This is a genomic window from Stenotrophomonas sp. HMSC10F06 (assembly GCF_001807865.1).
GTDB classification, from domain to species: domain Bacteria; phylum Pseudomonadota; class Gammaproteobacteria; order Xanthomonadales; family Xanthomonadaceae; genus Stenotrophomonas; species Stenotrophomonas bentonitica_A.
In genome coordinates this window covers 1-53757 of sequence record NZ_KV791305.1, presented here as the reverse complement: position 1 = coordinate 53757, position 53757 = coordinate 1, and the positions used below count along the sequence as shown (strand labels likewise).

Below are 53757 nucleotides of genomic sequence, written 5' to 3'. Positions count from 1 at the left end.
CGCAGGCGGTCGAACTGCTCAGCCAACGATTCGACCAGGCGGCTGGCGCGCATCGGTGCCTGTTCGATCAGTTCCTGCAGGCCGGTGAGGGTGTTCATCAGCCAATGCGGCTGGATGCCCCGTTGCAGCAGCTGCAGCGAGAGGCGGGCGCGCTCTTCGCGCAGCTGCGCGTTGTGGTGGTCCAGCCTACGCAGTTGCGCGGCGTGGCGGATCAGCAGGAAGCCCATCAGCACCGCCAGGAACAGAAAGTAGGGGCCATCGAGGACGATGCCGCCGGCCAAGGGGACGGCAAGCGCGCCTGCCACGACCAGCGTCAGGATCGGCCAGCGTTCGTCAGGCTCGCTATGGGCGCGCAGCAGCACGCAGGCGGAGGTCAGCAGGCTCAGCAGCAGCAGCGCGGCCCCGCGGCCATCGAAGCTGGGCACGAAGGCGGCCAGCGCCAGCAGGGTGGTGAGATAGGCGATGCGGGCGGGCTTCGGCACCGCGACGCCGAAACGACGCGCCAGGTAAGCCGGCAGCAGGATCGCAGCGGCGAGGTGCAGCACAAGCAGCATCAGCAGGCGTGGACCGTGCCAAGGGTAGGCATACCCGACCAGCGGCCGCCATGCTTCGACCACGGGCAACACAAGGCCGACGACGCCCAAGGCGAGCAACAGGCGCGCACCGGGCACACGCGGCCGGCCGCGCTGTGCGGCGAGGAAGTACAGGCACGCCGCGCCGAGTGCACCGGTGGCGAGGGCGGCGATCAACCACGCTCCGATGCCGTGGCCGTAGATCGAGGCGGCTGGCGCGACGGCAACGAAGGCATCCGCACCGCGCGGCGTCAGCCACTGATGATGGCTGGAGGCGAGCAGCACCACCTCATCGGTGCCGCTGCGCGAGGAGGGCGGAAGCACACGGATGATGTCCACCTGTCCGGGCTGCTCTTCTTCCGCGCTGCGGCCGACGATGCCGTTTGCGGCCAACGGCTGGCCATTCCAGAAGGGCCGGCTGGCGGCGCGCACCGAGACGCGCAGTGCGCGGTCGGCCGCGTCCTGGTTTGCCGGCGCGGGCAGGCGCCAGCGCAGCCAGTAAGGACCGCGCCACTGCACCAGTTTGCGTTGGTTGGCCGGTTGCCAGGCCAGTGTCTTCGGCGGCGCGGTTGGCAGTGCGCCATCCGCCCCCAGCGTAGCGCGCGCCATCTCCTGGGCTTCGTAGTAGCGCACCCCCGGTGCGGGCGCGACCAACAGCAGCCACGCGGCGATTGCGATGAGCAGGACGGCGAGGGCGGCCAGAGTGCGTGGGATCTGCATGGGCCCATCGTATCGGTTGCATGGAGCTGCTGGACCCCCGTCTGGAGCTGGTCGGCGGACGGGCCGTCCTCGGCCGCCGTGGGGACGGCGATGCTGCAGGCGTGGTGCACGCGCTGTCACTCGCCGCTCGATTCCCTTATCGCCCAACCGGAGGCCGTCATGTCCAACGTCCCGATGTCCCTGTTCCGTTCTCCTGCCCCCGGCCTGTGCCTTCGGGTCACCCGGTGGGCAGCGCTCTGCCTGACCCTGGTCGGTGCGTCACCCGTGCTGGCAGCCGATGCGCCGGCGCCGTTGGTGTTCACCCCGTATGCGTTCGAGACACAGGAGCACGGCACGATCGCGGCCGAGGCGGGCTACCTGGAGGTGCCGCGCCGGCATGCCGATCCGAACGGACCGCGCATGCGACTGCGGGTGGTACGCCTGCCGGCGACCGGTGGCGATCGCCGCGCCGCACCGGTGGTGTACCTGGCCGGCGGCCCGGGTGGCTCGGGAATCGGGACCGGGCGCGGTCCGCGCTGGCCGGTGTTCGATCAGGTCCGGCGCGAGACCGACGTGCTGCTGCTCGACCAGCGCGGGGCGGGCGAGTCCGAACCGCCGCCGCCGTGCCCGCACCAGCACACGTTCGACGATGCACAGCCGCTGCAGCACGACGCCGCGCTCGCCGCGCTGCGCGGGGTGGCCGCCCGCTGCGTGGCGTACTGGCGGGAGGCCGGCGTGGATCTGGGGGCCTACACCACCGCCGAGAGTGCCGCTGACCTGGAGGACCTGCGGCGGGCGTTGAAGGTGCCGAAGATCAGCCTGTGGGGCATGAGCTACGGCACCCATCTGGCGCTGGCCACGGTGCGCCTGCACGGTGCTGGTCTCGGCCGGGTAGTGCTGATGGGCACGGAGGGACCCGATGACACATTGAAGCTGCCGCTGTCGGCTGATGCGCTGCTGGCGAAGTTGAGCGGGGCGGCCAAGGAGGCGGGCTTCGATGACCTGACCGGCTCGGCCATGCGGGTGCTGGCAGCACTGCGTGAGCAGCCGCGCCAGGGGCGCAGTGTCATGCATGGCGGCAAGCCGGTGATGATCGGCGAGTACGACGCCCAGCTTGCGATCAGTGCCAGCCTGGGACGCCGCATGACGCAGCAGTGGCTGCCGCTGATCCTGCGCGATGCCGAAAATGGCGACTACGATCTGCTCGCGGCAATGTTGCTGCTGCTGCGCAGTGAGTACGGCAGCTACGGCGCGATGTCGCTGGCGATGGACGTGGCCTCCGGGCAGAGCCCGCAGCGCCGGGCCCTGGCCGAGGCGCAGGCCCGCGAGAGCCTGTTCGGCGATGCGCTGAACTTCCCGTTCCCGGCGCTCGGCGATGGCCTGGGGCTGGTCGATCTCGGCGACGCCTTCCGCGGGCCGCTGCGCAGCAACGTGCCGGTGCTGTTCATCAGTGGCACGCTGGATGGGCGCACGCCGCCGGCCAACGCCGAGGCGCTGCGGCCGGGTTTCCGCGACAGCCGCACGCTGTTGGCGCGCGGCGCCAGTCATGACAACGAGATGTGGCTGGGGAATCCGGCCATCGCCGCGGGCATCGCCGATTTCCTGGCCGGACGGGCGGTGGGTGATGCCGAGCTCGACGTAGGCGCACCGGTGTTCGCGCGGAGCAAGCGCGATCTGGTCGATCCGCGGGGTCGCTGAGGGCCGCCGGACGTACCGCGGTGTGCAGGCGCCGGGAACCGGCCGAGGTGTATGGTTTCGGCTGGCCCTGGCGCTTGCGCCCACACAGGAGGACGCGATGACCGATTCAGCGGTGACATCCGTGCACGGCACGCCCGACGATTACGGCGACACGCTGTACCGGGTGTATTTCGAAGTGGGCGAGTGGGAGGGCATCGCGCGCGATGCAATCACCACGTTCCTGGTCGAGCGCGCCAGCGACCACCCTGCCTTCGATTTCGACGCCTCGCTGCTGCACGCGCGTCCACACGGGTACGAAGTGGACCTGCCGATGCAGCTGATTCCCGAGGTGGTGCGGGCGCTGGCCGAGCAGAATGTGGCGGTATACCAGGTGGTCAGGCTCGGTGGCGTCTAGGCGGGGCACTGGAAGGTCACCCGGCATCGCATCCGCGTTCTGCTTGGCGCTATCCTTCGGCCAGCTCCAGCCGCACCCTGCGCGCTGGCCGGATCGATACTCTCACCCTGGATAGAGGCAGCAATGGCGGATCCTTACAACAGCGGTGGCCGCGCAGGCCCCGCAACCCGGCTCGACGATGCGATGGTGACCACGGCGATGGAACTGCCCGGTTTCCGCGTGGTGCGCAGCCTGGGCGTGGTGCGTGGCATCACCGTGCGTTCGCGTTCGATCGTGGGCAATTTCCTCGGCGGGCTGCAGACCATCTTCGGCGGCAACATCACCATCTACACGCAGCTGTGCGAGCAGGCGCGCGAAGAGACCTATCGCGACATGTCCAACCATGCGCGGATGTTGGGCGCCAATGCGATCATCGCGATGCGCTATGACGCCACCGACGTGATGACCGGCCTGACCGAAGTGCTGTGCTACGGCACGGCGGTGATCGTCGAGCCCACGCACGTCTAGGCGTCCTGCGTGCGATATGCCCTGAGTATTGCAGCAAGCTGTCATCGGTATTGGCATCCGCGCTGCGCAAGGCGGATGCTGTCTGCATGACGATCAACGACACACTTTCTTTTGCCGGGCAGGTTGCCCTGGTCACCGGTGCCGCTGGCGGACTGGGACTCGCTTACAGTCGCTTGCTGGCACAGCGCGGTGCACACGTGGTGATGCAGGATGTGGGCACCGCCCTGGACGGCACCGGCACCGATCCGCGGCGGATCGATCAGGCGGTGGCGCGCCTGCATACACAGAGCCTTTCTGTCGAGGCCAGCCATCATGGCATCGATACCCGCAGCGGGGCAGCAGCGCTGGTCGCCGATATCCTGCAGCGGCACGGCCGCCTGGATGCGATCGTGCACAACGCCGGCTGGGTCGAGTACCAGCGTATCGATGCGGTGGACGAGGATCGTTTCGATCACATGATGGCGCTCGCGGCCAAGGCGCCGCTGTGGCTGGCGCAGGCCGCATGGCCGGCCATGCAGGCGCAGGGCCACGGCCGCATCGTGCTCACCACCTCCGACCGCGCGCTGTATCCGCAGTACGTGCAGCATGGGCTGGCGGCGTATGCGGCGGCGAAGTCGGCCGCGGTCGGGATCGTCAACGTACTGGCAGCCGAGGGCGCGGCGCATGGCATCGTGGTCAATGCGGTATCGCCGGTGGCCAAGACCCGCATGTGGGGCGTGGAGGGCGAACCGGATGAACTGCATCCGGAGGGCGTGGCGCCGGGTGTCGTGTTCCTGGCTTCACGTGCCTGCATCGAGGGCGGCTGGATCCTGCGGGCCAGCAACGGGCAGTTCCATGCGACCCGACTGACCGAGGCCGAGGGCGTGCATTACCCGCGTGATCTGCGGGCAGTTTCCGCCCGCAGTATCGACGACGTCGCCGCGCAGTGGCAGGACATGGCAAGGCCGACCGTCGAGCCGCGCTGACGCCACGCCCGTGCCTGCTTGAGCGCCTGGCGCGGCACACTGGTGCCGTCGCATGTGGGCAGCCGGAAACACATCAGTGCGCCAGCACCGCCTCCAGCGCCGCCATGGCCTCGCGCGCCACCTCATGGGGATCACGGGCCTTCAGCGCGTCGTTGAACACCTCCAGCCCGATCGGCCCGCTGTAACCCATCTCGGCCAGCGCATCGATCAGCGTCTCCAGCGGCCAGAGGCCATCGCCCGGCAGGCAGCGGTGATGCCGCGCCTGCGTCGTCACCTGCCCGGGCAACGGCTGGGCCAGTACATCCGACAGCTGCACCAGCGCGATGCGCTCCGCCGGGATGTCGTGCAGGTCATCGGCCGTACGCCCGGCGGCGAACAGGTGGAAGGCATCGACCACGATATCCAGGTTCGGCGCCCCGACCTGCTCGATCTGCTGCCACGCCGAGGGCAGGGTGGAGTGCAGACGACTCCAGGCCATGCCTTCGTAGGCGATACGCAGGCCGTGCTCAGCGGCACGCAGGCACAGCCAGCGCAGGTCGTCGGCAACCCGCTCGGGCGCGTAGTCGGTTGCCGTGCAGGCAGGCACCAGCACAGTGCCTGCACCGACGTCGTTTGCCAGCGCGAGCAACGACATCGCCTCGGCACGCTTGCTCTGGCGAGTGGCGGCTGAAGCGCCATCAAAATCCAGCAGCACCTGCACGTCGGTGAGCTGCAGGCCGGTGCGCGCCACGGCTTTACGCACGTCGGCGACGGATGAGGACGCGACATCCTCACGCCACAGTTCGACCTGCGCGAATCCTGCCGCGGCGACGGCCTCGAGTTTGTCGACCGTGTCGCCGCCAAGCAGGATAGTGTTGAGGAAGCGGGGGCCGGGCAATCGGTTCATCGGGACAACGCCTTTGCACGCAGTGGATCTCGCGCTCCATGCTATCGACCCGGGCATCGGCGTCCTGTGCAGATGCGCCTGCGCCGCGTCAGCGCGTGCGTTTCACCCACGCACGCACCACCAGCGCGATCAACGCGGTGAACACGAGCCAGGAGATGAGGTCCAACAGCCCGTCGCCGATCAGCGCGCTGACCAAGCCGACCACACTGGCCAGTGCAATCCACGCCGGGGCGATGAAGGGGCTGCGCGGTGGTTTCAGCGGTGCGCTCATGCGGCACCCCCATGCTGCGCGGCGCGCTCGATCTCGGTGACGCGTGCGTCGGTACTGCCACGCTTCACCCACAGATACAGGCCGCTGATCAGCACCGCGATGGTGAGCAGGTCCAGCAGGGCCCACAAAACCTTCAGCGGCAGCTTGCCGTAGTCGCCGAAATGCAGCGGCTGGCTCAGCAGCAACACGCTCATGTAGGCCGGCAACTGCGGTTGCGCGGTGAGCTCGCCGGTCTTGGCATCGATCAGCACCGGGCGGTACAGGCGCTCGGTGAGGGCGGTGTTGCCCTGCATGAACACGCCATAGTGGTGTTCACCGCTGTAGCCGGTACCGGGGAAGCTGACGAAGGCCGGGCGCATGCCGGGCTCGGCGGCACGTGCGGTGTCCACGGCGGCCTGCAGCGAGGCCAGCGTGGCCGGCCGTGGCTGGCCAGCATAGCGGGCCGCGAACTCGCCGAGCTGCTCGCTCTGCCAGGCCTGTTCCAGCGGCTTGGCGATGGTGTTGATGGCGCCGGTGACGCCCACCACCAGTGCCCAGCCAAGGGTGACCACGCCCAACACGTTGTGCAGGTCCAGCCAGGCCAACCGGCGGTTGCGACCGGTGCGCAGCGTGCCGAAGCGCTGCTTGCGCATGAACGGGCCATACAACACCAGGCCGGAGATGATCGCCACCGCGAACAGCAGCCCCATCGCGCCCATGAACAACATGCCGGGCAGGCCGAGGAACAGATCGGTGTGCAACCGGTACAGGAAGTACATCACGCCTTCGTTGAACTGCGCGGCTGGCAGCACCTCGCCGGTGGTCGCGTGCAGCAGCGCGGTGTGCATCTGCGGTGGCGGGGTGTCCGGACGTGCACCGGTGTTGACGTACACGGTGGGTGCGTCCGGATCCCAGCCGACGAACAGCGGCACATCGCCGGGATACTGCGCCAGTGCGGTGCGCACCTGCGCGTCCAGATCACGCGGCGTGGCATCGGCCGCCGTGGTGACCACCTCTGGCTCGCTGAGGTGGGCGATCTCCTCGCCGAACACCAGCGGCAGGCCGGTCAGACACAGCAGCAACAGGAACAGGGTACAGACCAGGCTGGTCCACTTGTGGATCAGGAACCAGGCTTTGATGGTGGCACGTTGCATGAAGGCTCTCGGGCGATGGCTGGAGGCACGCGGTGTTGCGACCGGCGGGCAGGTCGCGACGGATTATCCGGATGCCGGGTGGGAATACAAAAGAGCCTCCCCCCAGACCGGCCAGACCGGCCAGACGCGATGCGCCCTCGTTCAGCGAAGGCCCTCGGCCGCACAGCGGATGCTCAACCACGCCCCGCCCCCGGGGGCATCCCCGGCGCGGACCCGGAAGCCGTGCAGGCCGGCAATCGCGGCCACGATCGACAGCCCCAACCCGAACCCCTCGGTGGACTCGCCGCCACTGCCGCCGCGGAAGAAGCGCTGGTAGATCAGGGTGCGGTCCTGCGGTGGAATGCCCGGTCCATTGTCGATCACATCGATCCGCGGTGTGCCGCGGTCGTCCACCGCGCGCAGCACGATCCGGCCTTGGGTGGGGGTGAAGTGCAGCGCGTTGGAGAGCAGGTTGGCCAATGCTTCGAACAGCAGCTCGCGGTCGCCCCACAACGTGCCCACCTGCGGGTCGATCTCCAGCAGCAGCTGCTGGTCCTTCTCCTCGGCCAGCGGCAGGTAGAACGCATGCAGCTCCCGCAGCAGCTCGCCCGCATCCAGTTCGACGAAGGCGGAGCGGCGCTGGTGGCTTTCCAGTTCGGAAATGCGCAGCAGCGCCCCGAAGCGGGCCATCAGCCGGTCGGTTTCGTCCAGCGCCTTGTCCAGCTGCGCCGCGCGCGGGTCATCTTCCTCCAGCCCGACACGGGTGCGGTACAGATGCGCGCGCAGGCGGGTGAGCGGGGTACGCAGATCGTGCGCGATGCTGTCGCACACGCCTTTGACTTCGGTCATCAGCTGCTCGATGCGTTCGAGCATGGCGTTGACGATGCTCGACAGGCGGTCGATCTCATCCGGGCGCCCGGACACCGGCAGGCGCTGGCCGAGATCGCCGGCGATGATCCGCTTGGTCGCGGCCTCTATCTCCTGGATCCGCTTCAACGGGCGCCGGCGCAGGATGTGCCAGCCGGCCAGGCCGGGAATGATGGTCAGCGAAACGCCCCACAGCAGTGCATCGAGGATGATGCTGTTGACCGCGGTGAGCTTGCCGCTCTGGCGCACGAACACCAGCAGCCGGCCATCCTGGGTTTCCACCCCGAGCGCGCGCCCGGGGGCATTGATCGGGCCGCTGCGCAATGACCAGCTATCCACTGCCTGGGCATGTCCATCCATGCGCAGGTCGCCGGGAATCGCCAGCAGCGGGCCGGCCAGCGGCTCCCCGGCGCGGCTGAAGATGCCATAGGCATACGCCCCGTGCAGGTCGTAGCGCAGGCTTTCGCGCAGCGCATCGTCCAGCGCCTGGCCGTTGAACTTCTCGAACAGGTGGGCGCGCTGCTGCAGGCCGGATTCGGCGAGGTCGTTGAGATAGTCCGAGACGCGCCAGTACATCACGCCCAGCAGCACGCTGGACCAGGCGACGAACAGCACGCAGTACAGCCCAAGCAGCCGGCTGCTGGAGGAACGCCAGTGATCAGACATGGTCGTCCAGGACATACCCGGTGCCACGCACGGTACGGATCGGCTGGGCACGGCCCGGCTGGTCGATGCGCTTGCGCAGGCGCCCGATGTGGACGTCGATCAGGTTGGTGCCGGGATCGAAGTGATAGCCCCACACCTCCTGGAACAACATGGTGCGGGTGACCACCTGGCCGGCGTTGCGCACCAGGAACTCCAGCAGTTTGAACTCGGTCGGCAGCAGGGGGATCTCCTCGCCGGCGCGGCGCGCGGTGCGGGTCATCAGGTCCAGCTCCAGATCGCCGGCACGCAGCTGGTTGCCGGTCACGGCGGGCTGGCCGTGGCGACGGATCAGCACCTCCACGCGGGCCGCCATTTCGTCCGAGGCGAAGGGTTTGGTCAGGTAGTCATCGCCGCCGGCGCGCAGGCCACGGACCCGCTCATCCACGTCGGAAAGGGCACTGATCATCAGTACCGGGGTGGTGATGCCCTGGCGGCGCAGGGAGGTGACCAGGGCCAGGCCATCGATGCCCGGCAGCATGCGGTCCAGGGTGATCACGGCGTAGTCCCCGCGGGCGGCCATCGCCAGGCCGTCCTCGCCGTTGCCCACCCGGTCCACCTCGAAGCCGTGGCTGCGCAGTTCCGTAGCGATTTCCTCGGCGGTGACGAGGTCGTCCTCGATAGTGAGTACGCGCGGCATGGGCCACTTTGACGATTGGGACGGGTGCATCGTCGCAACCCCCTGTGGGGACTGCAAATGAAAAATGTTTCATGCGGTTTTCGCCGGATCCTCGCCCGGGTTCTCCTATATTCGCCCCGAGCAGTGGCCCTGCCATCCGGGCCGCCTGCCCCGTTCTCGCCTGGAATCCCGCCCCCCATGACCGACCCGCTCCCGTCCTCCCCGGCTTCTGGCCCGTTGCCCGGCCCCTGGCGTCTGACGCTGCTGGGGTTGGCGGCGGCGTTGGCGCTGGGCGCCTGCAGCAAGCAGACGCCCAAGGCGCCCGGCGCGGCGCCGGAGGTGACGGTACTGACCCTGCAGGCCCAATCGCTGGCGCTGGCCCAGGAGCTTCCCGGTCGGACCGTGGCGTCGCAGGAATCGGAGGTGCGCCCGCAGGTCTCCGGGGTCTTGCAGGCCCGGTTGTTCGAGCAGGGCGAGAGGGTGAAGGCCGGGCAGCCGCTGTTCCAGATCGAACCGGCGCTGTACCAGGCCGCGGTGAACGAAGCGCAGGCCAACGTGCGCACCGCGCAGGCCACTGCGGTGGCGGCACGGCTGCGTGCCCAGCGCATGCAGCAGCTGGGCGCGGGCCAGCTGGCAGCGCAGCAGGATGTGGATGACGCGGTGGCCACCCACCAGCAGGCGGAGGCGGCGGTGCAAGCGGCGCAGGCAGTGCGCGATACCGCACGTACCAACCTGGGCTTCGCCCGGGTGACCGCGCCGATCAGCGGGCGGATCGGCCGCGCGCTGTTCACCCCGGGCGCGCTGGTGACCGATGGCCAGGCCGAGCCGCTGGCGCGGATCCAGCAGGTGGACCCGATGAACGTGGATATCACCCAGTCCAGCAACGAATACCTGGCGCTGCGCCGGGCGATCGCCGCCGGTGGCGTGGAGGCGACCCGCGCGCCGGTGCAGCTCAAGCTCTCCGATGGCACCGCCTACCCGCTGGCCGGCACGCTGGAATTCGCCGACATCGATGTCGATCAGGAAACCGGCAGCATTACCCTGCGTGCGCAGTTCCCGAATCCACAGGGACAGCTGCTGCCCGGCATGTACGTGCGCGCCCAGGTCGGGCAGGGCACGCGCCAGCAGGCCTTGCTGGTACCGCAGGCAGCGGTGGACCGCAGCCCGAAGGGCGAGGCGCTGGCGTGGGTGGTGGGGGCGGATGGCCGCGTGCATCAACGCACCTTCACCACGGCGCGTGCGGTGGGCGACCAGTGGCTGGTGCTCGAGGGCCTGCGTGCCGGTGAGCAGGTCGTGCTCAGTGGCCGCCAGGGGCTGAGCGAAGGCGCCACGGTACGCATCAAGCCCGCCACCGCAGCCGCACCGGCCCCGGCGCCTGCCGCCGCGCCGGCCGGCGAAGGCTGAGCGGCCGATGCTGCCGCGCTTTTTCATCCACCGCCCGGTCTTCGCCTGGGTCCTGGCCATCTGCATCATGGCGCTGGGCACCATCGCGGTGACCCAGCTGCCGGTGGAGCAGTACCCGGACATCGCGCCACCGCAGGTCAACATCACCGCCAACTACACCGGCGCCTCGGCACAGACAGTGGAAGACAGCGTCACCCAGGTGATCGAGCAGCAGATCAAGGGCATCGACCACCTGTTGTATTTCTCTTCCACCAGTTCGTCTTCGGGCCAGGCGCGGATCACGGTCACCTTCGACCAGCGCGCCAACCCGGACATTGCCCAGGTGCAGGTGCAGAACAGCGTCAACCAGGCGATCAACCGGCTGCCGCAGGAAGTGCAGCAGCAGGGCGTGACCGTGGCCAAATCGCAGGGCGATTCGCTGATGGTGGTGTCGCTGTATGACACCCACCGGCGCATGGAACGGGTGGACGTCTCCGATTTCCTGGTCAGCAATGTGCAGGACCCGATCAGCCGCATCCCCGGCGTGGGCGAAATCAACGTGTTCGGCTCGCCCTATGCGATGCGCATCTGGCTGGACCCGCACAAGCTGCGCGCGTTCGATCTGATGCCCTCGGATGTGCGTGCCGCGATCCAGGCGCAGAACACCCAGGTCACCGCCGGTGAACTGGGCGCATTGCCGACCGGGCCGGAGCAGGCGCTCAACGCGACCGTGACCGCACAGTCGCGGTTGCAGACCGCCGAGCAGTTCCGCGCGATCATCCTGCGCACCCTGCCCAGCGGCGCGGCCGTGCACCTGGGCGATGTGGCGCGGGTGGAGATCGGCGCGGAAAACTACCAGACCAGCAGCTTCCTCAACGGCTATCCCGCGGCCGGTTTCTCGGTGACGCTGGCCTCCGGCGCCAACGCGCTGGAAACCGCCGATGCGGTGCGCGCGGAGATCGAGCGCCTGCGTCCCAGCTTCCCGCCGGGGCTGGAAGTGGCCTACCCGCGCGACAGCACGCCCTTCGTGCGGGTCTCCATCGAGGGCGTCATCCACACCCTGATCGAGGCGATCGTGCTGGTCGTGGCGGTGATGTTCCTGTTCCTGCAGAACCTGCGCGCCACCCTGATCCCGGCGATTACCGTACCGGTGGTCCTGCTGGGCACGTTCGGCGTGCTGGCGGTGGCCGGGTTCACCATCAACACCTTGACCCTGTTCGCGATGGTGCTGGCGATCGGCCTGCTGGTGGACGATGCGATCGTGGTGGTGGAGAACGTCGAACGCATCATCCACGAGGAACACCTGCCGCCGCGCGAGGCGACCGAAAAATCGATGGGCGAGATCACCGGTGCGCTGGTCGGCATCACCGTGGTGCTCGGCGCGGTGTTCCTGCCGATGGCCTTGTTCGGCGGTTCCACCGGCATCATCTACCGGCAGTTCTCGATCACGATCGCCTCGGCGATGGCGCTGTCGGCGCTGGTCGCGCTGACGCTGACCCCGGCGCTGTGCGCGACCCTGCTCAAGCCGTCCAGCGCGCAGAAGCCGCCGGGCCGTTTCTTTGCCTGGTTCAACCGCGGCGTGGAGCGCAGCCAGAACGGGTATCGCGGCAAGCTGGGCGGGATCGTGGCGCATCCGCGGCGCTGGATGGCCTTCTATGTGCTGCTGGTGATCGGGGTGGTCGCGTTGTACGCGCGCATGCCGACCGGCTTCCTGCCGGTGGAAGACCAGGGCCAGGTGACGTTCCAGTTCTCCACGCCCGAAGGCACGCCGATGGCGCGCACCGAGGCGCTGGGCGAACAGATCAGCCGCTATTTCATGGAGCATGAAAAAGACAGCCTGGACGTGGTGTTCGTGGTGGTCGGCCGCAACAACGCCGGCACCGGCCAGAACGCCGGGCAGGGGTTCATGGCGCTCAAGCCGTGGTCCGAGCGCGACGCCGAGCACAGCGCCGGGGCCATCATTGCCCGTGCCAACGCGCACTTCCGCAACCTGCCCGATGCGAAGGTCAACGTGCTGGCGCCACCGGCGGTGCGTGGGCTGGGGCAGTCCAGCGGGTTCGAGTTGTGGCTGCAGGACAACAGCGCGGCCGGGCGTCCGGCGCTGCAGGCGGCGCAGGAAAAGGTGGTGCAGGCCGCCAGCGATGACGACCGGCTCACCTCGGTGCGGTTGAATGGCCTTGGCGACAAGGCCGAGCTGCATCTGGACATCGACCAGGCGCAGGCCAGTGCGCTGGGCCTGGCCCAGGCGGACATCAATTCAACGCTGTCTTCTGCGTGGGGCGGCACCTACGTCAACGACTTCCTCGACCGCGGCCGGGTCAAGCGCGTGTACGTGCAGGGCGACCAGCCCTACCGCAGCGTGCCCGATGACATCGGCCAATGGTATGTGCGCGGCAGCAACGGGCAGATGGCCTCGTTCGCCAGTTTCGCCAGCAGCCACTGGTCGCGCGGGCCCCAGCTGCAGCAGCGCTTCAACGGCCTGCCGGCGATGCAGATCCAGGGCAGTGCCGCCGAAGGGCGCAGCTCGGGCGAGGCGATGCAGACGATGCAGTCCCTGGTGGCCGATCAGCCCGGGTTCGCGTTGCAGTGGAGCGGACTGTCCTACCAGGAACAGCTGTCCAGCAACCAGACGTTGTGGCTGTATGCGGCCTCCATCGCCTTCATCTTCCTGTGCCTGGCCGCGCTCTACGAGAGCTGGACCGTGCCGGTGGCGGTGATGCTGGTGATCCCGCTGGGCGTGATCGGCACGGTGATCGCCACCACCGCGGCGGGCTTCGTCAACGACATCTACTTCCAGGTGGGGCTGCTGACCACGATCGGTCTGTCGGCCAAGAACGCGATCCTGATCGTGGAATTCGCCGAGGCCGAGTACCGCGCGGGCAGTTCAGCGGTGGATGCGGCGCTGAAGGGCGCCCGCCTGCGCCTGCGGCCGATCGTGATGACCTCGCTGGCGTTCGTGGCCGGCGTGATCCCGCTGGCCCTGGCCACCGGCGCTGGCGCCGTGAGCCGGCGCGAGATCGGCGTCAGCGTGATCGGCGGGATGCTCTCCGGCACGTTGCTGGCGATCGTGCTGGTGCCGCTGTTCTTCGTGCTGGTGCGGCGGCTGGGCAAGCCCCGCCCGGATAGGGCGGCAGAACACTGAATGGCGGGGCGCCCCGGATCCCGGATTTCATCTTCTTGACCCATTCCGTTCACGGTCTCCATGCCGGCGGGCCATTAGCGTAGATCGTCCCCACACCGCTTGGAGACATGCCATGAATCCCCTGCAGACGGTCGCTCGGACCATGCGAAACGGGTTGGAAGAAGTGGCGGCCCTGCTGGTCGGCCAGCGCGCGGAGTCGCTGCGCCAGGACGATACCGCCGCGCCCGGGGTGGGCATCCCGATGCCGCGCCGGATGCCGCTCAAGCGCCCGCTGCTGCATGGGCGCAAGGGCATGGCCCCGTGGCAGAAGATCGGCCCGGGCCGTCGCTAAACGCGGTTGGCATCGGCGGGGTGGTTGACCCCGTCATTCACCGGCACCTGTCCGATATCGAACGGATTGACGCCGTCCAGGCAGCCGACGTTGTAGCCATATTCATCCGGTGAAGAACGTCGCTGATGGTGCGTGTAGATGCCGCACACGCTGCAGAAGTGGTGGCGGGCGACGTGCGTGTTGAACTGATACAGCCGCAGTTCGTCCTGCCCCTGCACGATCTCCAGATCCGCCAGCTTCGCCGAGGCCACGATCGCGCCGCGGCGCCTGCACATCGAACAATCGCAGCGGCGGGGCGAGACCACGCCGTCCGGCAGGTGCAGGCGCAGCACGACGGCCCCGCAATGGCAGCGCAGCAGATGGTGGCGCTGGATGGGCACCCCCCCGATGGTGGTCAGTCCCTGCATGGGTGGCACGTCCCTGGTAGCCAATGAGTAGCCCCAGTATGCGATCGCGCGGGGCGGCCAGGCCAGGCCCTGACGGCGTCGGGGGTGAACGCCGGGTCGAAGCTGAACAGGCTCGACATGCGGCGAACACAGGGGTTATGGCTAACTAGCGCCCCGGACAGACGACGGATCGATGCGTGAAGAAGGCAGGACGATGGGGGCTGGCGCTGCTGATGCTGCTGGCGGCGCTGTGGATCACCGGTTTGCTGGCCTACCAGCTGCCGGGGCCCGGCTGGTTGCGGTATCTGCTGGTCGGCCTGTGGGCGGTGTTCGCCGTCACCGGTGCGGTTGGCGTCGCGCGCGCGCGCGCCGGGCGCTGGCCGGGCGTGCTGTACGGCGTGGCACTGGTCGCCTCGGGCATCTGGTGGCTGCTGCTCACCCCGCGCCAGGACCGGATCTGGGCCGACGATGTCGCCCAACGCCTGAAGGTGGTCGAGGTGGATGGCCCACGCGTGGTGCTCGACAACGTCCGTGACTTCACCTGGCGCAGCGAGACCGACTACGACGCGCGCTGGGTGCGCCGCGAGTACAACCTGGACCAGCTGCGCTCGGCCGATCTGATCCTGTCCTACTGGATGGGGCCGGCCATCGCGCACACGCTGATCTCCTTCGGTTTCGACGATGGCCGCTACCTGGTGTTCTCGCTGGAGATCCGCAAGGAGCGCGGCGAGTCGTTCTCCGCGCTGGGCGGGTTCTTCCGCAAATTCGAGATGACCCTGGTCGCCTCGGAGGAAACCGACATCGTGCGCACGCGTACCAACGCGCGTGGCGAAGACGTCTATCTGTACCGCCTGCACGGCATGACCCAGGCGCAGCTCAAGGCCCTGTTCGTCTCCTACCTTGGCGAGGCGCGCAAGCTCGACGCCGCGCCGGCGTTCTACAACACGTTGACCAGCAACTGCACCACCATCGTGTACGAACTGGCCAAGCAGATCGCGCCGGGCCTGCCGATGGATTACCGGCTGCTGGCCTCGGGCTACTTCGCCGAGTACGCGCGCGATCTGGGCGTGCTCACGCCGGGCGTACCGTTCGAAACGCTGAAGGCACGCGGCCGGATTACCGACCGTGCGCGGGCGAGCCATGCAGACGATGATTTTTCACAGGTGATCCGCCGGGGCGTCCCGGGGACAGGGCAGGGAAGCGTTCCATGAGTTCCGCATTGAAGCTGTTGCCGCACCGCGCGTTGCCGATACTGGCCGTGGTGCTCTCGCTGCTGCTCTCCAGCGGCTGCGCGATGGTCACCATGAAACAGGTGGCCCCGACCGAATACCTGGCCAACAAGCGCGGCGACGTGCTGACCTCAGGCAAGCTCAGTGCCGCTTCGCAGGAAACGCTGAGCGTGATCGGGATGGACGTGGCGCAGTGCGAAAAGGACGTGGCCACCTGCCAGAAGACGTTGGAAGACACCGACGTGCTGCCCGAGGAACAGCGGCTGTCCGCACAGTCCGAGCTGTGGGTGAAGACCGCGCTGGCGCTGACCCCCAAGCCCAAGGACCGCGAGAAGACGCCGATGTCCGATGCGGCGCTGGATGCATGGCTGGAAGCTGCGCGCTATGCCTACGCCTACCTGTTCTTCAGCGGCCGAACGCCTTCGGACCGCGCCTTCGAGGATCGCCAGACCCAGGTTCGCGATTACTACAACTACGCTGCCGAGCAGACCGCCTCGGTGGTGTTCAAGCGCAGCCGCGAGAGCGCGCTGGAAGGCGAGGACTACAACGCCGCGGTGGCCGGTGAGCGCTGGACGCTGACCTCCGATTTCGATGAGCTGCGCATGCAGAGCATCCCGACCCGGATGGTGTCCGCCTCGGCGGTGAGTTTCGCCGGCCTGCGCAGCACCTATCGCCGCGATGGCTTCGGCGCCGAGCTGGTGGTGATCATGGACCCGCCCAAGCTGGTGGCACCGGCCGATGGCGAGAAAGCGGAGATTCCGCAGTACAGCGAGATGTCGGCGATCAACGCCACCGCCCTGCTGCGCTTCAAGGGCGACAACCTGCAGCAGGTGCTCGATACCACCCAGGTGCTGTTCGACGTGTACTCGCCCGAGTCCACCGAGAGCGTGGACCTGCACGGTGAGAAAGTGCCGCTGGCGGGCAACTTCACCGCGGCCTACGGCTTGTGGCTGGCCCAGTCCGGCTTCGCCACGCAGTCGCTGCGCACTCTGTTCGGCATGAGCGAGGGCATCGGTGCGCCGCACATGTACCTGATGCAGCCGTGGGACCCGAACCGCCGCATCATCTTCATGCTGCACGGCCTGGGCAGCAGCCCGGAAGCCTGGGTGAACGTGGCCAACGAGATCATGGGCGATCCCGAGCTGCGCCGTCATTTCCAGGTCTGGCAGGTCTATTACCCGACCAACGCGCCCATCGCGCTGAACCGCTACGAGATCAACCAGGCCTTCAACAACACCCTCAAGCACTTCGACCCGACCGGCAGCACACCGGCGGCCAAGGACATGGTGTTCATCGGCCACAGCATGGGTGGCGTGCTCGCGCGACTGCTGGTGACCTCCTCCGGCGATGTGCTGTGGAACGACCTGCTGGCCAACTACGACCTCAAGGGCGAGCGCTTGAAGCGGGTGGAAGCCAAGCTCGGCCCCCTGCTGCATTTCACCGCCGAGCCGAACGTGGAGCGGGTGATCTTCATCGCGGCCCCGCACAAGGGCACCGACATCGCGGGCAATCGGCTGGGGCGCCTGATCGGCCGGCTGGTGCGCCTGCCGATCACGATCCTGGGCAAGTTCGAGGATGTGTTCCTGACCCTGCAGGAATCCGAATCGGCCAACAGCACGACCAAGCTGCAGATTCCCAACAGCATCGACAATCTCAAGGCCAGCGATCCGTTCGTGAAGGCCGCTGGCGCGCTGCCGATCACGCCGGGGCTGAAGTACCACTCGATCATCGCCCAGCGCAAACCGGAGGTGCCGTTGCAGCAGTCCGATGATGGCCTGGTGCCGTACTGGAGCGCGCACCTGGATGGCGCCGTGTCGGAGAAGGTCATCATCTCCGGGCACAGCGTGCAGGAGACACCGCAGGCTGTGCTGGAGATCCGCCGCATCCTGCGCGAGGATCTCAAAGAGGTCGGCGACACGCATCCGTAGGATGCGTGGCATCTCCTGCTTCAGATGCGCCGCGCCACCACCACGCTGAGCATGGCCAGCACCAGCATGATCGCGAAGGTGAGCAGGTAGCCCAGCGTCTCCCGGCCCTCCAGGAACAGCGCGAACAGCGAGCCGGAGACGGCCAACGTGGTCGCCACGCCGAGGGCCTCGCTGAGCTGCAGGGCGGAGGTGTTGGCGCCCTGCTGCGCTGGCGGTGACAGCGACAGCGTGAGCACCGACAGGCTGGGATAGATCAGCCCCATGCCCAGCCCGGTCAGTACCCAGCCGGCCATCGCCGTCCACAGCGGCACGCCGGGCTGGATCGCCAGCGAGGTGGCCAGGATGCCTGTGCACATCAACAAGGCACCGGCCTGCAGCAGTTGCCGGCGCGACCAGCCACGCTGCTGGTGGCCCTGCAGCCACGAGCCGGAGAACCAGCCCAGCGCCCCCAGGCTCAGTGCCACGCCAGCGAAGACCGGCGTCAACCCGCGCTCGCGCTGCAGCAGCAGCGGCAGGAACGCTTCGCAGCCGAAGAAGGCCGAGGCCGCGATCCCGCGCAGGGCGATCACGCTGGGCAGGCCGCGGCGCAGGCGCAGCGTGCCGGTCGGCAGCAGCTTCCAGCTGCACAGGGCGAGCAGGGCGAGGGCGGGCGCCAGCAGCGCCACGGCGAGCCATCCCTGCTGCTGGCCGCCGATGTACAGCGCCAGCGCGCCGAAGGCGGCCCCTACCGCCCAGGGCACCACGTTGCGGCTGCTGGTGCCGGTGGCGACCGTGCCCACCTGGCGCAGGGCCGGGCGCAGCAGCAGTGCCGCCGGGATGGCCAGCAGCGGCACGATCAGGAACACCCAGCGCCAGCCCAGATGCTGCACGATCAGGCCGCTGATGCTGGGGCCGACCAGCGAGGGCACCACCCAGCCGGCCGAGAAGGCGGCGAACACGCGCGGCCGCATCGGTTCGGGGAACGAACGTCCGACCAGCACATACAGCGCTACGGAAATCGCGCCGGCCCCCAGGCCCTGCATCAGCCGCCCGAGCACCAGCACCGGCATGTGCTGGGCGAAGCCGGCCACCAGCAGGCCGGCAACGAAGCAGGCCAGGCCCAGCCACAGCGGCCGTGCCGGGCCACGCTGGTCGCTCCAGCGGCCGGACAGCGTCATCCCGATCACGCTGGTGGCCAGGGTGCCGCCGAACGCCAGCGCGTACAGGCGCAGGCCGTCCAGGTCATGGGCAACGGTCGGCATCGCCGCAGCCACTGCCAGCGCTTCGAAGCCATGCAGCGAGACCAGCGCGACCATGCCGATGGTGGTCGCCCTGTAGGCCGGCGACAGGATCGAGGGGATCGGGGCATCCTCCACCGGAGCGGTGGCGGGCGGAGTGGAGGCGTCAGCGGACATGCGGATTCCAGACATCGGGGGGAGGGCCGGGGTTGCAGTGCACTCCGGCGGCGCGCAGGATGCCACCTGAACCAAGGTTGAGGTCAAGCAGTGATCGCGCAGGAACTGAGTGTAGGCGAAGTCGCCAAACGGAGCGGCGTGGCCGTCTCGGCGTTGCATTTCTACGAGCGCAAGGGCCTGATCCGCAGTCTGCGCACCGCCGGCAACCAGCGCCGCTTCGCCCGCGACGTGCTGCGCCGGCTGGCGGTGATCCGGGTCGCCCAGCGGGTCGGGATGCCGCTGGAGGCGGTGGCGACCGCTTTTGCCGCCCTGCCGGAGAACAAAACGCCGACCAAGGCCGAGTGGGCCAGGATGTCGGCGCTGTGGCGCAGTGAGCTGGACCAGCGCATCGAGCAGTTGCTGCTGCTGCGCGACCAGCTCACCGACTGCATCGGCTGTGGCTGCCTGTCGTTGAAGCGTTGCCGCCTTACCAATCCCGGCGACACGCTTGGCGATCAGGGCGACGGCCCGCGCCGCTGGGAGTAGTGCCGGCCAGCGGCCGGCGGGGGCCCCCGCTTGCCACCCGTAGTGCCGGCCGCTGGCCGGCTGCCCTCACCAGACGGTGAACACCTGCCCGCTCTGGATGCCTTCCACGCTGCGCTGGTAGGCCAGCGACGCGCGCTGCGCCGTCACCGGTTCAAAGCCCGGGAAGTAGGCGCCGTAGTCGTCCATCGATTCGGCCAGCACGTTCGGGCTGACTGCATTGATGCGCAGCCCACGCGGCAGCAGCTCGCAGGCTGCGGCGCGCACGAAACCTTCGAGCGCGGCGTTGGCTGCCGTGGCGTTGGCGCCGTCGCGGATCGGCTGGGCGCTGATGATGCCGCTGGTCAGGGTGATCGAGCCGCCGGTGTTGAGGTGATGCTGGGCGGCCAGGCTCAGCCGCACCTGGCCCAGCAGTTTGTCCTGCAGCCCCAGGTTGAAGTCGGCCGGCCGCATCTGCGCCAGCGGACCGAAGTGGACCTGGCCGGTGGTGGCGATCACCGCGTCGACCTTGCCCACCTTCTCGAACAGCGCCTGCACGCTGGCGTCGTCGGTGAGATCCACCTGCACGTCGCCGCCGTGGCGGCCGGCGCGGATCAGTTCGTGGTGCACGCCGAGCGTACTGGCAACCGCCTGGCCCAAGGTGCCGCTGGCACCGACAAGCAGGATCTTCATGTGCATGTCTCCCGTAAACGTAGGGGTAGAGCCACGCCACGCGTGGCTGCTTCTTGTTCCCGCATCGCGGGCCAGCCACCCATGGGGTGGCTCTACCCGGTCAGGGGGCGGACAAGGTAACGCCACGCCATGCGTGGCGACGCTTGGTCCTCAGTCATTCGCCGCCGACAATGCCTGCCCGCGCGTGGTCGCCGCGTCGATCGCGCGCGCCACGATCGCCTCGAAGCCATCGCCTTGGAAACTCTCGATCGCCGCCTGGGTCGTGCCGTTCGGCGAGGTCACCCGGCGACGCAGTTCGGCCGGCGCTTCGCCGGATTCATCCAACATGCGCGAGGCACCGAGCAGGGTCTGCACCACCAGCGTGCGGGCCGCCTCGGCCGGCAGGCCTTGCGCGATCCCAGCCGCCTCCATCGCTTCGGCCAGCAGGAACACGTACGCCGGGCCGCTGCCGGAGACCGCAGTAACGGCATCCATGCGCGCTTCGTCGTCGATCCACACGGTGCGCCCTGCCGTGGCCAGCACGGTATCGGCCTGGGCGCGTTGCGCGGCGCTGACCGTGGCAGTGGCGAACAGGCCGGTGACACCGGCGCCGAGGAGGGCGGGCGTGTTGGGCATCGCACGGACCACGGCGTGGCCGCCGCCCAGCCAACGGTCCAGCTGGCTGCTGGTGATGCCAGCGGCGATGGAGACCACCAGCGGTTGCTTGCCGTGGGCGACGGCGGTGAGCGAGGCGCAGACATCGCGCAGCACCTGCGGCTTGACCGCCAGCACCCACACGGTGCCCTGCGCGGCAGCTTCGGTCGCGCTGGCGTAGGTCCTGACGCCGAATTCGGCCGTGAGCGCGTCACGCAGCTCGGTCACCGGCTCGGCGACATGGATGCTGGCCGGGGCCACGCCCTGGCGGACCAGGCCGGCGATCAGGCTGCGGGCCATGTTGCCGCCGCCGATGAAGGTGATGGGGGACGTGCTCATGAACTCTCCTTGGAACGGGCGGGGCGCTCAGGCCGGTCGCGGGCGTGCACCGAACAGCGCGGTGCCGACGCGGACCAGGGTGGCGCCATGGGCGATGGCCTCAGGGTAATCGCTGCTCATGCCCATCGACAGCGTATCCACCTGCGGGTGCGCTGCCGCCAGCTTGGCAAACAACGTGGCCATGCGGGTGAAAGCGGCCTGCCGGCGTTCAGCGTCAGGCCACGGGGCCGGGATCGCCATCAGCCCGCGCAGGCGCAACTGCGGCGCGGCAGCGATGGCGGTGGCGAGGGCATCGATGTCCTCCGGCGCGCAGCCGTGCTTGCTGTCTTCGTCGTCGATGTTGACCTGGATCAGCACGTTCAGCGGCGGCTGGCCGGCCGGGCGATGCGCGGCCAATGCGGTGACCAGCTTGAGGCGGTCCACGCTCTGCACCCAGTCGAAATGGCGGGCGACGAGTTCGGCCTTGTTCGACTGAAGGTGACCGATCAGGTGCCACTCCAGGCCCAGCGATGCCAGTGCCTCGATCTTGGCGACCGCCTCCTGCACGTAGTTCTCGCCGAAAGCGCGCTGGCCCTGCGCGGCCAGGGCCTGCACGGCCTCGGCCGGCTGGGTCTTGGAGACCGCCAGCAGGACCGGATCTGGCCGCCGGGCGGCCGCGGCCGCGTTGTGCAGGTTCGTCAGGAGGGTGGGCAGAGGCTGGGGGGTCACGGCGGGTCCGGTGGATCAGGGGCTGGCGCGTATTGTGCACATCTCGCTCTATACTGCCGCCCGGGGAAAGAACCTTCCAGTCGCAGCAGTCATGGGGAGTAGCAGCGCATGGATATCGCCGAACTGTTGGCGTTTTCCGTAAAGAACAAAGCGTCGGATCTTCATCTGTCGGCCGGCCTGCCGCCGATGATCCGCGTTGACGGCGATGTCCGTCGCATCAATATTCCGGCCCTGGACCACAAGCAGGTCCACGCGCTGGTGTACGACATCATGTCGGACAAGCAGCGTCGCGATTACGAAGAGTTCCTCGAGGTCGATTTCTCGTTCGAGATTCCCTCGCTGGCGCGCTTCCGTGTCAACGCTTTCAACCAGAACCGCGGTGCGGGTGCGGTGTTCCGTACCATTCCCTCCGAGGTGCTCACCCTGGAAGACCTGGCCTGCCCGCCGATCTTCCGCGAGCTGATCGATCAGCCGCAGGGGCTGATCCTGGTCACCGGCCCGACCGGTTCAGGCAAGTCGACCACGCTGGCGGCGATGATCGACCACATCAACAAGAACGAATACGGCCACATCCTCACCGTCGAGGATCCGATCGAATTCGTGCACACCTCGCAGAAGTGCCTGATCAACCAGCGCGAAGTGCATCGCGATACGCACGGCTTCAATGAAGCGCTGCGCTCGGCACTGCGTGAGGATCCGGACATCATCCTGGTCGGCGAACTGCGCGATCTGGAAACCATCCGCCTGGCGCTGACCGCCGCGGAAACGGGCCACCTGGTATTCGGCACGCTGCACACCAGCTCGGCCGCCAAGACCATCGACCGCATCATCGACGTGTTCCCCGCCGGCGAAAAGCCGATGGTGCGCTCGATGCTGTCCGAGTCGCTGCGCGCGGTGATCTCCCAGGCCCTGCTGAAGAAGGTCGGTGGTGGGCGTACGGCTGCGTGGGAAATCATGGTCGGCACGCCGGCCATCCGCAACCTGATCCGCGAAGACAAGGTCGCGCAGATGTACTCGGCGATCCAGACCGGCCAGCAGATGGGCATGATGACCCTGGACCAGCACCTGCAGGACCTGGTCAAGCGCAGCCTGATCACCCGCAACCAGGCACGCGAGTACGCCAAGGACAAGCGGATTTTCGAATAGTGGTAGTGCCGGCCGCTGGCCGGCTCCTGAAAACCTCCGGAGTACACCGCGATGAGCACCACCACCACCACCATCGACTTCACCTCGTTCCTCAAGCTGATGGCGCACCAGAAGGCCTCGGACCTGTTCATCACCGCGGGCATGCCGCCGGCGATCAAGGTCAACGGCAAGATCTCGCCGATCACCCAGACACCGCTGACGCCGCAGCAGAGCCGCGACCTGGTGTTGAACGTGATGACGCCGGCGCAGCGCGAAGAGTTCGAAAAGACCCACGAATGCAACTTCGCCATCGGCCTGTCCGGTGTCGGCCGCTTCCGCGTGAGCTGCTTCTACCAGCGCAACCAGGTCGGCATGGTGCTGCGCCGGATCGAAACGCGCATTCCCACCGTGGAAGAGCTGAGCCTGCCGCCGATCGTCAAGACGCTGGCGATGACCAAGCGCGGCATCATCCTGTTCGTCGGCGCGACCGGTACCGGTAAATCGACCTCGCTGGCGGCGATGATCGGCTACCGCAACCACAACTCGACCGGCCATATCATCACCATCGAAGACCCGATCGAATTCGTGCACAAGCACGAAGGCTGCATCATCACCCAGCGCGAAGTCGGCATCGATACCGACAGCTGGGAGGCGGCGCTGAAGAACACCCTGCGCCAGGCCCCGGACGTGATCATGATCGGCGAGGTGCGTACCCGCGAGGGCATGGACCACGCCATCGCCTTTGCTGAAACCGGCCACCTGGTGCTGTGTACGCTGCACGCCAACAACGCCAACCAGGCGATGGACCGCATCATCAACTTCTTCCCGGAAGATCGTCGCAACCAGCTGCTGATGGATCTCTCGCTGAACCTCAAGGGCGTGGTCGCCCAGCAGCTGATCCCCTCGCCGGACGGCAAGACGCGCAAGGTCGCGATGGAAATCATGCTGGGTACGCCGCTGGTGCAGGATTACATCCGCGACGGTGAGATCCACAAGCTCAAGGAAGTGATGAAGGACTCGGTCCAGCTGGGCATGCGCACCTTCGACCAGAGCCTGTTCGAGCTGTACCAGGCCGGCGAGATCAGCTACGAAGACGCCCTGCGCTACGCCGATTCGCAGAATGAAGTGCGCCTGCGCATCAAGCTCTCGCAGGGCGGCGACGCACGCACGCTGTCGCAGGGGCTGGACGGGGTGGAGATCTCCGAGATCCGCTGAGCGGGGGCTGTAAAAGCCGGCGCGGCTCTGCGATAGTCGCGCCGTCGCGGGCCACCGCGATGCAGGGGGCGCCGGCACCTCGCCGGTATCAACGTATCAGGTGATGGGCATATGGACATGCACGATCCGTACCGCGCGCCGGCGGCGTCTTCCGCACTGCCGGCGGCGACTTTCGCCACCAACGGCGTCGCAACGTACTACGCACCACCCACGCTGAAGATCGCGGCGTTGTCGCTGACCACGCTGGGTCTCTATCCGGTGTACTGGTTCTGGCGCAACTGGCGCGCGATCAAGCGCGAAACCGGAGGAGATCAGTGGCCGTGGGCGCGCGCGTGGTTCTCGCCGCTCTGGTCGTTCCTGTGCTTCAGCGACCTGCGCGATGTGGCCGCCAATCGCCGCCGCACGCTGGCGATCGCGCCGGGCCTGCTGGGCGTGGCCTACTTCCTGCTGTATGTGGCCAGCCGACTGCCCGATCCCATGTGGCTGGTCGCGCTGTTCACCTTCGTCCCGCTGTTGCCGGTCAACAGCCTCCTGCGGCGCTACCATCGTGACGAAGGCATGGACACGCGGGCGCTGGACCGCTTCGGGGTGTGGCACATCCTTGGGGTGGTCGTGGGCGGTCTCTTCCTGCTGCTCACGGTGATTGGCACCCTGCGCGGCGATGGCGTTTCCTGAGGGCTGGATAATGGTGGCAGTGCGCAACTGATCCTGATCGACGACGAGCACGTGCAGCTGAAGACCTTGGATCCAACAGCTGCAGCAGCGCCGATGCATCACGATCAAGGCTGAAAAGGTCACCTGCACGCTACCGGGATGATGCGTATCTGCCTCGTGCATTGATTGATTAGCCACGCTCATGACCGACAGCACTCCACACCCTCCAATCCCGGCAGCCGGCAGGGCTATGGTGGCACTCCCCCATGACGCCGGTCCCACCGGCAGGAGTACCACCATGCAGACACGTGAACTGGGCCGCAGCGGCCTGCGGGTTTCGCCCCTCGGGCTGGGCTGCATGGGGCTGAGCTACGGCTATGGCCCGGCCACCGACCGTACCGAGGCGATCGCCTTGCTGCGCGCGGCGGTCGAGCAGGGGGTGACCTTCTTTGATACCGCCGAAGCCTATGGGCCGTTCCTCAACGAGGAACTGCTGGGCGAAGCGCTGGCGCCGTTCCGTGACCAGCTGGTGATCGCCACCAAGTTCGGCTTCAAGGATGGCCACGCCGACGCCGGCCTGGACAGCCGCCCCGAGCGCATCCGCGCGGTGGCCGAGGCCAGCCTGTCGCGTTTGAAGACCGACCGCATCGACCTGTTCTACCAGCACCGGGTCGACCCGAATGTGCCGATCGAGGACGTGGCCGGTACGGTCAAGGACCTGATCGCCGAGGGCAAGGTGAAGCACTTCGGATTGTCCGAGGCCGGCGTCGATGCCATCCGCCGGGCGCACGCCGTGCAGCCGGTGGCGGCGCTGCAGAGCGAATACTCCCTGTGGTGGCGCGAGCCGGAACAGGCCGTGCTGCCGGTGCTGGAAGAACTGGGGATCGGCTTCGTGCCGTTCAGCCCGCTCGGCAAGGGCTTCCTGACCGGTGCGATCAACGTAGGCACGCAGTTCGCGGCCGATGACTTCCGCAACAGCGTGCCGCGGTTTGCGGCCGAAGCCCGCCAGGCCAATCAGGTGCTGGTGGACCGCATCAGCGCGATAGCCGCCGACAAGCGGGCCACGCCGGCCCAGATCGCCTTGGCCTGGCTGCTGGCGCGCAAACCGTGGATCGTGCCGATTCCCGGCACGACCAAGCTGCATCGCCTGACCGAGAATCTGGGCGCGGCTGCGGTGGTGCTGAGTGAGGCCGACCTGCAGCAGATCGGTGCGGCGCTGGACAGCATCGCCATCGTCGGGGATCGCTACAACGCCGAGCGGCAGAAGCTGGTCGCGCGCTGAGCGGGGCGCTGGGCGCACGACACCGGCCAACGCAGCCAGGATCGGCTCGCGCGATACCGTCCCACACATTCGGGTAGGTGCCGACCGTTGGTCGGCACACACCTCACCCGCGAATGAACGCCAACAGATCCGAGTTGATCACGTCCGCATGGGTGGTGCACATGCCATGTGGGTACCCTTTGTAGACCTTCAGCGTGCCGTGCCTGAGCAGCTTGATGGCCAGCTCCGCCGAATCGGCGATCGGCACGATCTGATCGTCATCGCCGTGCATCACCAGCACCGGCACGTCGATCTTTTTCAGGTCGTCGGTGAAGTCGGTTTCCGAGAAGGCCTTGATGCAGTCGTAGTGCGCGTTGATCGCGCCCATCATCCCCTGCCGCCACCAGTTGTCGACGATGCCCTGCTGTGGCGGCGTGCCCTCGCGGTTGAACCCGTAGAACGGAATCGGCACGTCGCGGTAGAACGCCGCACGACCCGCGACCAGTGCCTGCCGGAAGCCGTCGAAGACCTCCTTCGGCGTGCCGCCGGGGTTGGCCTCGCTCTTGACCATGATCGGTGGCACCGCACCGATCAGCACCGCCTTGGCCACGCGCCCGGGCTTAGCCTGCGCGACGTAGTGCGCGACTTCGCCACCGCCGGTGGAATGCCCGATGTGGATCGCATCGCGCAGGTCCAGGTGATCGGCCAGCGCATTGACGTCGGCAGCGTAGGTGTCCATCTCATGCCCCCCGCTGGTCTGCGAGGAGCGGCCATGGCCGCGGCGGTCGTGCGCGATCACGCGATAGCCCTGCAGCAGGAAGAACTGCAGCTGGCTATCCCAGTCATCGGCGCTGAGCGGCCAGCCGTGATGGAACACGAGGGGCTGACCCTTGCCCCAATCCTTGTAGAAGATCTCGGTGTTGTCGGCGGTGGTGACGTAGGGCATGGCACGGAACTCCTGAGGGAGGGGAGGGCACAGCGGGGTACCCGCACATGCTGCGGCTGGGGGGTGTTCAGCGGGGATGAACGGCGGATGTCGGTCCGGGGTCGGTGGCCCGGCACCTCCGCCGGCGGCGGCTGAATCAATTTCACCAGCAACTGTCACGCCGATCGTGTCTAATACCGCTCCCCACGCCACACCCCCACCCCCATGTCCCTTGAATCCCATGGCCCCGCGCCGTGCGACGACGCTGACGGCCACCTGGTCACCGCAGGCCCGCTGACCCCGCCCCCCGACAGCGCCGGCACCGTGGCCGACGAGAAAGCCCTGCGCCATTCCGTGGCCGAGGACGTGCAGGGCATGATCCTGGCCACGCTGGTGGCGTCGCTGGGCCTGGCCATCTTCGCCAAGGGCGGGCTGATGATCGGCGGCATGGCCGGGCTGGCCTTCCTGGCCCACTACGCCTTCGGCTGGAACTTCGGCCTGGTGTTCGTGCTGGTCAACCTCCCTTTCTATTGGGTGGCCGTGCGGCGCATGGGCTGGGAATTCACCCTGAAGACCTTCGCGGCGGTAACCGCCTGCGGCGTGCTGACCGACCTGCTGCCGCGCTGGGCCGACTTCGCCCACATGAGCTCGCTGTACTCGGCGATCGTCGGCGGCGCGCTGGCTGGCCTGGGCATCCTGTTCTACATCCGCCACCGGGCCAGCCTGGGGGGCATCGGCATCCTGGCGGTGTACCTGCAGCGCACGCGGGGCTGGAGCGCCGGCAAGGTGCAGATGTCGTTCGACACGCTGCTGATGTGCGTGGCGTTCTCGGTACTGTCCCCCTCCAAGGTGATGTACTCGGCGATCGGTGCGGTAGTGCTCAGCCTGGTGCTGATGTTCAACCACCGCCCGGGCCGCTACATGGGCGTCTGACGCCGGTTACTCACCCTGCGGCGGCACCGGCACGACGGTCACGCCGGAGACCCAGCGGCGGCTGCGCAGGTCCAGCGTCGCCGCCTGCTGGCCCGGGCCGCGGTACAGCCACAGCTGGCAGCACAGCGCGTGGTCGCCGGCATAGCTGCTGCGCAGGGCGATGAGCGAAGCGCTGTAGCACTGGCCTCCCGAGCGGATCACGGTGTCGGCGGCGGTATCGAAGGTATAGCTGCCGGCGCCGCGCCAGGGCCACGCGCCGGTCTGGTCCGGGTCGGTCCCGGCCGGCATCGGGCAGCGCCCCTGCTCATCGCCGACGTGTGCGACGCCGTCACCATCGATGGTCAGGCCAGCCAACAGCTGGTCGATGTGCGTGAGCAGGCGCCGGTCCGCTGCGATCGCCGCGGCATCGGCATCCAGCGGTTCGCCATCGACATGCATCACCGGGTCGGCCAGCCAGTGCTCGCGGCCGTAGCGCACCTGCAACTGCACCGCCGGGCTGCGCTCGCGCGGGTCAACCGACAGCGGCCGGTTCAGCAGCAGGGTGTCGCCGTAGTAGTCGCCATCGCGGTAGGCGATGTAGCTGACCCCATCGATGCGCAGCCAGTACAGGGCCTGGTCGCTGCCGCGCCCGCTGATGCCGTACTGCCCCTGTGCCCAGGGGCGCTGCGGGTCGAGACTGTCGGGTACCACGAAGCCGCGCTGCGGATCGCGCCGCAGCATCTCCACCTGCGTATACAGGCCGGTGCCGCCGCTGTAGGCGCTCTGCACCAGGTCGCGCTTGCCGTCCCCATCCAGATCGAGCAGGGAGAGCGACAGCTCGCCCATCTCCACCGGTACGATGTGCCGGGCGTCGGTCTCGCGCAGATAGCGGGTCACCGCCGCCCAATCGGCCGGGGTGACAGTGGGTGGGCGCACCAGCGCGGGTAGCGGGGCATCGCTATCGCCGGCCACCGGAATCTGCAGGTCGATGCCGGTTTCGTCGCGGTAGCGGGCCAGCACCGTATCGATCGGGGCCGGGTCGTCGGCCGCCACGGCGGCGATCTCCGCGCGAAGGCGCTCCAGCACGTTGTCCAGGTCGCTTGCGGCCGCCAGCGGGGGCAGGCTCAGGGCAGCGAGCAGCACAGCCCGCACGACGGGGTGGGTCACTTCTGGCGCCAGGCCGGCTTGAGCGTGTCGATGCGCTTGAACACCGGGCAGTCCGGGCTGTGCGCGCCAGGGAGGTAGCCCAGGCTCATCAGGAACTCGCCGGTGATCTCCCCGCCGGTGAAGCGGAACGTCTTCTTGAACAGCTTCACCCACGCCGCCTTGTCCAGCGGATGGTGGGCATCCAGCCAGCCGGCGAAGCTGCCGTGGCTGGCCCGCAGCTGCTGGATCACCTGGGCATTGTGGACTGCCGCGTGCACCTTGAGCCGGTTGCGGATGATCCGGGCATCGTTGAGCAGGCGCTCGATATCGCGCTGGCCATAGGCGGCCACGGTGTCCACGTCGAAGCCGTCATAAGCGGCGCGGAAGCCCTCGCGCTTCTTCAGGATGGTCTCCCAGCTCAGGCCGGCCTGGTTGATCTCCAGGATCAGGCGCTCGAACAGCTCGCGCTCTTCGCGCTGCGGGAAGCCGTACTCGTGGTCATGGTAGTGGCCGTGGACCGGATGGCCGGGGGCGATGAGGCAATAACCGGACACGTGCAGCTCCTTGCGATGGCGGATCAGGCGCGCGGGCCGGGGGCACGCGCGCAGGCCTGCATTATGTCAGCGCGAAAGCGCACATCACGGCCAGCGGCTAGAATGGGGCCATGTCTGAACTGTCCACTTCGCTTGCCCACCACCTGCTGGTCGCGCTGCCGTCGCTGACCGACCCCACCTTTGCCCGTACCGTGGCGCTGATCTGCCAGCACGACGAGAACGGCGCGATGGGCGTGCTGGTCAACCAGCCCTCCGAGTACACCCTCGGCGAGGTGCTGGCCCAGATGGAGATCACGACCACCAGTGACACCCTGCGCGGCCAGGTCGTGCTCAACGGCGGCCCGGTGCACCCGGAGCGTGGCTTCGTGATCCACGATGATGCGCGCAGCTGGGATTCCAGCCTGGCCGTGGGCGAGGGCGTCTTCCTCACCACCTCGCGCGACATCCTCGAAGCCATGGCGCGCGGCGAAGGCCCGCGCAATGCGCTGGTCACCCTGGGCTGTGCCGGCTGGAGCGAAGGGCAGCTGGAAACGGAAATCGCCGAAAACAGCTGGCTGGCCGTGCCGGCCGATGCCGAACTGCTGTTCAGCACGCCGCTGGACGAGCGCTGGCAGGGCGCGGCCGCGCGCATCGGCGTGGACCTGTTCCGCCTCACCGATTACAGCGGCCATGTCTGAGCCGGCCACGCCTGCGCCCGCCGCGGCCGCACCGCCGACGATCCGTCGTGATGGCACGGTGCTCGGTTTCGATGTCGGCTCGCGCCGGATCGGCGTGGCCATCGGCAGCTCGTTCGGCACCCATGCGCGTGCGATCGCGGTGGTCGATGTACATGGCAACGGGCCGGACTGGACCGCCGTGGAGCGCCTGATCAAAGAGTGGCGGCCGGATGGCCTGGTGGTGGGCGATCCGCTCACCCTGGATGGCCAGGACCAGCCCAACCGCAAGCGCGCGCAGGGCTTTGCCCGCCAGCTGCGGGAACGTTTCAAACTGCCGGTGGTGCTGGTCGACGAGCGCTCCAGCTCGGTCGAGGCCGCGCGCCGGTTCGCGGTCGAGCGCGCCGAAGGCCGCAAACGCCGCCGCGACGCCGCCGCCCTGGATGCAGTGGCTGCGGCGGTGATCATCGAACGCTGGCTTTCCTGCCCGGATGACGCCACCCCCGTTTCCTGACCCTCAGACCCTGCCCATGACCGCCTCGCAACTCGATTCCGATGGACGCCTGCGCCACCTGCTGACCCTGGAAGGTCTGCCCCGCGAAACCCTGCTGCAGCTGCTCGACCGCGCCGGCCAGATCCGCGATGCGGCCGTCGGGCGGGTGGGCAACAAGCGCCACGTGCTCGGCGGCTCGGCGGTCTGCACGCTGTTCTTCGAACCCTCCACGCGCACCCGCAGCTCGTTCCAGCTGGCCGCGCAGCGGCTGGGCGCGGACGTGCTGAACTTCGATGCCTCCACCTCGTCCACCCGCAAGGGCGAGACCGCCTGCGACACGCTCAAGAACCTGGAAGCGATGGGCGTGCGCGGCTTCGTGGTGCGTCATCCCGATGATGGTGCGGTGGCGGCGCTGGCTGCCGCAGCGGGCGAGGGCACGGCCCTGGTCAACGCCGGTGACGGCCGCAGCTCGCACCCGACCCAGGGCCTGCTGGACATGCTGACCCTGCGCCAGGCCAAGGGCAGCGATTTCTCGAAAATGAAGGTCATCATCGTGGGTGATGTGAAGCACTCGCGCGTGGCCCGCACCGACCTCCATGCCCTGCGCACGCTGGGCGTCGGCGAGATCCGCGTATGCGGCCCGCAGTCGCTGCTGCCGGACGATGACACCCTGAAGGGCTGCATCGTCGGCGACGATTTCGACGCGATGCTGGAAGGCGCCGATGCGCTGATGATGCTGCGCCTGCAGCGCGAGCGCATGGAAGAAGGCCTGGTGCCCTCGCTGGAGCAGTATCACGCGCAGTACGGCCTGGATGCGACGCGCCTCAAGCGCGCCGGCACCGATGCCGCCGTGTTGCACCCGGGCCCGATCAACCGCGGCGTGGAGGTCACCGACGAGGTGGCCGATGGTCCCCAGTCGTGGGTGCTGCGCCAGGTCGCCAACGGCGTGGCCGTGCGCATGGCGGTGCTGGAAACGTTGCTGGGGTGAGCGTCCGTTTAACACGGTAGGCATCGACCGTTGGTCGATGCATGACCGGTAGTGCCGGCCGCTGGCTGGCTCCCGATGTCTGTTGCGGAGCCGGCCAGCGGCCGGCACTACCGAAAATGCCATTACCGCTTCTGCGCGAACAGCCACTCCCACATCGCCGCATCGGCATAGGTGGCGTCCCAGGCGTTGTGGTTGCCTTCGGGATACTCGGTGTAGCGCACGTCCTTCGCGCCGGCCTGCTGGAACGCGGCGTGCAGCTTGCGGTCGTCATCCGGCGGCACCACGTCGTCCAGCGCACCATGGAACATCCAGATCGGCACCTGTTTCAGGCGCTGGGCGATGGCTGCGTACGGATCGGCTTCGTGGGCGACGTCCTCCACGAACAGGGTGGGGCGCACTGCACGCGGCGCCAGCACTGCGCCGCAGACCGGCACGATGGCGGCGAAGCGGGTCGGTTCGGCCAGCGCGATGTTCCAGCTGCCGTAGCCGCCCATCGACATCCCGGTCAGGTACTGGCGCTGTGGATCCGCACCGAATTCGGCGATGGCGGCATCCAGTGCAGCCAGCGCGATGCGGTTGTTCTCGCCCGACCACTCCTGGTCATTCGGCGTCTGCGGCAACACCACCAGCGCGGGGAAGGTGGAGGCGTGCTGGCGCAGGTATGGCCCCAGCCCGGCCTGGGTCTGGCGGCGGCCGTCGCGGCCCCGTTCACCCGAGCCGTGCAGGAACAGCACCACCGGCAGTTCGCCACGTGAGGCCGCTGCATTGCGCGGCACGAACACCTGGTAATACGCGGTCTGCCCATCCACTTTGACCGCACGGCCGACGAACTGGCCGCCGGAGGCCGCCGGAGTGCTCGCGCAGCCGGCTACCGTCATCATCGCCACCGCCCACAGCAGCCAGCTTCCCCAACGTCGCGCCATTGTCGTGCCTTGTCTGAAATCGATTTCAGTCTAGGCCCGGTAGCGTGTCGGAGCATCTTGCAGTGCATCAGTCCGGGCGCGGCGCCGCGGCGAGGATGTCCAGCTGTTCGATGGCGTCAGGGTGGCCTTCGGCGGCTGCCGCCTGCACCTGGTCCAGGCTGGGGTGGACCACCAGCAGGATCGGGTTCTCGCACTGCGGGCAGTCGAACTGGGCTTCGTCTTCGTGCAGTTCCATCGGCATCTGCCGCGCGCTGCCCTGCCATTGGCAGGCAGCGCAGGTATACGTCGCGTCACGCCAACCGGGGACGAAATAATTGTCGAGGGTCACGGCCATGCGGGGTCCAGGGTCAGTGCAGCAGGATCAGGGTGGCCAGGCCGAGGAAGCTGAAGAAGCCCATGACGTCGGTGACGGCGGTGACCACCACGGTGCCGGCCACGGCCGGGTCGACATTCATGCGCTTGAGCAGCAGCGGCAGCAGCACGCCGGCCAGGGCCGCGGCGCAGAAGTTGATGATCAGCGCCAGGGTGATCACCAGCGACAGCAGGAAGCTGTGAAACCAGAGGTAGGCGATGATGCCGACCACGGTGCCGATCAGCGTGCCGTTGATCAGCGCGACGCGCGATTCCTTCCACAGCAGGATGCGCGCATTGCTCTGGCCGACCTGGCCCAGGGCGATGCCGCGCACCATCAGGGTCAGCACCTGCACGGCCGCATTGCCGCCCACGCCGGCAACGATCGGCATCAGCACGGCCAGCGCCACCACCTTCTGCAGGGTCAGCTCGAACTGGCCGATCACGCTGGCCGCCAGGAACGCGGTACACAGGTTGATGCCGAGCCAGACCACGCGGCCGCGCACGGCGCGCTTGATCGGCGAGAACAGATCTTCTTCTTCGTCCAGACCGGCGGCGCCCAGCGCCTGGTGCTCGGCCTGCGACCGGATGATGTCGACCACGTCATCGATGGTGATGCGGCCGAGCAGGATGTTGTTGTCGTCCACCACCGGGGCGGAGACCCAGTCATGATCGGAGAACTGGCGCGCGACTTCATCGGCGCTCTCGCCGACGTCGATCGCCGGCTGTTCGTCATCGATCAGGCGGTTGATCGGGGTGTTGTCCTCATGCGTCACCAGCGCGGCCAGCGAGAGGCGGCCCAGGTACTGATGGCGGCGGCTGACCACGAACAGGTGATCGGTGTGGTCGGGCAGTTCGCCACGCAGGCGCAGGTAGCGCAGCACCACGTCGACGTTGACGTCGGCGCGCACAGTCACCACGTCCGGGTTCATCAGGCGGCCGGCGCTGTCCTCGGGATAGGACAGCACCTGCTCGAGCCGCTCACGGTTCTCGCGGTCCATCGACTTGAGGACTTCGTCGATGACCGTGTCCGGCAGATCCTCGACCAGGTCGGCAAGGTCATCGATGTCCAGGTCTTCGACCGCGGCGATGATCTCGTCCGGGTCCATGTCGGCCAGCAGGCTTTCGCGGACTTCCTCGCCGACGTGGACCAGCACCTCGCCATCGTCTTCCGGATCGACCAGGCCCCAGACAATCTCGCGCTTGCCCGGGGGCAGCGATTCGAGCAGGTTGCCGATTTCCGCCGGCGCCAGGGTATTGACCAACCGACGGACCGGCCCCAACCGCCCGCTGTCCAGTGCATCGGACAACAGCCGCAGCTGGCGCGCCGTCTTGTCGTGGCGTACGGCTTCGGCCATGCGCAGCTCCTGCGGAAAAAGAAAAAGGCCGCTATCCGGTGGAGGATGCGGCATGGGCGGTGGTCACCGCGTCATTATCGCGCGCTTACATGTCAATCCGGTAGGCCATCACCGTAGGCGATGCCAACCGTCATGCCGTCGCCAGGCTCGCCTTCTCGATCCAGCGTTCGATCCCGCGCCGGTCGCGCGCCTGCAGCAGCTTGGGCGCCATCGCCTGCAGCACGGACAGGTCGCTGTCGCGCACCGCGCGGCGCACTTCCAGCAGGGTGCCCGGGTGCAGGCTGAATTCCGTCAGCCCCAGCGCCAGCAGCAGACGCGTCATCAGCGGGTCGCCGGCGATCTCGCCGCACACTGCCACCGGGATGTTGTAGGCCTGGCCGGTGCGCAGGATATGCGCCAGCAGGCGCACCACCGCCGGGTGCAGCGGGGAGTACAGCTCGCCGACCGCCTCGTTGTTGCGGTCGGCGGCCAGCAGGTACTGGACCAGATCGTTGGTGCCGATCGAGAGGAAGTCGACCAGATCGATGAAGCTCTCCAGCGCGATCGCCGCGGCCGGCACTTCGATCATCGCGCCGAACGGAATGTGTTCGGCCACCTCGTGGCCTTCCGCGCGCAGCAGTTCGGCCTGCTTGGCCAGGCGCCGGCGGACCGCGAGGATTTCTTCGCGGGTGCTGACCATCGGGATGAGGATGCGCAGCTTGCCGTAGGCCGAGGCGCGCAGGATCGCGCGCAGCTGGGTGTCGGCCACCTTCGGCCGCGCCAGCGACAGGCGCACGCCGCGCAGGCCCAGCGCCGGGTTTTCTTCGTTGCTCAGGGTCAGCCCGGTGCGGTCGGCCTTGTCCGCGCCCAGGTCCAGGGTGCGGATGGTGACCGGCCGTCCGCTCATGCCCAACGCGGCATCGCGGTAGGTCTCGAACTGCTCCTGCTCGTCGGGCAGCTCGTTGCGCTGCAGGAACAGGAATTCGGTGCGGTACAGGCCCAGCCCGTGCGCGCCCAGCGCATGGGCCTGGGTGACGTCTTCGCTGGATTCGGCGTTGGCCAGCAGCGCGATGTCGACGTTGTCGCGGGTGCGGCTGGGCTTGGTGCGCAGGCGCCCGAGTTCGCGCTGTTCGCGCGCATGCTCGCGCAGCCGCACGCGGTAATCGCGCAGGTCCGGTGCCTGCGGGTTGATGGTCACCGTGCCGTCGCTGCCATCCATGATCAGCACGTCGCCATCGGCGACCTTCTGCAGCACGTTCGGCACGTTGACGATCAACGGCAGGTGCAGGCTGCGCGCCAGGATCGCGCTGTGCGACAGCGCGCTGCCGCCGGCGGTGATGATGCCGACCACCCCGTGGGCCTGCAGCTGGGCCAGCTCGGACGGGGCGATGTTGTCGCAGATCAGGATCTCGCCGGCCATGCCTTTGACGTCCGGCGGGCGCTGCTGCAGGAAGGCATGGATGCGCCCGATCACATGGTCCAGATCGTCCATGCGGCTCTTCAGGTAGGCATCGTCCATGCCATCGAAGACCTTGGCCAGGCGGTCACGCTGCACGCGCAGCGCGTAGCCGGCGCTGTAGGGGCCACTGCGGATCAGCTCGTCCAGGCCGAACAGCAGTTCGGGGTCATCCAGCAGCAGCGCATGCAGGTCGAGGAACTCGCCGACTTCCTGGTTGAGCGCGCCATGCAGGCGCTGGCGCAGATCGTGCATTTCGCCGCGGGCCGCTTCCACGGCCACGTGCAGGCGCTCCAGTTCAGCCTCCACCTTGGCCGGCGGAATGCGCTGCTCGGCCACTTCCAGGGCGTGCGGCAGGCGCACCCGGGCGCGGCCCAGGGCGTTGCCGCGCGAGGCACCGTGGCCGGACAACAGCATCGCCCCGGACGCGGTCCGGGCCGGTGCGGAGGATCCCGGTCGCGGTTGCCCCCCCATGCTCAGTTGTCCTCGTCGAAACGCCGTTCGAACAGGGCCACCACCGCGTCCATCGCGGCGGCTTCGTCCTCGCCGTCGATGCGCACGGTGACCGGGGTGCCCTGGCCGGCGGCCAGCAGCATGACGCCCATGATGCTCTTGGCGTTGATCTCACGGCCCTTGGCGGCCATGGTCACGTTGCAGCGGAAAGGCGCCAGCTCCTGCACCAGCTTGGCAGTGGCGCGGGCATGCAGGCCCAGGCGGTTGGAAACAGTGAGTTCACGTTCAAGCATCGTCGACAATCGCTCCATTGCGAGTGCCTGCCGCGGCTGTGGCAGGCAGTTGATCCAGTCCCTGTTCCGGATAATTCATCACCCGCATCAACATCGGCAGGCTCAGCGCCGAAACCCGGCGTGCCGGGGTGCCCAGACGAGCCAGTTGCCCGGCCAGATTGCTGGGGCTGGCGCCGTACAGGTCGGTCAGGATCAGCACGCCCTGGCCACTGTCCACCCGGCGCAAGGCGGCCGAGGCGAGCGGGAGCAGGACGTCCATATCTGCGTCGAACGGTACTTCGAAAGCTTCGGTCTTCAGCGGCAGGTGCCGCAGCAGACGGGTCGCCACGTCCAGCAGGGCCGTGCCGACACCGGGATGAGTTACGAGGAGAATGCCACAGGTCATTGCCGAACGTTAACAGGTCAACATGAATTGGCGATAGCACGCGTGAAAGACTGCTGTGTTCCGCGGTTCAGCGTGTCGATGACCTGTCCCGGGTCGGCGCAGGACAGGGCGATGGGGAGAGGCCGCGTCGAGGTTCGGCCAGGCATGTCGACACGCCCGGCCCCGATACGTGCCGGCGGCCGCCGGCGATGCCGTTTTCAGTCGAGTTCGCGATGGAACGTGGCCACTTCCGGCCAGCCCTGGTCGCGGGCATGGCGGGCCATGCGCTCGGCCATGTAGACCGAGCGGTGCTTGCCGCCGGTGCAGCCGAAGGCGACCGTGACATAGCTGCGGGTGTCATTGCCCAGCCGTGGCAGCCAGGTGTCGAGGAAATCGACCAGCTGGCCGGCGTAGCGCTGTACGTCGGGCTGCTCGTCCAGGTGCTCGCGCACGCCGGCATCGCGGCCCGAGAGCGGGCGCAGCTCCGGGTCCCAATGCGGATTGGGCAGGACCCGCACGTCGAATACGAAGTCGGCCTCGGCGGGGACGCCGCGCTTGTAGGCGAACGATTCAAACAGCAGCGACAGCTTGTTGCCGTGGGCGAGCGCGAATTCGGTGACCACCTTGCGGCGCAGCTGGTGCACGTTGAGGCTGCTGGTGTCGATCACCGCATCGGCGGCACGGCGCAGCGGCGCGGTGAGTTCACGCTCGCGGGCGATCGCTTCGGGCAGCGACAGCCCCAGCTGGCTCAGCGGATGGCGGCGCCGGGTGTCGGCGTAGCGCTTGAGCAGGGTTTCATCGGTGGCATCGAAAAACAGCAGCTGCGCATCCAGGCCGGCGGCCTTGGCGTCTTCGCGCCAGTGCGAGAGCTGGGTCAGGTCGCTCTGCGCGCGCACGTCGATGCCGACTGCCAGCCGGCGCGGCGCTTCGCGGCCCGGATCACCCAGCAGGCTGCGCACGAAGTCCGGCAGCAGGTCGATCGGCAGGTTGTCCGAGCAGTAGTAATCCAGGTCTTCGAAGGTCTTCAGCGCGACCGTCTTGCCGGAACCGGACAGGCCACTGACGATGATCAGGGTGGCGGCGGTCGGGGCGGAGGCGGGGGCGGGGGTGGTCATGGCGTGCGGCGTTCCAACATGTTGCTGTGGCGGGCGATGAACATCGCGGCCGGGTCGATGCCCTTGGTCCGCAGGATGTGCAGGCGCGTGGCGGCTTCGGTCAGCACGGCCAGGTTGCGGCCGGGCATCACCGGCAGGGTGATCAGCGGCACATCCAGGTCCAGCACGTGGCGGGTACCCGAGTCGCCGGTCAGGCGTTCATAGCCGTAAGGGGTGGGCTCGGTCATCGGCTTGGTCAGGTGGACGATCAGCCGAAGGTACTTGTTCTTTTTTACAGCCGTGTCACCGAACATCTCGCGCACGTTGAGCACGCCCAGGCCTCGCACTTCCAGCAGGTCCTGCAGCAGCTCCGGGCAGGTGCCGTCGAGCACGTCGGGGGCGATCTGGGTGAATTCGGGGGCATCGTCGGCCACCAGGCGGTGGCCGCGGCTGAGCAGTTCCAGCGCCAGCTCGCTCTTGCCCGAGCCCGCTTCGCCGGTGATCAGCACGCCGATGGAGTAGATCTCCATGAATACGCCATGCAGGATCACCCGCGGCGCCAGCGTGCGCGCCAGGTGGTAGGAGAGGTGGTTGAGCAGCTCGTGCCCACGCTTGGGCGAGATCCACAGCGGGGTCTGCGATTCGTCCGCAGCCGCGCGCAGGTCTTCCGGGCAGGACTGGTTGCGGGTGATCACCAGCGCCAGCGGATGGGACTGCATGATCCGCTCGATCGTTTCCCAGCGCTGCCGCGAGTCCAGCGAATCCAGCCAGGACAGCTCCTCGGTGCCGAGGATCTGCACCTTGTTGGGGTAGATCGCGTTGAGGTACCCGGCCAGCGAGGGGCGGCGGGAGACCTTGTTGCCGGCCTCCAGCTCACGGCGCTCGCCCTGCTGGCCGGCGACCCAGCGCAGGCTCAGGCGGTCGCGCTGCTGTTCGAACAGTTCGCGCGCGGTGATGCTGGTATTCATGCGGCACTCGCCGGCGGGGGGAATTCGATGACCCGACGCAGCGCGTCGCCGTCGCGCGCTTCGCGCAGCGCCTGGCGGATGGCCGGCTCGGAGAACAGCTCGGCCAGCTCGGACAGCAGCATCAGGTGTTGATGGGTGTAGTGCGCGGGCACGGCAATCGCGAAGACCAGATCGACCGGCTCATCGCCGCCGAACTCCACCGGCGATTCCAGCCGCAGCAATGCGCCGCGGGGGCGTTCAAGCAGCGGGGCACGGCCGTGCGGGATGGCGATGCCGTGGCCGATCGCGGTGCTGCCCAGCGTCTCGCGCTGGCACAGGTTCTGGTACAGCAGCTCGGCGTTGGCTTCGCGGCAGGCCAGCAGGCGGGCTGCGGCCATCAGCACGCTGTCGCGATCGGCGGCCGGCAGCACTTGCGTGCGGACGGCCGCCAGAAGATCAGTCAGAGGCATGTCGGGGTGGAAACGGGGGCATCAGCCCTCATTGTCGCCCACCGGCAGCGGTTGCGGTGCGTGCTGCTGCTTTTTCTCTTTGTGCTTGATGACCAGGCGGTCGAGCTTGTCGGCCAGGATGTCGATTGCCGCATACATGGTGGGGCCGCTGGCGTCCGCGTGCAGAGTCTGCCCGGGAACATTCACACTCGCATCGGCATGGTGCTCCGGCTTGCGGATCGACAGTTGCACGCGGACCTCGCAGTGCTGGTCGAAATGCTTCCTCAGCCGTTCCAGCTTGGTCTCCACGTACTCGTTCAGAGCCGGGGTGATCTCAAGGTGGTCCTTGCCAAACGTCTCGATGTGCATCGGGTTTCTCCTTTGTTCGGATGTGCCAATGAACCTTCCCGCCGGGCGCGGTGGAGCGTCAGACGATTCGTACCCTTTCGTGCGAGGCGGAAATGTTCATGGCTTCACGATACTTCGCCACGGTGCGTCGCGCCACCGGTATTCCCGAGGTTTTGAGCAGGTCAGCCAGCTTGGCGTCAGAAAGCGGCTTGCGCGGGTTCTCGTCATCGATCAGGCGGCGCAGCATGGCCTGGATGGCGGTGCTGGAGGCTTCGCCACCGCTGTCGGTGTCGATGCCGGAGGCGAAGAACGCGCGCAGCGGCAGCGTGCCGCGCGGGGTGCGCACGTACTTGCGGGCGATCGCCCGGGAAATGGTGGATTCGTGCAGGCCGAGCTCGCCGGCCACTTCCCGCAGGGTCAGCGGGCGCAGGGCCTGTTCGCCGAACTCCAGGAAGGCGGCCTGCTGGTCGAGCAGGCAGCGCATCACCCGCAGCAGGGTCTCGCCGCGGGCCTCCAGGCCCTTGAGCAGCCAGCGCGCCTCCTGCAGATGGGCGCGCATGTAACCGGCGTCGGCCTCCCCGCAGCGGCGGATCAACTGTTCGTAGCCGCGGTGGATGACCACCCGCGGCCCGGCGTGGCCGGCCAGGGCCGCGCGCCAGACGCCATTCTGGCGCCAGACCACGCAGTCGGGCACCACGTAGCTGTCGTGGGAGAGCTCGCCGATCTGGGTGCCCGGGCGCGGGTCCAGCGAGCGCAGCAGCTGCACCGCCACCTCGACCTCGGCCAGCGGCTCGCGCAGCTCGTGGGCGATGCCGGCCACGCCGCTGCGCGGCAGGCGCTCCAGCGGCCCATCGGCGATGCGCCGGGCCAGGGCCAGCCCGGGGGTATCGGCGGGCAGTACCAGCAGCTGCAGGTCCAGGCACTCGCCCAGGCTGCGCGCACCCACCCCGACCGGGTCGAAGCGCTGGATCTGGTGCAGGACGGTCAGGATTTCGGCCTCGTCGGCCTGGATGGCCGGGCGCAGGGTCTCGGCGATGGCCGTGAGCGGCTCGCGCAGGTAGCCGTCCTCTTCGAAAGCGTCGATCAGGGCCGCGCCGATGCTGCGGTCGCGGACCGACAGGTGCGACAGGTGCAGCTGCCAGAGCAGGTGGTCGGCCAGCGATTCGGTCTCGGCCACGCGTTCGGCGGCGCTGCCGTTGTCGTCATCGTCGAAGGAGCCGCCACTGCTGCCGCTGGTCCAGTCGCCCTCGCCGGGCGACCACTCGTCGCCGGCGGAGACCTGGTGCTCCCCATCGGCATGGGTATCGGCGGGGGCGGGCGGGGGGCTGTCCTCGCCGGGGCTGGCCTCGAGCGCCGGTTCAGCGTTCTCGGCCCAGTCCAGCAGCGGGTTGGTTTCCACCGCCTCGTTGATTTCCAGCTCCAGCTCGGCGCTGGACATCTGCAACAGCTTGATCGCCTGACGCAGCTGCGGCGTCATGACCAGGTGTTGCCCCATCGATGTCTGCAGCCGTGCTTTCATGCCTGTGCCGAACGGAAGGAAGGCGTTGCGGCGGCCGCTGGATCAGAGCTTGAAGGTATCCCCAAGGTAGACGCGGCGGACGTCGGCGTTGGCCAGGATCTCGTCCGGCGCGCCCTGTGCCAGCACGCTGCCCTCGTTGAGGATATACGCGCGGTCGCAGATTCCCAAGGTTTCGCGGACATTGTGGTCGGTGATCAGCACCCCGATCCCGCGCTGCTTGAGATGGGTGACGATGCGCTGGATTTCACCGACCGAGATCGGGTCGACACCGGCGAAGGGTTCATCGAGCAGGATCAGGCGCGGTTTGGCGGCCAGCGCGCGGGCGATTTCACAGCGGCGGCGCTCACCGCCGGAGAGGCTGGCCCCGAGCTGGTCGGCCACGTGGTTGATCTGCAGTTCGTCCAGCAGGCTGGCCAGTTCCTTTTCGCGGCCGGCCTTGTCCAGGTCCTCGCGCAGTTCCAGCACCAAGCGCAGGTTGTCGGCCACGGTCAGCTTGCGGAACACCGAGGGTTCCTGCGGCAGGTAGCCCACGCCCTGCTTGGCACGGGTGTACATCGGGTCGCTGGTGATGTCCTTGCCGTCCAGCACGATGCTGCCGGCATCGGTCTCGACCAGCCCCACGATCATGTAGAAGCAGGTGGTCTTGCCGGCACCGTTGGGGCCGAGCAGGCCGACCACTTCACCGGCCTCCAGGGTCAGCCCGAAATCCTTGACGACTTCACGCTGCTTGTAGCGCTTGCGCAGGCCTTTGGCGACGAGCATTACTTCTTGCTCCCGGCGGCGGGCGGGGTGGCTGGCTTGGCCGCGGGCGTGGCCGGCTTGGCCGCCGGGGCGGCCGGTGCGGCGCCCTTGTTCTTGGGCTGGATGACGGTGCGCACGCGGGTGCCGTCGCCACCGCTCTGCATGTTGCCGGTGCGCGTGTTGTAGGTCATTTTCTGGCCGCTGTTGGTGCCGCGCGGCGACTCGACCTTGTAGTTGCCGGTGAGGATGATCACTTCGCTGTTGACGTTGTAATCCATGTTGTCGGCCCAGGCATTCATCTTGGAACCGTCATCCATTTCCTGCTCCAGCGTGGCCTGCTTGCCGGTCAGCACGACGCGCTCGATATCGCCGTTCTTGCGGAACAGATCGGCGTTGGCCGCGTGGATCACCAGGGTGCCCTGGGTGATCACCACGTTGCCGGTGAACGTGCACTTGCCCGCATCGTCGGTCAGGTTGCAGTCGTTGCTGTTGGATTCCAGGTTCATCGGCTGGTTGCGGTCGGACGACTTGGCCAGCGCCACGCCGGGCAGCAGCAGGGCGAGCAGCGCGAGCTTAGCGGGCAGCGTTCGGTTCATAGCGGGTCTTGACCTGTGAAAGGAGTTTGTACTGCCGGGTTTTCATGTCGGCTTCAAAGCCGACGCCTGTCTGTGACAGGCCCGGGCGGGTCATGGTGACCCGGGCATCGGTCCTGGCGCGGTTCTCGTTCGGGAACACGTCCAGATGATCGGTGCGGAAGGTGGTGGGCACAACGCCGGGGACCTTGGGGCTGTCGCCGCTGACGTTGCCGATGAGCTTGAGCTGGTCGCCCTTGGCGCTGACCCAGCCGCTGTCCCCGCGCATCTCCCAGTGATTGCCGTCCTGGTCGGGCAGCAGGAACACCGGGGTGGTCAGGGTCATGGTTTCATCGCTGCGCGCACGCTCCAGCAGCGGGGCGCGCAGGGTGGTGGATTCCTTGCCCTGTTCGTCCAGCGCCACGATCTGGAAATCGTGCAGCACGTAATCCTTGGTGGCATCCTCGCCCTCGGCCACGGGGGCCTTGTCGCGATGGTGCAGGGCCAGCCAGCCGGTCAGCAGTGCGGCGACCAGCAGCAGGCCGCCGATGGCGGTACGCACGTTCATGCGCGGAACCTCGCCAGCACGGCGTCCACATGGCCCTGTGCGGCCAGCAGGACATCGCACAGCTCACGCGCCGCGCCCTGGCCACCGTCGCTGCGGGTCTGCCAGTGCACGCGTTCGGCGATCCACGGGTGGGCATTGGCCGGCGCGACCGCCAGGCCGACCGCGCACAGCGGGCCGAGATCGGGCAGGTCGTCGCCCATGAAGGCCACCTGGTCCAGGCCGATGCCGTGCTGCCCGCACAGCGCCTTGACGCTGGCCAGCTTGTCGCCGACCGCGATCTGGGTATCGATGCCCAGGTCCGCGCCGCGCTTGAGCGCGGACTGGCTGTTGCGCGCGGTGATCAGCACCGGGTGGATACCGTGGTATTGCAGCAGTTTCAGGCCGAGTCCGTCCTGCACGTAGTACGCCTTGCTCTCGTTGCCGTCCTTGTCGTAGTAAAGCCGACCGTCGGTGAGCGTGCCGTCCACGTCGAAGCACGCCAGCCGGATACGGCCGGCGACGGCATGCAGGTGGGACGGGAAACCGGGCAACGGGGAGTAAGGCATCGTCTGGGGGCAGCTCAGCTGAATGGAGGAAGGCAACTGTGGTTTAAACCACCCGGGCCCGCAACAGGTCATGAATGTTGAGCGCGCCGACCAGATGGCCGTCGGCATCGACCACCATCAAGCCGTTGATCTTGTGGGCTTCCATCAACTGCGCGGCCTCGGCCGCCAGCTGGTCGGCACCGATGGTGCGCGGGCCGCGGGTCATCACATCGGCGATCTTCGCGCTGCGCACGTCCAGGTCGGTATCCAGCGCGCGGCGCAGGTCGCCGTCGGTGAACAGGCCGATCAGGTGGTTGTCCGCGTCCACCACGGCGGTCATGCCCAGGCGCTTGCGGCTCATCTCCACCAGGGCTTCGCTCAGGCTGGCACCGACGTCCACGCGCGGCAGCTCATCGCCGCTGTGCATGACATCGGTGATGTGCAGCAGCAGGCGGCGGCCGAGGCTGCCGGCCGGGTGCGAGCGGGCGAAATCATCGGCCGTGAAGCCACGCGCATCGAGCAGGGCCACGGCCAGCGCATCCCCCATGGCCAGCGAGGCGGTGGTGCTGGAGGTCGGGGCCAGGGCCAGCGGGCAGGCCTCGGCCGGCACGCTGACATCCAGGTGAACGTCGGCGGCGCTGGCCAGGCTGGACTGCGGCCGGCCGGTCATCGCGATCAGACGGTTGCCCTGGCGCTTGAGCACCGGCAGCAGCATCAGCAGTTCGTCGGACTCGCCCGAATAGGACAGCGCCAGCACCACGTCGGCCTCGGTGATCATGCCCAGGTCGCCGTGCCCGGCTTCACCGGGGTGCACATAGAAGGCCGGGGTGCCGGTCGAGGCCAGGGTAGCGGCGATCTTGCGGGCCACATGGCCGGACTTGCCCATGCCGGTGGCGACCACGCGGCCCTTGCCCTGCAGTACCAGCTGGCAGGCCTGGCTGAATGCCTCGCCCAGCCGCTCGGCGACCGCGCCCAGCGCATCGCGCTCGATCTCGAACACGCGGCGGCCGCTGGCGACCAGTGCCGCAGCGTCGGCCGGATGGGGGAGTTGGGGCGAGACAGCCATGCGAGCGCCACGTGGAAGAGTAGAATGAGCGCTCATTTTATTAGGAAAGCCCGTTGGACGCCGAGACCATCCGCAATCTGATCGAAACCGGCCTGCCTGGCGCCCGCGCGGACGTGCAGGGTGACGACGGCGTGCACTTCGAGGCCACCGTGGTCTGCGACGCCTTTGCCGGCAAAATGCCGCTGGCGCGTCACCGCATGGTCTACGCGACCCTGGGCGATCTGATGGGCGGGGCGATTCATGCGCTGGCGCTGAAGACGGTCACCCCGGCCGAAGCGGGCGGTTGATTCCGGGGTACCCCTCACGGTTATCGTTTCAGCCGACCCACGGTCGGCTACCCAGACCATTCAGCCGACCAACGGTCGGCTCTACCTCATTCCAAGTAGATTCCATGGCCAAGATCGTAGTGACCGGCGGCAAGCCGCTGCACGGTGAAGTGAACATTTCCGGCGCCAAGAACGCTGTCCTCCCCATCCTGTGCGCGACCCTGCTGGCCGATGCGCCGGTGGAGATCACCAACGTGCCGCACCTGCACGACGTGGTGACCACCGTGAAGCTGCTCGGCGAGCTGGGTGCCAAGGTCACCATCGACCAGGGCACCCTGTCGCGCGGCAGCGCGATCGTGGTCGACCCGCGCTCGGTGGACCAGCACGTGGCGCCGTATGAGCTGGTCAAGACCATGCGCGCCTCGATCCTGGTGCTCGGCCCGCTGCTGGCCCGCTTCGGCGCGGCCGAAGTGTCGCTGCCCGGCGGCTGCGCGATCGGCTCGCGTCCGGTCGACCAGCACATCAAGGGCCTGCAGGCCCTGGGTGCGGAAATCACCGTCGAGAACGGCTTCATCAAGGCCCAGGCCAAGCGTCTGAAGGGGGCCCACTTCACCTTCGACATGGTCAGCGTCACCGGCACCGAAAACGTGCTGATGGCCGCCGTGCTGGCCGAAGGCACCACCGTGCTGGACAACGCGGCGATGGAGCCGGAAGTCACCGACCTGGCGCACTGCCTGATCGCGCTCGGCGCGAAGATCGAAGGCCTGGGCACCGCCCGCCTGACCATCGAAGGCGTCGAGAAGCTCTCCGGTGGCCGTCATGAAGTGCTGCCCGACCGTATCGAAACCGGCACCTTCCTGGTCGCCGCGGCGATGACCGGCGGCAAGGTCACGGTCAACCGTGCCCGCCCGAACACCATGGACGCGGTGCTGGCCAAGCTGGTGGAGGCCGGTGCGCATATCGAGACCACCGAAGACAGCATCACCTTGGACATGGGCGGCAAGCGCCCGCGTGCGGTCAACCTGACCACCGCGCCGTATCCGGCGTTCCCGACCGACATGCAGGCGCAGTTCATGGCGCTCAACTGCGTGGCCGACGGCGTGGGCGTGATCAACGAAACGATCTTCGAAAACCGTTTCATGCACGTCAACGAACTGCTGCGCCTGGGCGCGGACATCCAGGTGGAAGGCCACACCGCGATCGTGCGGGGTGCCGAGCAGCTCAGCGGCGCCCCGGTGATGGCCACCGATCTGCGCGCCTCGGCCTCGCTGATCCTGGCCGGCCTGATGGCCGAGGGTGATACCACCATCGACCGCATCTACCACCTGGACCGCGGCTACGAGAACATCGAAGAGAAGCTGTCCTCGCTGGGCGCCACCATCCGGCGCGTCGCGGCATGATCCTGCGCGGCCGGTTCACCCGCCGCCGCAAGGCGCTGCTGGTCCTGGTGCTGATCGTGCTGGCATGGCTGGGCTACGCCTGGTATGCCGGCATCGCGATCACCCAGGGCATCCAGCAGGAAGACATGGACTGGAACGCCGATGGCACGGTCAGCCGTACCGAGGTGTTCCAGTCGTTCTATGCGGTCGGCGTGGACAAGAGCGTCGACGGCAACCGCCACTGCAGCACCTACTACTGGCGCGATACGCGGCAGCAGATCCGGGTGGACTGCAGGACGGTCTTCGGCGAGGCCAAGCCGGAATGAAAAAACGCCCGCGCAAGCGGGCGTTTTTCTTGGTCAGTTCATGCCTTTGATCGTCAGGTCCAGCGCATCCTTGCCGCTCTCACGCTGCAGCAGGCGCGCCGGCACCGGGAACTCCGGCACGATCCAGGCGATCAGTTCCTTGTTGCCGTCCACGCGCGAGACCTTCGTCGCGTCGTAGGACTTGCCGGCCACGGTGATCTTTTCCTTGCCGACCACCTTGTAGGACATCGGCTTGATCCGGCCTTCGTCGACCATGCGGTAGTTCAGCGGCTTGCCGGCAGCCAGATCCCGCGCGATCGCCAGGTTGATCAGCAGGGCGTCCATGTCGCCGGCCTTGAGCGCGACCGGGCCGCGACGGTCCGGCTTGACGTCGCCGGTCCAGGTCGCCTGGTTGCTGGTCCAGTTGTAGTTGGCGTCCACGTTGCGCTTCTTGACCAGCAGCACCGAGCGGTCGTTGCTGCTCAGCGGGCGCAGGCGGCCGTTGGCTTCCTCGAAGACGGTGTTCTGGCTGAGATCGGCCAGCTGGTTCTTGACGTTGAGGCTGTAGCGCCACTTGTTGGCGCCTTCGCTGGTGAGGGTCATGGTGCCATTGGCCTGCATGCCCATGTAGCTGGCCTGGTAATCGGCCTTGAACGGCTGCAGCGCCATGGCGGGCAGGCTCACGACAGCCAGGGCGCCAGCGGCGATCCAGGTCAGCGGACGGTTCAGTGTGGTCATGCTCAGACTCCTTGGTATTCGATCAGGCGCAGATCAATCCGATCTTCGCCATCTTCGCGTTGCAGGATGCGCACCGGCGTGGGAACACCGTTGGCGATCCAGAGGATGGTTTCGTCGTTGCCGCCGTTGGTGCGGTACACCCGCAGCGCGTTGTAGGACAGGTCGCCCACCGGCACGTTCTCCGTGTCCGGCGCGGCCTGGTAGTCGTGCTGGCGGACGCGGCCCACGTCCACATAGCGGTAGTGCATCTGCCCGCCGGGGCGGGCGTCGCGCATGATCGCCAGATTCAGCAGCAGCGCGCTCTGGTCGCCGGGCTGCAGCGGGATCGGCTGGCGGCGTTCCTTCTTCAGATCGCCCAGCCACTGCGCGGTGCCGGCCTTCCAGTCATAGGTGCCGGTCACTTTCTTGCCCAGGAACAGGCCTTTGCGGACAGTGCTCTGGCTCAACGGCACGTAGGTGCCGTTGCGGTTCTCGAACACCGTGCTCTGCTCCAGGTTCAGGCCGAGAACGCTGGCAAAGCCGCTGCGACCCACCACCTGCATGTCCACCCGCCACTGGTCGCCGCCGGTGTGGGTGACGCGCATGGTCGCATCGCCGGCCTGCTTGCCCTTGTAGAGGGCTTGGTAGGTAGCGGTGAATGGCTGCAGCGGCGGTGCCTCCCAGTCCATTGCAGGAAGGGCGGGCAACGGGGGGGTCGCCGTCTCCTGCGCGTGGGCAAGGGCGGCAGTGCACAGCAGGGAGGCCATCAGCAGCACGGGCTTGAACAAAGGCGTTCTCATGCGGGCCGGTCGGTGGGGGAAGGGGAAGAATGCCAGCGCCGGGATCAGCGGCGTGTGTGCGCGGCGCTTATCGGTTCAGCTGTCCGGCGCAATCTAGGCGCAGCGGGCTAAACAGGGGGTGACCGTCGAGCTGGAGCTGACCTGCCTGTTCAGTTACGCGGCCGCTGACCAGCAGCCCGAGGCTGGCGATGAGCAGCGGATGCTCCACGGCCAACACCCGCAGGGCCAGCGCTTCGGCGGTGTCACCGGCCTGGACCGGCACGCGGGCCTGTGCCAGCACGGTGCCGGCATCCAGTTCGGGCACCACGAAGTGCACGCTGGCGCCGTGCTCGGCATCACCGGCTTCCAACGCGCGCGCATGCGTGTGCAGTCCCTTGTACAGCGGCAGCAGGGAGGGATGGATGTTGACCAGGCGGCCATCGAACCGCGCCACGAAGGCCGGGCCGAGGATGCGCATGTAACCGGCGCAGACGATCCAGTCCGGGGCGAACGCGTCCAGCGCATCGGCCATCGCCGCATCGAAGGCGGCGCGGTCCGGGAAGTCCCTGGGCGAGCGCGCCCAACGCTGGGCCGGGCCGACCTTGAGCAGGGCCGAGGCCTCGGGTTTGTCCGAGAGCACGGCCACGACCTGCGCATCCAGCCGCTGCGCGGCGATGGCGTCCAGGATGGCCTGCAGATTGCTGCCCCGGCCGGAGGCGAGTACGGCGATACGGCTGCTCATGCGGTTTCGAAGGCCGCCTTGACTGCCGGGCGCGACAGCACCACCAGGGTGAACACGCCCAGGGCGGTACCGAACGGCATGAAGATGCAGGCGATACCGGCCACCACCATGCACAGCAGGTAACGCCGGCGCTGCGCCAGGCAGCGCCCGGCATAGGCCATGTACCCGGCCAGCACCAGCCCGGCAGCGCAGCCCAGCCCACCGATCAGCACGAACACCCACCCAAGCAGGCGCGGATCGAACGGCGGCGGCGCCTCGCCCGGCGCCAACGGCGGTGGTGCGGCGAAGATGACGGCCACGCCCATCAACAGATAGATCAGCGGGAACAGCGAGAACAGCGCGGTCAGGCCGGCCAGCACATAGTGGAAGACCGACAGCAGTTGCAGCTGCGAGGTGTCAACCGCGGTGCCCGGCACGGCCGGCGCCGCTGCGGCGGGCAGCGACGGCGGTTGGGCAGCGGCCTCCAGGCGGGGCTCCATGACCGGGCTCAGCCGATCTTGACGCGTTCGGTGCCATCGGCGTGGGTCACGGCACCGATGGTCCAGTGGTCCAGCCCCTGCGCGGTGACGGCGGCAGCGACCGAGGCCACCTGGTCGGCGGCCACGATCAGCACGAAGCCGATGCCGCAGTTGAAGGTGCGCCACATCTCGCTGTCGGCCACCGCGCCTTCCTTCTGCAGCCACTGGAACACCGGCGGCAGGGTCCAGGCATCGGCCTGGATGTCCAGGCCCAGGCCCTCGGGGACGACGCGGATGATGTTCTCGGTCAGGCCGCCACCGGTGATGTGGGCCATGCCGTGGATCGCCGCGCCATGGGTCTTGAGCAGCGCCAGGATCGGCTTGACGTACAGGCGGGTCGGCGCCATCAGCGCATCGACCAGCTTGACCCCGCCCTCCAGTTCCAGGTCGGCCGGCTGGCCGGCGCGGTCATAGATGCGGCGCACCAGCGAGTAGCCGTTGGAGTGCGGGCCGGAGGAGGCGATGCCGATCAGCACGTCGCCGGCGGCCACGCTGGCGCCGTCCTTCAGTTCGCTCTTCTCGACACCGGCGACGGTGAAGCCGGCCAGGTCGTACTCGCCCGGGGCATACATGTCGGGCATTTCAGCGGTCTCACCACCGATCAGCGCGCAACCGGCCTCGGTACAGCCGTTGGCGATGCCGCCCACGACCGCTGCCGCGGTATCGATGTCCAGCTTGCCGGTGGCGAAATAATCCAGGAAGAACAGCGGCTCGGCCCCCTGGACCAGCACGTCGTTCACGCACATGGCGACCAGATCGATGCCGATCGTGTCGTGGCGGCCCAGCTGTTGTGCGAGCTTCAGCTTGGTGCCCACGCCATCCGTCCCCGAGACCAGGACCGGCTCGCGGTACTTGCTGGAGAGGTCGAACAGGGCGCCGAAGCCACCCAGGCCCCCCATGACTTCCGGGCGGAAACTGCGCTTCACCAGCGGCTTGATGCGCTCGACCAGCTCATTGCCCGCGTCGATATCGACACCGGCGTCGCGGTAGGTCAGGGGAGAGGGGTTGGACGGGGAATTGGTCACGGGCGTCGGCGCTGCGCTGGGGTGAAAGCGCGATTTTAACAGGCCACGTTGGCGCGCAGGCCCTATTCGGGCAACAATTCCCCCCGGATACGCTCAATGGAAGTCCTGATGCGCCGCAGCCTCTTTTTCATGATGTTCCTCGCGCTGTGCCTGCCGGTGGCCTCGATGGCCCAGAGCGGCCTGCGCACCGAAGGCGATGTGGCCACCGCCAGTGGCGCTTACGAGGCCGAGGTCCCGGTCAACAGCCAGGCCGATTCGGACCGCAACGGTGCCCTGGCCAGGGCGCTGGGCAATGTGCTGGCCAAACTCTCGGGCGACCGCAGCGTGATGAGCCGCCCCGGGGTGATGCAGGCCCTGCGCAACGCCAAGGATTACGTGGCCAGCTATGACTACCGCCAGGACCAGAGCACCTCGGCCGGCGGCGCCCCGAGCTACCGCACGATCCTGGTGGCGCGCTTCCGCGAGGATGACGTCGACGGGCTGATCTCGGCCCTGGGCCTGCCGCTGTGGCCGCAGCCCCGCCCGAAGCCGGTGATCTGGCTGGCCATCGACGATGGCTCCGGCCCGCGCCTGGTCACCGTCCAGCAGGCCAACGCGGCGCGCCCGCTGCTCAACCGGGCCATCGAACGCGGCTACAAGCTGGGCCTGCCCTCGGGCAGCGCGGCCGAGCAGGCGCTGGTCGGCGCGATCTGGCGCCAGGACACGGCCGCCGTTGCCCGCGCCTCGGCGCGCTATGCCCCGCCGATGCAGCTGATCGGCAAGCTCTACCGCGATGGCAGTGGCTGGGTCGCCGACTGGGTATTCGTCGATGGCGGCAAGGAACTGAACAAGTGGAGCACCAAGGACAGTGACGCCCGCCGCGCCATGGCCGGTGGTGCCGACGGCGCCGCCGATGCGCTAGTGCGCCGTTACGCCAAGGCCGGGGCCGCCACCGGTGCCGCCGGGACCTACACGATCGTGGTGCTGGGCCTGAACAGTGCCGAGGACTACATGCGCCTGGCTGCCGGCCTGCGCGAGACCGCGGTGGTGCGCAACGTCACCCCGGTGCGCGCCTCGGGCGACCGCCTGGAGCTGTCGCTGGAACTGACCACCGGCCTGGCCGGCCTGAACCGCATGCTCGGCGACAACGGCGTGATCGCGCCGACCGCGCCGCTGGCACTGCCGGTGCCGATCGATGAAACCAACCCCTCGGCCCTGCCGCCGCCGCCCAGCAACGAGTACCGCCTGCGATGATCCTCACCCCCGAAGCGGAAATCGCGCAGTTCCTCAGGCGGTTGAAGTATGTGCTGGTGGCACTTGCCGCCGGCTGGGTGATCTGGCTGCTCGGCCCGATCCTGACCCCCTTCGTGCTGGCCCTGGCGCTGGCCTGGCTGGGCGACCCGCTGGTCGACCGGATCGAGGCCACCGGCCGCTCGCGCAACACCGGCGTGGTGCTGGTGTTCGTCGCGATGATCCTGCTGATCACCGCCGCGCTGCTGATCCTGGTGCCGATGATCGAGCGCCAGGTCGCCACGCTGGTGGCGGCGATTCCGCAGGCACAGCAATGGCTGATGGAAAAAGGCATCCCGTGGTTCGAGCACAAGACCGGGCTGGAGGTCATGCAGTGGATGGACCCGGACCGGCTGATCGAGTGGGTGCGCAGCCACTGGCAGCAGGCCGGTGGCTTCGCCAAGACCTTCTTCGGTTACGTGCAGCGCTCGGGCTTCACGATGGTCACCTGGGTGGTCAACATCCTGCTGCTGCCGATCCTGGCGTTCTACTTCCTGCGCGACTGGGACAAGCTGGTCGAGCGCGTGGCTTCGATGATTCCGCGCAACCACGTCGGCACCATCACCAACCTGGCGCGTGAGTCGGACGAGGTGCTGGGGGCATTCATCCGCGGCCAGTTCCTGGTGATGATCGCGCTGGGCGTGGTGTACGCCGCGGGCCTGTCGCTGGTCGGCCTGAAGCTGGGCCTGTTGATCGGGCTGGTGGCCGGCCTGATCAGCTTCATTCCCTACCTGGGCGCGACCACCGGCATCGTGATGGCCGTGGTGGCCGCGCTGGTGCAGGCGCAGGGCTTCGATCTGAAACTGCTGATCCTGGTCGGCGTGGTGTTCACCGTGGGCCAGCTGCTGGAAAGCTACGTGCTGACCCCGCGCATCGTCGGCGACAAGATCGGCCTGCACCCAGTGGCGGTGATCTTCGCGGTGATGGCCGGTGGCCAGCTGTTCGGCTTCCTGGGCATGCTGCTGGCGCTGCCGGTGGCGGCGGTCAGCAACGTGCTGCTGCGCTATGCGCACCAGCGCTATCGCCAGAGTGATCTGTATGCCGGTGAGAAGTCGGCGATCGTGCTCGATGCCTACGTCGACAAGCCCGAGATCGTGATCGTGGGCACCCCGAAGGGGCCGGACGCGCAGTGAGTGTCGTGCCGCAGTTGCCGCTTGCCCTGCGCTACCCGCAGGACGAGCGGCTGGAGACCTTCATCGGTGCGCCGGATGGCGCACTGGCGCAGCTGCGCGCCATCGCCGTGGGCGCGGCGCACGACTGGGTCTACCTCGAAGGCGCGCCGGGCACCGGCAAGACCCACCAGGCGCTGGCGATGTGTTCGCTGGCCGAACAGGCCGGCCGCCAGCCGACCTACCTGCCGCTGAAGGCGGTGGTCGGACGCACCCGCGCCGCGCTGGAATCGCTGGAGGGGCGCGACCTGGTCGCGCTGGACGGGCTCGATGCCGTAGCCGGGCAGCGCGAAGATGAAGTGGCGCTGTTTGATTTCCACAACCGTGCGCGCGCCGCGGGGATCACCCTGCTGTACACCGCGCAGCACGCCCCGGACCAGCTGGGGCTGGTGCTGCCGGACCTGCGCTCACGCCTGCAGCAGTGCGTGCGCGTGGTGCTGCAGCCGCTGGACGACGAAGGCCGTGCGGCGGTGCTGCGCGAACGCGCGGCGCGACGTGGCCTGGCCATCGACGAGGCCGCGATCGAATGGTTGCTGACCCGTACCGGCCGCGAGCTGGGCAGCCTGGTCAGCCTGCTGGACTGGCTGGACCGCGAATCGCTGGCGGCGCAGCGCCGCATCACCGTACCCTTCCTGCGCCAGGTCCTGGAAGACGGCCCACACCTGTTGTAGAGCCGACCGTTGGTCGGCTGCTCAGGA

At 68.1% G+C, this 53757-nt stretch carries 59 protein-coding genes (1 of these 59 only partly in view); 24 read left to right on the top strand and 35 right to left on the bottom strand.

Annotation, left to right across the window (positions count from 1 at the left end; genetic code table 11):
* On the bottom strand, positions 1–1292 hold the 5' portion of the coding sequence (locus HMPREF3113_RS15965) for a histidine kinase (protein ID WP_070473882.1). Its footprint begins 418 nt before the window's first position; 1292 of the gene's 1710 nt are visible here — the first part of the coding sequence; it begins with the start codon at positions 1290–1292; its stop codon lies beyond the left edge, outside the window.
* 159 nt (positions 1293–1451) lie between these two features.
* Between HMPREF3113_RS15965 and HMPREF3113_RS15960 the strand changes: the two genes are divergently transcribed.
* The 4 genes from HMPREF3113_RS15960 (at position 1452) to HMPREF3113_RS15945 (ending at position 4835) form a co-directional block, all read left to right on the top strand.
* Positions 1452–2969 carry an alpha/beta fold hydrolase gene (locus HMPREF3113_RS15960; protein WP_254665308.1) on the top strand — a complete coding sequence of 506 codons (1518 nt, stop codon included), beginning with the start codon at positions 1452–1454 and terminating at the stop codon, positions 2967–2969.
* 97 nt (positions 2970–3066) lie between these two features.
* Complete coding sequence (locus HMPREF3113_RS15955; protein ID WP_019185366.1) at positions 3067–3363, top strand: hypothetical protein; 297 nt, start codon at positions 3067–3069, stop codon at positions 3361–3363.
* Between the two features lie 123 nt (positions 3364–3486).
* Positions 3487–3870, top strand: coding sequence for a YbjQ family protein (locus tag HMPREF3113_RS15950; protein ID WP_019185367.1), 384 nt, complete (start codon positions 3487–3489; stop codon positions 3868–3870).
* An 86-nt stretch (positions 3871–3956) separates the two neighbouring features.
* Positions 3957–4835: an SDR family NAD(P)-dependent oxidoreductase gene (locus tag HMPREF3113_RS15945; RefSeq protein WP_070473900.1), complete on the top strand. Its 879-nt coding sequence runs from the start codon at positions 3957–3959 to the stop codon at positions 4833–4835.
* Positions 4836–4908: 73 nt separating this feature from the next.
* On the opposite strand, the gene HMPREF3113_RS15940 is transcribed toward HMPREF3113_RS15945, so the two are convergent.
* The 5 genes from HMPREF3113_RS15940 to HMPREF3113_RS15920 all read right to left on the bottom strand — a co-directional run bounded on the left by HMPREF3113_RS15940 (position 4909) and on the right by HMPREF3113_RS15920 (position 9313).
* On the bottom strand, positions 4909–5721 hold the full coding sequence (locus tag HMPREF3113_RS15940; protein WP_070473880.1) for a sugar phosphate isomerase/epimerase family protein: 813 nt from the start codon (positions 5719–5721) through the stop codon (positions 4909–4911).
* A gap of 88 nt (positions 5722–5809) precedes the next feature.
* Positions 5810–5992 carry a hypothetical protein gene (locus HMPREF3113_RS15935; protein WP_019185370.1) on the bottom strand — a complete coding sequence of 61 codons (183 nt, stop codon included), beginning with the start codon at positions 5990–5992 and terminating at the stop codon, positions 5810–5812.
* Positions 5989–7125: a PepSY-associated TM helix domain-containing protein gene (locus HMPREF3113_RS15930; protein WP_070473878.1), complete on the bottom strand. Its 1137-nt coding sequence runs from the start codon at positions 7123–7125 to the stop codon at positions 5989–5991. The genes HMPREF3113_RS15935 and HMPREF3113_RS15930 overlap by 4 nt, the downstream gene beginning before the upstream one ends.
* A 141-nt stretch (positions 7126–7266) precedes the next feature.
* Positions 7267–8637: a sensor histidine kinase gene (locus HMPREF3113_RS15925; protein ID WP_102789128.1), complete on the bottom strand. Its 1371-nt coding sequence runs from the start codon at positions 8635–8637 to the stop codon at positions 7267–7269.
* Positions 8630–9313, bottom strand: a complete 684-nt coding sequence (locus HMPREF3113_RS15920) for a response regulator transcription factor (protein WP_019185373.1) — start codon at positions 9311–9313, stop codon at positions 8630–8632. Before HMPREF3113_RS15920 ends, HMPREF3113_RS15925 begins: the two co-directional genes overlap by 8 nt.
* 177 nt (positions 9314–9490) lie before the next feature.
* Here HMPREF3113_RS15920 and HMPREF3113_RS15915 point away from each other — a divergent pair, with 177 nt between their 5' ends.
* From HMPREF3113_RS15915 to HMPREF3113_RS15905, 3 genes are all read left to right on the top strand, one after another.
* Positions 9491–10696: an efflux RND transporter periplasmic adaptor subunit gene (locus tag HMPREF3113_RS15915; protein WP_051010540.1), complete on the top strand. Its 1206-nt coding sequence runs from the start codon at positions 9491–9493 to the stop codon at positions 10694–10696.
* 7 nt (positions 10697–10703) lie between these two features.
* Positions 10704–13817 (top strand): efflux RND transporter permease subunit, encoded by a 3114-nt coding sequence (locus HMPREF3113_RS15910; protein WP_019185375.1) that lies wholly within the window; start codon positions 10704–10706, stop codon positions 13815–13817.
* Positions 13818–13929: 112 nt separating this feature from the next.
* Positions 13930–14148 carry a hypothetical protein gene (locus tag HMPREF3113_RS15905; protein WP_235319017.1) on the top strand — a complete coding sequence of 73 codons (219 nt, stop codon included), beginning with the start codon at positions 13930–13932 and terminating at the stop codon, positions 14146–14148.
* On the opposite strand, the gene HMPREF3113_RS15900 is transcribed toward HMPREF3113_RS15905, so the two are convergent.
* Entirely contained in the window at positions 14145–14555 is a 411-nt protein-coding gene (locus tag HMPREF3113_RS15900) for a GFA family protein (protein ID WP_019185377.1), read from the bottom strand. The genes HMPREF3113_RS15905 and HMPREF3113_RS15900 overlap by 4 nt on opposite strands.
* 212 nt (positions 14556–14767) lie before the next feature.
* Here HMPREF3113_RS15900 and HMPREF3113_RS15895 point away from each other — a divergent pair, with 212 nt between their 5' ends.
* Complete coding sequence (locus HMPREF3113_RS15895; protein WP_019185378.1) at positions 14768–15745, top strand: Lnb N-terminal periplasmic domain-containing protein; 978 nt, start codon at positions 14768–14770, stop codon at positions 15743–15745.
* Positions 15742–17691 carry an esterase/lipase family protein gene (locus HMPREF3113_RS15890; protein ID WP_070426768.1) on the top strand — a complete coding sequence of 650 codons (1950 nt, stop codon included), beginning with the start codon at positions 15742–15744 and terminating at the stop codon, positions 17689–17691. Before HMPREF3113_RS15895 ends, HMPREF3113_RS15890 begins: the two co-directional genes overlap by 4 nt.
* A gap of 20 nt (positions 17692–17711) precedes the next feature.
* Here the strand turns inward: HMPREF3113_RS15890 and HMPREF3113_RS15885 are convergent, their stop codons facing one another.
* Positions 17712–19085, bottom strand: a complete 1374-nt coding sequence (locus HMPREF3113_RS15885) for an MFS transporter (RefSeq protein WP_070473874.1) — start codon at positions 19083–19085, stop codon at positions 17712–17714.
* Positions 19086–19175: 90 nt separating this feature from the next.
* On the opposite strand from HMPREF3113_RS15885, the gene soxR reads away from it, so the two are divergent.
* Complete coding sequence (gene soxR, locus HMPREF3113_RS15880; RefSeq protein ID WP_172838051.1) at positions 19176–19610, top strand: redox-sensitive transcriptional activator SoxR; 435 nt, start codon at positions 19176–19178, stop codon at positions 19608–19610.
* A gap of 66 nt (positions 19611–19676) precedes the next feature.
* On the opposite strand, the gene HMPREF3113_RS15875 is transcribed toward soxR, so the two are convergent.
* The 3 genes from HMPREF3113_RS15875 to HMPREF3113_RS15865 all read right to left on the bottom strand — a co-directional run bounded on the left by HMPREF3113_RS15875 (position 19677) and on the right by HMPREF3113_RS15865 (position 21959).
* Entirely contained in the window at positions 19677–20279 is a 603-nt protein-coding gene (locus HMPREF3113_RS15875; protein WP_019185382.1) for a short chain dehydrogenase, read from the bottom strand.
* Between the two features lie 150 nt (positions 20280–20429).
* On the bottom strand, positions 20430–21251 hold the full coding sequence (proC, locus tag HMPREF3113_RS15870; RefSeq protein ID WP_019185383.1) for a pyrroline-5-carboxylate reductase: 822 nt from the start codon (positions 21249–21251) through the stop codon (positions 20430–20432).
* Between the two features lie 27 nt (positions 21252–21278).
* Complete coding sequence (locus HMPREF3113_RS15865) at positions 21279–21959, bottom strand: YggS family pyridoxal phosphate-dependent enzyme (protein ID WP_070473872.1); 681 nt, start codon at positions 21957–21959, stop codon at positions 21279–21281.
* 108 nt (positions 21960–22067) lie between these two features.
* Here HMPREF3113_RS15865 and HMPREF3113_RS15860 point away from each other — a divergent pair, with 108 nt between their 5' ends.
* The 4 genes from HMPREF3113_RS15860 to HMPREF3113_RS15845 all read left to right on the top strand — a co-directional run bounded on the left by HMPREF3113_RS15860 (position 22068) and on the right by HMPREF3113_RS15845 (position 26235).
* On the top strand, positions 22068–23105 hold the full coding sequence (locus HMPREF3113_RS15860; RefSeq protein WP_019185385.1) for a type IV pilus twitching motility protein PilT: 1038 nt from the start codon (positions 22068–22070) through the stop codon (positions 23103–23105).
* A 51-nt stretch (positions 23106–23156) separates the two neighbouring features.
* Entirely contained in the window at positions 23157–24299 is a 1143-nt protein-coding gene (locus tag HMPREF3113_RS15855) for a PilT/PilU family type 4a pilus ATPase (protein WP_070473870.1), read from the top strand.
* A 111-nt stretch (positions 24300–24410) separates the two neighbouring features.
* Positions 24411–24974, top strand: a complete 564-nt coding sequence (locus HMPREF3113_RS15850; RefSeq protein WP_070473868.1) for a hypothetical protein — start codon at positions 24411–24413, stop codon at positions 24972–24974.
* A gap of 277 nt (positions 24975–25251) precedes the next feature.
* Positions 25252–26235, top strand: a complete 984-nt coding sequence (locus HMPREF3113_RS15845; protein WP_070473866.1) for an aldo/keto reductase — start codon at positions 25252–25254, stop codon at positions 26233–26235.
* A gap of 103 nt (positions 26236–26338) precedes the next feature.
* On the opposite strand, the gene HMPREF3113_RS15840 is transcribed toward HMPREF3113_RS15845, so the two are convergent.
* Entirely contained in the window at positions 26339–27160 is an 822-nt protein-coding gene (locus HMPREF3113_RS15840; protein WP_019185389.1) for an alpha/beta fold hydrolase, read from the bottom strand.
* A 204-nt stretch (positions 27161–27364) separates the two neighbouring features.
* Here HMPREF3113_RS15840 and HMPREF3113_RS15835 point away from each other — a divergent pair, with 204 nt between their 5' ends.
* Positions 27365–28072 carry a YitT family protein gene (locus HMPREF3113_RS15835; RefSeq protein WP_019185390.1) on the top strand — a complete coding sequence of 236 codons (708 nt, stop codon included), beginning with the start codon at positions 27365–27367 and terminating at the stop codon, positions 28070–28072.
* Between the two features lie 6 nt (positions 28073–28078).
* On the opposite strand, the gene HMPREF3113_RS15830 is transcribed toward HMPREF3113_RS15835, so the two are convergent.
* Both HMPREF3113_RS15830 and HMPREF3113_RS15825 read right to left on the bottom strand, forming a co-directional pair.
* A complete protein-coding gene (locus HMPREF3113_RS15830) occupies positions 28079–29218 on the bottom strand; it encodes a hypothetical protein (protein ID WP_037553868.1) in 1140 nt (379 codons plus the stop codon).
* Positions 29215–29751 carry a DNA-3-methyladenine glycosylase I gene (locus HMPREF3113_RS15825; protein WP_070473864.1) on the bottom strand — a complete coding sequence of 179 codons (537 nt, stop codon included), beginning with the start codon at positions 29749–29751 and terminating at the stop codon, positions 29215–29217. The genes HMPREF3113_RS15830 and HMPREF3113_RS15825 overlap by 4 nt, the downstream gene beginning before the upstream one ends.
* A 110-nt stretch (positions 29752–29861) precedes the next feature.
* On the opposite strand from HMPREF3113_RS15825, the gene HMPREF3113_RS15820 reads away from it, so the two are divergent.
* From HMPREF3113_RS15820 to HMPREF3113_RS15810, 3 genes are read left to right on the top strand one after another with little or no spacing between them, the layout of a single operon-like run.
* Complete coding sequence (locus HMPREF3113_RS15820; protein ID WP_019185393.1) at positions 29862–30428, top strand: YqgE/AlgH family protein; 567 nt, start codon at positions 29862–29864, stop codon at positions 30426–30428.
* Positions 30421–30918 carry a Holliday junction resolvase RuvX gene (gene ruvX, locus HMPREF3113_RS15815; protein ID WP_019185394.1) on the top strand — a complete coding sequence of 166 codons (498 nt, stop codon included), beginning with the start codon at positions 30421–30423 and terminating at the stop codon, positions 30916–30918. The genes HMPREF3113_RS15820 and ruvX overlap by 8 nt, the downstream gene beginning before the upstream one ends.
* A 16-nt stretch (positions 30919–30934) precedes the next feature.
* Entirely contained in the window at positions 30935–31885 is a 951-nt protein-coding gene (locus HMPREF3113_RS15810; protein WP_019185395.1) for an aspartate carbamoyltransferase catalytic subunit, read from the top strand.
* Between the two features lie 122 nt (positions 31886–32007).
* Here HMPREF3113_RS15810 and HMPREF3113_RS15805 read toward each other — a convergent pair whose 3' ends face one another.
* From HMPREF3113_RS15805 to HMPREF3113_RS15730, 16 genes are all read right to left on the bottom strand, one after another.
* Positions 32008–32808 carry a carboxylesterase family protein gene (locus HMPREF3113_RS15805; protein WP_070473861.1) on the bottom strand — a complete coding sequence of 267 codons (801 nt, stop codon included), beginning with the start codon at positions 32806–32808 and terminating at the stop codon, positions 32008–32010.
* A gap of 67 nt (positions 32809–32875) precedes the next feature.
* On the bottom strand, positions 32876–33142 hold the full coding sequence (locus HMPREF3113_RS15800; RefSeq protein ID WP_070473859.1) for a hypothetical protein: 267 nt from the start codon (positions 33140–33142) through the stop codon (positions 32876–32878).
* Positions 33143–33155: 13 nt separating this feature from the next.
* Entirely contained in the window at positions 33156–34517 is a 1362-nt protein-coding gene (gene mgtE, locus HMPREF3113_RS15795) for a magnesium transporter (RefSeq protein WP_019185398.1), read from the bottom strand.
* Between the two features lie 130 nt (positions 34518–34647).
* Positions 34648–36369 carry a phosphoenolpyruvate--protein phosphotransferase gene (gene ptsP, locus HMPREF3113_RS15790; protein WP_070473857.1) on the bottom strand — a complete coding sequence of 574 codons (1722 nt, stop codon included), beginning with the start codon at positions 36367–36369 and terminating at the stop codon, positions 34648–34650.
* Between the two features lie 59 nt (positions 36370–36428).
* Entirely contained in the window at positions 36429–36698 is a 270-nt protein-coding gene (locus HMPREF3113_RS15785) for an HPr family phosphocarrier protein (protein ID WP_019185400.1), read from the bottom strand.
* Positions 36691–37083 (bottom strand): PTS sugar transporter subunit IIA, encoded by a 393-nt coding sequence (locus HMPREF3113_RS15780; protein ID WP_019185401.1) that lies wholly within the window; start codon positions 37081–37083, stop codon positions 36691–36693. The genes HMPREF3113_RS15785 and HMPREF3113_RS15780 overlap by 8 nt, the downstream gene beginning before the upstream one ends.
* Positions 37084–37280: 197 nt before the next feature.
* Positions 37281–38177, bottom strand: coding sequence for an RNase adapter RapZ (gene rapZ, locus HMPREF3113_RS15775; RefSeq protein ID WP_019185402.1), 897 nt, complete (start codon positions 38175–38177; stop codon positions 37281–37283).
* Complete coding sequence (gene hprK, locus HMPREF3113_RS15770) at positions 38174–39124, bottom strand: HPr(Ser) kinase/phosphatase (RefSeq protein ID WP_019185403.1); 951 nt, start codon at positions 39122–39124, stop codon at positions 38174–38176. Before hprK ends, rapZ begins: the two co-directional genes overlap by 4 nt.
* The gene (locus HMPREF3113_RS15765) at positions 39121–39573 is read right to left on the bottom strand and encodes a PTS sugar transporter subunit IIA (RefSeq protein ID WP_019185404.1); all 453 of its coding nucleotides are present in this window, start codon (positions 39571–39573) and stop codon (positions 39121–39123) included. Before HMPREF3113_RS15765 ends, hprK begins: the two co-directional genes overlap by 4 nt.
* A 21-nt stretch (positions 39574–39594) precedes the next feature.
* Positions 39595–39921: a ribosome hibernation-promoting factor, HPF/YfiA family gene (raiA, locus tag HMPREF3113_RS15760; protein ID WP_046274055.1), complete on the bottom strand. Its 327-nt coding sequence runs from the start codon at positions 39919–39921 to the stop codon at positions 39595–39597.
* Positions 39922–39979: 58 nt separating this feature from the next.
* Positions 39980–41419 carry an RNA polymerase factor sigma-54 gene (locus tag HMPREF3113_RS15755; protein WP_019185406.1) on the bottom strand — a complete coding sequence of 480 codons (1440 nt, stop codon included), beginning with the start codon at positions 41417–41419 and terminating at the stop codon, positions 39980–39982.
* A gap of 42 nt (positions 41420–41461) precedes the next feature.
* Complete coding sequence (gene lptB / locus HMPREF3113_RS15750) at positions 41462–42181, bottom strand: LPS export ABC transporter ATP-binding protein (protein ID WP_019185407.1); 720 nt, start codon at positions 42179–42181, stop codon at positions 41462–41464.
* On the bottom strand, positions 42181–42756 hold the full coding sequence (lptA, locus tag HMPREF3113_RS15745; RefSeq protein WP_019185408.1) for a lipopolysaccharide transport periplasmic protein LptA: 576 nt from the start codon (positions 42754–42756) through the stop codon (positions 42181–42183). Before lptA ends, lptB begins: the two co-directional genes overlap by 1 nt.
* Complete coding sequence (gene lptC, locus HMPREF3113_RS15740) at positions 42734–43300, bottom strand: LPS export ABC transporter periplasmic protein LptC (protein WP_019185409.1); 567 nt, start codon at positions 43298–43300, stop codon at positions 42734–42736. The genes lptA and lptC overlap by 23 nt, the downstream gene beginning before the upstream one ends.
* The gene (locus HMPREF3113_RS15735; RefSeq protein WP_070473855.1) at positions 43297–43845 is read right to left on the bottom strand and encodes a KdsC family phosphatase; all 549 of its coding nucleotides are present in this window, start codon (positions 43843–43845) and stop codon (positions 43297–43299) included. Before HMPREF3113_RS15735 ends, lptC begins: the two co-directional genes overlap by 4 nt.
* 43 nt (positions 43846–43888) lie before the next feature.
* Positions 43889–44890 (bottom strand): KpsF/GutQ family sugar-phosphate isomerase, encoded by a 1002-nt coding sequence (locus HMPREF3113_RS15730; RefSeq protein WP_019185411.1) that lies wholly within the window; start codon positions 44888–44890, stop codon positions 43889–43891.
* A gap of 53 nt (positions 44891–44943) precedes the next feature.
* Between HMPREF3113_RS15730 and HMPREF3113_RS15725 the strand changes: the two genes are divergently transcribed.
* The 3 genes from HMPREF3113_RS15725 (at position 44944) to HMPREF3113_RS15715 (ending at position 46861) form a co-directional block, all read left to right on the top strand.
* On the top strand, positions 44944–45177 hold the full coding sequence (locus HMPREF3113_RS15725; RefSeq protein WP_019185412.1) for a BolA family protein: 234 nt from the start codon (positions 44944–44946) through the stop codon (positions 45175–45177).
* 104 nt (positions 45178–45281) lie between these two features.
* Positions 45282–46556, top strand: a complete 1275-nt coding sequence (murA, locus tag HMPREF3113_RS15720) for a UDP-N-acetylglucosamine 1-carboxyvinyltransferase (RefSeq protein WP_019185413.1) — start codon at positions 45282–45284, stop codon at positions 46554–46556.
* Positions 46553–46861: a hypothetical protein gene (locus HMPREF3113_RS15715; protein ID WP_019185414.1), complete on the top strand. Its 309-nt coding sequence runs from the start codon at positions 46553–46555 to the stop codon at positions 46859–46861. The genes murA and HMPREF3113_RS15715 overlap by 4 nt, the downstream gene beginning before the upstream one ends.
* Positions 46862–46894: 33 nt before the next feature.
* Here the strand turns inward: HMPREF3113_RS15715 and HMPREF3113_RS15710 are convergent, their stop codons facing one another.
* The 5 genes from HMPREF3113_RS15710 to purM form a co-directional block, all read right to left on the bottom strand.
* Complete coding sequence (locus HMPREF3113_RS15710; RefSeq protein WP_019185415.1) at positions 46895–47578, bottom strand: DUF3108 domain-containing protein; 684 nt, start codon at positions 47576–47578, stop codon at positions 46895–46897.
* 2 nt (positions 47579–47580) lie between these two features.
* On the bottom strand, positions 47581–48324 hold the full coding sequence (locus tag HMPREF3113_RS15705; protein ID WP_237393602.1) for a DUF3108 domain-containing protein: 744 nt from the start codon (positions 48322–48324) through the stop codon (positions 47581–47583).
* A 100-nt stretch (positions 48325–48424) separates the two neighbouring features.
* Positions 48425–49078, bottom strand: coding sequence for a phosphoribosylglycinamide formyltransferase (purN, locus tag HMPREF3113_RS15700; protein ID WP_019185417.1), 654 nt, complete (start codon positions 49076–49078; stop codon positions 48425–48427).
* Positions 49075–49557 (bottom strand): hypothetical protein, encoded by a 483-nt coding sequence (locus tag HMPREF3113_RS15695; protein WP_019185418.1) that lies wholly within the window; start codon positions 49555–49557, stop codon positions 49075–49077. Before HMPREF3113_RS15695 ends, purN begins: the two co-directional genes overlap by 4 nt.
* A gap of 8 nt (positions 49558–49565) precedes the next feature.
* Positions 49566–50621, bottom strand: a complete 1056-nt coding sequence (purM, locus tag HMPREF3113_RS15690) for a phosphoribosylformylglycinamidine cyclo-ligase (RefSeq protein WP_070473853.1) — start codon at positions 50619–50621, stop codon at positions 49566–49568.
* Between the two features lie 108 nt (positions 50622–50729).
* Here purM and HMPREF3113_RS15685 point away from each other — a divergent pair, with 108 nt between their 5' ends.
* Genes HMPREF3113_RS15685 through hda form a run of 3 tightly spaced genes read left to right on the top strand, consistent with a single transcriptional unit; the run spans position 50730 to position 53730 of the window.
* On the top strand, positions 50730–51854 hold the full coding sequence (locus HMPREF3113_RS15685; RefSeq protein WP_139146388.1) for a DUF2066 domain-containing protein: 1125 nt from the start codon (positions 50730–50732) through the stop codon (positions 51852–51854).
* Positions 51851–53023 carry an AI-2E family transporter gene (locus HMPREF3113_RS15680; protein ID WP_019185421.1) on the top strand — a complete coding sequence of 391 codons (1173 nt, stop codon included), beginning with the start codon at positions 51851–51853 and terminating at the stop codon, positions 53021–53023. Before HMPREF3113_RS15685 ends, HMPREF3113_RS15680 begins: the two co-directional genes overlap by 4 nt.
* Entirely contained in the window at positions 53020–53730 is a 711-nt protein-coding gene (hda, locus tag HMPREF3113_RS15675) for a DnaA regulatory inactivator Hda (protein WP_019185422.1), read from the top strand. Before HMPREF3113_RS15680 ends, hda begins: the two co-directional genes overlap by 4 nt.
* Positions 53731–53757 lie beyond the last annotated feature (27 nt).

Bases quoted from the DNA above. Each gene is read 5' to 3' on its own strand.
- HMPREF3113_RS15785 (WP_019185400.1), bottom strand. From the start codon at position 36,698: ATGCTTGAACGTGAACTCACTGTTTCCAACCGCCTGGGCCTGCATGCC.
- murA (WP_019185413.1), top strand. From the start codon at position 45,282: ATGGCCAAGATCGTAGTGACCGGCGGCAAGCCGCTGCACGGTGAAGTG.
- HMPREF3113_RS15780 (WP_019185401.1), bottom strand. From the start codon at position 37,083: ATGACCTGTGGCATTCTCCTCGTAACTCATCCCGGTGTCGGCACGGCC.
- HMPREF3113_RS15735 (WP_070473855.1), bottom strand. From the start codon at position 43,845: ATGCCTTACTCCCCGTTGCCCGGTTTCCCGTCCCACCTGCATGCCGTC.
- HMPREF3113_RS15940 (WP_070473880.1), bottom strand. From the start codon at position 5,721: ATGAACCGATTGCCCGGCCCCCGCTTCCTCAACACTATCCTGCTTGGC.
- HMPREF3113_RS15850 (WP_070473868.1), top strand. From the start codon at position 24,411: ATGGACATGCACGATCCGTACCGCGCGCCGGCGGCGTCTTCCGCACTG.
- HMPREF3113_RS15705 (WP_237393602.1), bottom strand. From the start codon at position 48,324: ATGGCCTCCCTGCTGTGCACTGCCGCCCTTGCCCACGCGCAGGAGACG.
- ruvX (WP_019185394.1), top strand. From the start codon at position 30,421: ATGTCTGAGCCGGCCACGCCTGCGCCCGCCGCGGCCGCACCGCCGACG.
- HMPREF3113_RS15840 (WP_019185389.1), bottom strand. From the start codon at position 27,160: ATGCCCTACGTCACCACCGCCGACAACACCGAGATCTTCTACAAGGAT.
- proC (WP_019185383.1), bottom strand. From the start codon at position 21,251: ATGAGCACGTCCCCCATCACCTTCATCGGCGGCGGCAACATGGCCCGC.
- HMPREF3113_RS15905 (WP_235319017.1), top strand. From the start codon at position 13,930: ATGAATCCCCTGCAGACGGTCGCTCGGACCATGCGAAACGGGTTGGAA.
- HMPREF3113_RS15875 (WP_019185382.1), bottom strand. From the start codon at position 20,279: ATGAAGATCCTGCTTGTCGGTGCCAGCGGCACCTTGGGCCAGGCGGTT.
- HMPREF3113_RS15950 (WP_019185367.1), top strand. From the start codon at position 3,487: ATGGCGGATCCTTACAACAGCGGTGGCCGCGCAGGCCCCGCAACCCGG.
- mgtE (WP_019185398.1), bottom strand. From the start codon at position 34,517: ATGGCCGAAGCCGTACGCCACGACAAGACGGCGCGCCAGCTGCGGCTG.
- HMPREF3113_RS15755 (WP_019185406.1), bottom strand. From the start codon at position 41,419: ATGAAAGCACGGCTGCAGACATCGATGGGGCAACACCTGGTCATGACG.
- HMPREF3113_RS15945 (WP_070473900.1), top strand. From the start codon at position 3,957: ATGACGATCAACGACACACTTTCTTTTGCCGGGCAGGTTGCCCTGGTC.
- HMPREF3113_RS15960 (WP_254665308.1), top strand. From the start codon at position 1,452: ATGTCCAACGTCCCGATGTCCCTGTTCCGTTCTCCTGCCCCCGGCCTG.
- HMPREF3113_RS15860 (WP_019185385.1), top strand. From the start codon at position 22,068: ATGGATATCGCCGAACTGTTGGCGTTTTCCGTAAAGAACAAAGCGTCG.
- HMPREF3113_RS15910 (WP_019185375.1), top strand. From the start codon at position 10,704: ATGCTGCCGCGCTTTTTCATCCACCGCCCGGTCTTCGCCTGGGTCCTG.
- HMPREF3113_RS15800 (WP_070473859.1), bottom strand. From the start codon at position 33,142: ATGGCCGTGACCCTCGACAATTATTTCGTCCCCGGTTGGCGTGACGCG.
- HMPREF3113_RS15890 (WP_070426768.1), top strand. From the start codon at position 15,742: ATGAGTTCCGCATTGAAGCTGTTGCCGCACCGCGCGTTGCCGATACTG.
- HMPREF3113_RS15885 (WP_070473874.1), bottom strand. From the start codon at position 19,085: ATGTCCGCTGACGCCTCCACTCCGCCCGCCACCGCTCCGGTGGAGGAT.
- HMPREF3113_RS15845 (WP_070473866.1), top strand. From the start codon at position 25,252: ATGCAGACACGTGAACTGGGCCGCAGCGGCCTGCGGGTTTCGCCCCTC.
- HMPREF3113_RS15835 (WP_019185390.1), top strand. From the start codon at position 27,365: ATGTCCCTTGAATCCCATGGCCCCGCGCCGTGCGACGACGCTGACGGC.
- lptB (WP_019185407.1), bottom strand. From the start codon at position 42,181: ATGCTCGTCGCCAAAGGCCTGCGCAAGCGCTACAAGCAGCGTGAAGTC.
- purN (WP_019185417.1), bottom strand. From the start codon at position 49,078: ATGAGCAGCCGTATCGCCGTACTCGCCTCCGGCCGGGGCAGCAATCTG.
- HMPREF3113_RS15855 (WP_070473870.1), top strand. From the start codon at position 23,157: ATGAGCACCACCACCACCACCATCGACTTCACCTCGTTCCTCAAGCTG.
- HMPREF3113_RS15915 (WP_051010540.1), top strand. From the start codon at position 9,491: ATGACCGACCCGCTCCCGTCCTCCCCGGCTTCTGGCCCGTTGCCCGGC.
- lptC (WP_019185409.1), bottom strand. From the start codon at position 43,300: ATGAACGTGCGTACCGCCATCGGCGGCCTGCTGCTGGTCGCCGCACTG.
- HMPREF3113_RS15920 (WP_019185373.1), bottom strand. From the start codon at position 9,313: ATGCCGCGCGTACTCACTATCGAGGACGACCTCGTCACCGCCGAGGAA.
- HMPREF3113_RS15805 (WP_070473861.1), bottom strand. From the start codon at position 32,808: ATGGCGCGACGTTGGGGAAGCTGGCTGCTGTGGGCGGTGGCGATGATG.
- raiA (WP_046274055.1), bottom strand. From the start codon at position 39,921: ATGCACATCGAGACGTTTGGCAAGGACCACCTTGAGATCACCCCGGCT.
- HMPREF3113_RS15710 (WP_019185415.1), bottom strand. From the start codon at position 47,578: ATGACCACACTGAACCGTCCGCTGACCTGGATCGCCGCTGGCGCCCTG.
- HMPREF3113_RS15955 (WP_019185366.1), top strand. From the start codon at position 3,067: ATGACCGATTCAGCGGTGACATCCGTGCACGGCACGCCCGACGATTAC.
- HMPREF3113_RS15730 (WP_019185411.1), bottom strand. From the start codon at position 44,890: ATGGCTGTCTCGCCCCAACTCCCCCATCCGGCCGACGCTGCGGCACTG.
- HMPREF3113_RS15685 (WP_139146388.1), top strand. From the start codon at position 50,730: ATGCGCCGCAGCCTCTTTTTCATGATGTTCCTCGCGCTGTGCCTGCCG.
- lptA (WP_019185408.1), bottom strand. From the start codon at position 42,756: ATGAACCGAACGCTGCCCGCTAAGCTCGCGCTGCTCGCCCTGCTGCTG.
- HMPREF3113_RS15695 (WP_019185418.1), bottom strand. From the start codon at position 49,557: ATGGAGCCCCGCCTGGAGGCCGCTGCCCAACCGCCGTCGCTGCCCGCC.
- rapZ (WP_019185402.1), bottom strand. From the start codon at position 38,177: ATGACCACCCCCGCCCCCGCCTCCGCCCCGACCGCCGCCACCCTGATC.
- HMPREF3113_RS15715 (WP_019185414.1), top strand. From the start codon at position 46,553: ATGATCCTGCGCGGCCGGTTCACCCGCCGCCGCAAGGCGCTGCTGGTC.
- HMPREF3113_RS15765 (WP_019185404.1), bottom strand. From the start codon at position 39,573: ATGCCTCTGACTGATCTTCTGGCGGCCGTCCGCACGCAAGTGCTGCCG.
- HMPREF3113_RS15820 (WP_019185393.1), top strand. From the start codon at position 29,862: ATGTCTGAACTGTCCACTTCGCTTGCCCACCACCTGCTGGTCGCGCTG.
- hprK (WP_019185403.1), bottom strand. From the start codon at position 39,124: ATGAATACCAGCATCACCGCGCGCGAACTGTTCGAACAGCAGCGCGAC.
- HMPREF3113_RS15925 (WP_102789128.1), bottom strand. From the start codon at position 8,637: ATGTCTGATCACTGGCGTTCCTCCAGCAGCCGGCTGCTTGGGCTGTAC.
- HMPREF3113_RS15935 (WP_019185370.1), bottom strand. From the start codon at position 5,992: ATGAGCGCACCGCTGAAACCACCGCGCAGCCCCTTCATCGCCCCGGCG.
- HMPREF3113_RS15895 (WP_019185378.1), top strand. From the start codon at position 14,768: ATGCTGCTGGCGGCGCTGTGGATCACCGGTTTGCTGGCCTACCAGCTG.
- HMPREF3113_RS15930 (WP_070473878.1), bottom strand. From the start codon at position 7,125: ATGCAACGTGCCACCATCAAAGCCTGGTTCCTGATCCACAAGTGGACC.
- HMPREF3113_RS15680 (WP_019185421.1), top strand. From the start codon at position 51,851: ATGATCCTCACCCCCGAAGCGGAAATCGCGCAGTTCCTCAGGCGGTTG.
- HMPREF3113_RS15810 (WP_019185395.1), top strand. From the start codon at position 30,935: ATGACCGCCTCGCAACTCGATTCCGATGGACGCCTGCGCCACCTGCTG.
- ptsP (WP_070473857.1), bottom strand. From the start codon at position 36,369: ATGCTGTTGTCCGGCCACGGTGCCTCGCGCGGCAACGCCCTGGGCCGC.
- HMPREF3113_RS15900 (WP_019185377.1), bottom strand. From the start codon at position 14,555: ATGCAGGGACTGACCACCATCGGGGGGGTGCCCATCCAGCGCCACCAT.